Consider the following 41,243-nt stretch of genomic DNA (forward strand, 5'->3'; position numbering starts at 1 on the left):
GGTCTGCATCTCGGGCAGCATGGCCGTCGTCGCGCCGTCGCGGGCCAGCGCGGCGTAAAGCCGCTCTTGCGCCTTGTTGGCCACCCGCAGCGACGAGACCGGCCAGATCACCATGTCATAGCCCAGCTCCTGGAACTCCTCGGCGGTCAGGGCGGGGGTGCGGCCAAACTCGGTCATGTTGGCCAGCAGCTTCACGCCGGGCAGGCGGGCGCGGACCTCGCGGAACATCTCGACCGAGGTCAGCCGCCCGGCGGGCAGGTCGTGCAGGCCTTGCACCGCGTCGAGGAAGCGGTGCTGCTCGGCGGTGGCGATGATGCCGTCCGACAGGGTCAGGAACTTCTGGACATAGTTTTCCCGCACGAAGGGGCGGGTGCCGTCGGGATGGGCGTCGGCCAGCGCCAGTTCGTCCTCGATCACCCGGCCGTCCCTGAGCGTGACCGCGACGCGGCCGCCGAACGCCTTTTCGCGCGGGTCGCGGGCGTGATAGCGCCGCGTCCATTCCGGGTCTTCGACGGTGGTGATCTTGTGCCACAGCGCCACGGTTTCGGGCCGGTTCGCGCGCTCGGGGGCATAGGAGCGTTCGTGGTGCCAGCCGCCATCCTCCAGCGCCACGGCAAAGATATACATGATGGAATGGTCCAGCGTCTCGCGCGAGGCCTTGGGGTCCAGCTTCTGCGGGTCGTTGGCGCCGGTGCCGATGACATGATGCGTATGGTGGCTGGTGTGGATCACGATTCTGTCCACCCGGGACAGGTCGCCGATCCTCGGCCCCAGCCGGCGGGCGAGATCGATCAGCGCCGCCAGCCCAAGGATCAGCCGCGACAGGCCCGGGGACCGTCGCCGGACAGGGACTGTCGCGGAAACGGTCATTCCCGCGCGCCACCGGCCTCGATGCCCGAGGGGATGCGGATCCCGGCATGGATCTGGTGGGCATCGACGATGATGATGCGCCGGTCCCGCACCGCCGACATCCTACTGGTGACCGGGTCGGCCTTCAGATATCGGCTGACGCAGTCCAACGTCCTGACTCAGGATCCCGACCCGCCGGCCAGCAACCCCTGGGCGCAGGTGCAGACCGGCGAGGTGCAGGTCCGCGGCTTCGAACTGGAAGGCAAGGCCAATCTGGCGGCCGGGTTCGATCTGGTCGCCTCCTACGCCTGGCAGGATTCCGAGATCACCCGGACCAACACCGCCGCGCAGCTGGGCAACCAGCTCCAGCTCGCGCCCGAGCATCAGGCGACGCTCTGGGCCCATTACACCGTCCAGAGCGGCGCGCTGGAGGGCCTGGGCATAGGCGGCGGCTTGCGTCATGTCGGGCGCTGCTTCGGCGACCTGAACAACCAGATCGAGCTGCCCTCCTTTACCCTGGTCGATGTGGCGTTGAGCTATGATTTCGGCAAACAGGATCCGTTGCTTGCGGGGGTGATGCTTCGGCTGAGCGCCAGCAACCTGTTCGACAAGCGCCATGTCACCTCCTGCGCCTCGCTGACCTCGGCCAACTGCTATTACGGCGAAGGACGCTCGGTGATCGCCACGCTCGACTATCGGTGGTGATCCGGGGGCCGGCAATATGGTGAGAATAGTTAGCCCGAGGAATTGCGCAGAAGGCTTGCAACTGTTTTTTGAGCCGCTGGGCTTGGGTGTCATAGGAAGCAGTTTATGCTGCACGGAGAACGAGAGGGTCTCATGACCAAAGGGCGCCACCGAATTTTCAGAAATCCTTGCGCTCATTTCTAATAGCCGGGCTTCCCTTGGGTATCCTGTGCTTCCAGTAGATGAGGATGTAGCAATTGCTGCGGCTGCAATACCCAGCCGTACGGAAATATGCACGTAATGCCCTTGCGAGCCTTGCCCCCGTTTGCTGCCAGGCCGGTTTACAGAAACACGGATGAAACAATGCAATCCTCTTGCTCAGAGGAAAGCTGTTGTACCCGCCGTTCGCAACTAAATGCCGCCGAGGCTCTCACGCCGGGATGGACAGCCTTGCGCCCGATCGGTGCGTGATCCACGATCCAAGGAACAGGCGATTACCGTTGAGGTTGGCTTGCGTCTTGCGTCTAGTCCCAGCCATTCGGCTGGAACGTGGGATTTTCAAATCCGCCTTGATCAAAGTCAAGGCATTCGGCTGCCGGATATGCTAGCGGATCGGCAAAGGATGCTCCCATCCCTTCCGTCCCAGCGGATCGCTAGGTTTTCCCCAAATCTCTGAATGCACCCCGAGCGGGCAGAGAGGAACGCCATGTCGATCTCGCGATCTCCGGGCCCAATGACCCTTGGCCTCGTTCTTGTCCTGACCGGCCCAGTTCCGGCCTTTGCCCAGGACCAGCCGTTGGTGCTGGACACCATCACCCTGACCGCAACCGCACTGCCCACCGAATTGCTGAAAAGCCCAGCCTCGATCACCGTGATCGACCACGAGAAGATCACGGCCAGCACCCCGGTCTCGGTGGCCGGGCTACTGCGCGACGTGCCCGGCGTCCAGATCTCCGAAGAAGGGATCGAGCGCATCTCGATCCGCGGCGAAAGCTCGCGTCGGGTCGCTATCCTGATCGACGGGCAGAAGCTGACCGATCACACGAACTACGGCCAGCCGGTGCTGATCGACCCCACCTCGATCGATCGGATCGAGATCGTGCGCGGCTCGTCCTCGGTGGTCTCGGGCAGCCAGGCCATCGGCGGCGTGATCAATATCATCACCAAGCGCGGCGCCGCCAAGCCGCTGGAGGTGACGACCGGCGCGGGCTGGATCTCGGCCACCGAGGGCTATCGGGCCTCGGCCAGTGCGGCGGGCACGGTCGCGGCTGGCGCGGGTGAGCTGGACTACCGGCTAACTGTGGGCCGCATAGACCAAGGCGACCGCCGGACGCCCGAAGGCGTGCTGGAGCAGTCCGACACGCAAGACCGGACCATCTCGGCCCATGTCGGCTATCGTCTCGGCGACCATTACTTCGGACTGAAGGCGCTGAACCATGATCTGGCGGCAAATGTGCATACGGGCGATCCGCTATTCGCCATCGAACTTCCCAAACGCGACCTGCGAAAACTCGGCCTGTTCTACGAAGGCACGGATCTGGCTCCTTGGCTGACCCGGCTGACTTTCGATCTTTACGGACAGACGGTCGACCGCGTGTTCCGCAACGAGGTAACGCAGTTCCCTGGTCCCATGCGCCTGAACGTCCTGTCGGATTCCCGCGACGAGCAGCTGACCTGGGGGGCGAACCTGCGCGCCGAGATGCAGTTCTCGACCAACAGCCGCACCGTCGTCGGCATCGAATACGAAGACGACCGGCTGAAGGCCGACAAGGTGACGGTCACCACGGTCAGCGGGCCGATGCTGCCCTTTCCCAGCGTCACCACGCGACTACGCTATGACGATGCCGCCATCCGCACCGTCTCGGTCTTCGGCCAGCACGAGGTCGACCTATCCAGGGATATGACGCTGACCCTGGGCGGGCGCTGGTACGATGTGAAAGCGACCCATGATGTCTCGCGAGAGAATGGCACCGATCTGCCACGCAGTTCCAACGACGACAGCCTTGCGCTGTTCTCGGCCGGGCTGGTGTGGTCGCCGGACCACGGCTTCGCGCTACGCGCCAATGTCTCGCAGGGCTACATCCATCCCTCCCTGAGCCAGTTGTTCCTGTCCACGACTGCGGGCGGCGCAGGCACGCTGATCGGAAACCCCGACCTGAAGCCCGAGCGCGCCACGACCTACGAACTGGGAGCGCGCTATGACCGGAACGCGCTGCTACTGGATGCCACGCTGTTCTACAGCGACGCCACCGATTACATCGCTTCGGTGGTGATCGACCCGAGCGATCCGCGAAATCCGGTCAGCCAGTATCGCAACATCGACGCCGCACGAACCTGGGGGATCGAGTTGCATGCCGAGCGCCGCTTTGAGGCGGCCGGCCTGACGCCCTATATCACCGCCAGCGCGATGCAGCGCGAATTCACCTATGCCAACGGCTACCAGACCCGCGATAGCGGCACGCCGGCACTGGCCGGGCGCATGGGGCTGCGCAAGGACTGGTCCCTGGGCAAGGTCGCCGGGATCTTCGACCTGTTCCTGCGCGGTGAAAGCAGGGTCGAAATGCGCGCCGATACGGGCGAAGTGGTGGATGGTACCGGCGGATTCGCGACGCTGAACCTGCACACCTCGGCCGATCTTGCTGACGGCCTTGCGCTGACCGTCGAACTGAACAACCTCACCAACCGCTCGTATCGAGCCTATGGGCAGATGGAGGGCGCCGAGCGCTCGTTCAACCTGTTCCTGACCAGAACCTTCTAGGGGCAAGCCATGCTGGAAACCGCGCTGCTGATGCTGACGCTTACCGCCGACGGCGATCTGCGGGTCACGCTGTCGCCCGCTGCGGACGCGGCCGAATGCGAAATCGACCGCGAAACGGTGGTAGGCATCCTTACCGATGCCGGGCAGCCGCCACTGGTCGCGCTTTGCGGGCAGACGGCTCTGCGCCTGACACCTTTCGTCCACGGCGCTGGACCGGCCGAAGAAACCCACCGCTACCGGGTCGAACTGCCCTCGGCCGGCGGATACGCCATCACGCCCCTCGCCGAGGGAGAGGCTTGCACGACGAAGGAGCATGCGGAGCCGGCGATCTATTGCACGCGTTCGGCGCAGGCGGTCCTGCCGGATGGCTAGGCCCGCCCTCGTCGCGGCGCCGACGCATCGGCGCGAAAAGCCTCCAGCCGCGCCTGGAAGTGCTCCACCAACAGCGGAAAGAGCGACGCTTGAAGACCTCTTTGCTGCGGAAAGCCCGCAACCGCTGGCCGACGCCTTTCCCGGAAAGCGCGCCGTCCATCCCTTCATCGGCATGGATCCGGTGCCCGAAGGAACTGTTCCTAGACACTGGGACGAAATTTACAGGAGCCCGCGAAGGAACCGTGGCGTCGCCTATATTCATGTTCCCTTCTGCGAGAACCACTGCCTGTTTTGCGGCTTCTACCAGAACCCGTGGTCCGCAAGCGTAGGGCCGCCCTATGTGGATGCGGTGATCGCACAGCTCGAGTCCTTCGCACGAAGCCCAGCACATGACGGCCCGCCGCTGCAGGCGGTCTATCTCGGCGGCGGTACGCCGACGGCGCTTGCCTCGCCCGACCTTGCGCGACTTGTCATGGCCATTCGCCGCTGTCTGCCGCTGGTACCCGATTGCGAGATCACCCTGGAGGGCCGCGTCCAGTCCTTCGACTGCGACAAGGCACTTGCCGCCTTCGATGCCGGCGTCAACCGCATCTCTGTCGGAGTCCAGAGCTTTTCGGAACGCATTCGCCGCCCCCTGGGACGGCGCGCGGGGACCGCGGGCGTCATTTCCTTGCTCGAGAGCCTCGTCGGCCTGGATCGCGGGGCCGTCGTCGTCGACCTGATCTATGGTCTGCCGCAGCAGAGCCCCGAGGACGTGGCCGGGGATGTCCGGCTTTGCGCACAACTGGGGCTTGACGGCCTGGATCTCTACTCGCTGAGTCTGATTGCGGACACGCCCCTGCTGAGCGCGATCGAGAAGGGAAAGCTGCATCCGGCGGCCGGCTCCAGCCTGGGGACGTATTTCGCCGCCGGCGAGGAGGCAGCGATGGCCGAGGGCTGGTCCGCCATCTCGACCACCCACTGGCAGGGTAGCCTGCGCGAGCGCAACGTCTACAATCTCGCGGTCAAGACAGGGGCCGATTGCCTGCCCTTCGGCGCCGGGGCGGGAGGCTTTCTGGGTGGGTTCAACTATCGCATCACGGCAGACCTGCGCGATTTTGCCGCCCGTGCAGGATCCGGCACCTGCCTGACCGCGGCCATGATGCGCGCCACTCCCACCGCCCCGATCCACAATGCGCTGAAATCCGGTATGGAGCGGGGACGCCTCGACACAGTCGCCGTAGACGCCGCGCTGGCAAGGGTCTGCGGATCGGAAGCCGCCAGCTTCTCGACCCATGCCGCCCCCCTGCTGGCGCAATGGAGCCGCGCTGGTCTTCTGGAGCCCTACCATCGCTTCCACCGCCTGACCCGGGCCGGCCGTTTCTGGCAAGTAGCCATGACCGGGCGGCTCATCACCTGGCTGCGCCAGCATCCTGACCTTGGAGACCGACATGGCAGACCTGACAGTTGACCCCATTCGCGCCGCGTTGGCCGAAACGCCCCATGCTGCACTCGAGGATATCGCCCGCAAGGCTGCCACTACACCGTTGGCCGTTCTGGACGCCCTGCCCGAAGGCGAGGTTGTCTCTCTGCCGGGCACCACACTGCCCGAGGTGCTGAAGGATATAGCCCGCTGGGGTGAGATCACCCTGATCGTCCACACCCCGACTGTGATCCTGGAAGTAAAGGCCCCGCTCGGCCACAGTGAAATCGGCAATGGCATGCTTAACCTTCACGGAAAGCCGATCGGGGGACATATCAAATATGAAGCCTGCGCTCGTGTGGCTTTTGTACGTCGAAAGCTATTCGGCATCGAAACACGTTCAGTACAATTCTACGCCAAGGACGGCCTCTGTATGTTTAAGATCTATTTGGGTCGCGACGAGGGCCGACAATTGAAGGCAGAGCAGATCAGCGCCTTCGACGCGCTTGAAGCGCGCCTCATATCTGCTTGAACCCGTGACGGCGAAGACTCTCGTAAGTTTTGGGACCGTCACGCTTTAATCGGCTCGCCTGTCTGCGTGTCAACTCACTGACCAGAGTTCCGCGAGCTGATGTCAAGCGCAAGGAGAAGTCAAATGAAGAAGTATATAAATAATGGCCATTTGAGACCGCCCCGATTACACAGGCGAGTAATCCACCTCAAATCGCCTCAATTAAACGTATCCCCCGCAAAGCCCCACACTATTGTTTTGCGACGAATGCCCGTTATATAAACAACACTACACTCAAAAATCTGGGAAACAAAGCTTACACTAGAAGGGAAGTCAGTCTCGATAAAATTTGATCTTCAACAGCTCAATAATTGACCCAGCCCAATGCTGTCAGTATCTTAATATAAACATATCCAACGGCGGGCCGGCGGAGTTTTTAATTATGGCCAACCGATATGAAAAATGGACCGACGACCAGCGAAAAAATCGGATAATGGAATTGCGCCACCTCCGCTATGTCATCGCAGCGGTGGAGCATGGCAGCTTCAGCGCGGCGGCGGGTGAACTCGGCGTGCGGGAATCCGCGATCAGCCGGCGCATCCGCGATCTCGAGGACGAGACCGGCGCAGCGCTCTTCATCCGCCACAAGCGCGGTGTGACATTGACCGATGCAGGGAGGAGGTTCCTGACGCATGCCCGGCGGGCGCTCAACGAGGTCGACCTGGCCGTCAAGGATGTCGGCGCGGCCGGCCGGGTCGAGCATGGCGTATTGCGGATCGGCATCTTCGCCTCGCTGGCCTCGGGCTTCCTCGCCGATCTGCTGCGCCGCTACAACGACGATCATCCCGGTGTGCGATGCGTGATCGTGGAAGGCAACCCGAGCGATCACATCGCCGCCGTGCGCCAGCATTGCATGGACGTGGCCTTCCTGACCGGCACACCCGAAGCGGCGGAATGCGATGTCGAGGTCTTCTGGCAGGAGCGGGTGTTCGTGGCGCTTCCGAAGGACGACGATCTGACGGTCCGAAAGCGGATCGCCTGGTCCGAATTGCGTGACCGGCATTTCGTCGTCAGCGAGGCCGGTCCGGGACCGGAGATCCACGACTATCTGGTCCGGTATCTGTCGGAACTGGGTCATCACCCCAGTGTCGAGCGCTGCCCAGTCTCCCGTGACACGCTGATGCAACTGGTCGCCCTGGGCAACGGGTTGACGCTCACCAGCGAAGCGACAACCGGCGCGACTTTTCCCGGCGTCGTCTTCCGGCCGCTCGCAACGGAGCCCCTGCCCTTCTGCGCGGTCTGGTCGCCACGCAACGACAATCCGGCCCTGCGCCGCTTGCTCAGCCTGACGCGGACCCTGTCGGCGCAAGACAGCAAGGCACGATGAGTCAGTCACCAGGTCGACGTCCAGCACTGACGCCCCGTTTTGCCTTAGCGAACCCGCGATCCGAGGCCAGAAACCGCTCCAGCATCGGCACGAGCAGTTTCTGCGGCGGGACCGCGGCACGCGTTCCGCCCGAGCCTGTGCGGCCCAGCAACTCGCCGTAAAGCACCAGATCCCTGTGCAGGCTGGCGGGCAGTTCGACGGTCAGCTTCACGGGCGTATCATCCGCGATTGGTCCCAGCTTCAGCTTCGTCATGGTGTCATCCTCCCGCATTCTCGAACACCAAATCTCGCCCCACAAGAATCCTGACCGGGAAGCCCGGCCGGATGGTCAACGTCGGGGCGACCTGCAGCTGGCGCTGGACGATCTTCTGGCCGGTCTGATTGACGGTGTCCTGGGCGCCGTCGCGGATGGCGCGGATCAACCGGTCCTCCTCGTCGCCGGCGGCGAGTTCGGTGCCCACCGCCAGCAGGGTCGAGAGACCGGCGGCCTTCATCAACTCTCCCCAGTGATAATCGACCCCGTCCTCGAGTCCGGCGTAACCGGCGGCATCGGCGCCCGGCAGGCGCTCCAGCACCAGCGAGCGGCCGTCGGGAAAGATCAGCCGGTTCCAGACCAGCAGCACGCGGCGCTGGCCGAAACGGACGCCATCGTCGTATTCGCCGATGATGCGGGTGCCCTGCGGGATCAGCAGGAACGAGCCGGTCGGGCTGTCGTAGACGGGTTGGGTGACCTGGGCGATGATCTGGCCGGGCAGGTCGGAGCGGATGCCGGTGATCAGCGCCGCCGGGATCACCGAGCCGGCCTGCAGGACGTAGGGCGAGGCCGGGGCTTCGACGCGATCCGGGGCAACGGTGATGCGATCTGCGGCGCCGCCCAGGAACGCCGCATGCGGATCCTGCGTGGCTGCGGCGCCGGGCTGTCCCATGGTACCAAGCGCGCCTGGGGTCTGACCGGCTGGCCCTGCGCCCATGTCCGACCCGCCCGCAGGCCGTGGCCCACCCTGAAAGAACACGCCGCTGAGCCGTGCGGCCTCCTCCTCGGCCAGCCGTTGCTGCTCGGCCGCGTCCATGGCGGGTGCGGCCTCGAGCGGCGCGGAGATGTCCGCTGCAGGCACCGGCGCACCGCGGTTGCGGGCATCAAGGATCGGCTTGCCGAGATCGCCGGGCAGCGCCGGGCCGAGGGCGGGGCCGCTATAATCATGCGGCAGTTCCGCCAGCCCGTCGGCAGTGGCGCGGTTTTCGGTGGAGAACAGCTCCTCGCCGCCACGTTCCACATCTTTACTCTGCAGGGCGAAGATCAGCGCCGCACCGATGCCGAGCGCGGCAATGGCAGCCATCCCCGCCAGCACCTTGCGCGACAGCCGGGTGACGCGCGGCGGTTCGGCGCGCAGCCGCATCGGCGCGGCAGAGGTGTTCCTGTCGCTCATCAGGACGAGCCTTTCGTCGGTGCGCGGGTCGGTTGGGCGACCGCCCGTGTCTGTTCCATACGGATAATCCGCACCACCTGTTGGCGCTTGCCGGACCCGAGGCGCAGTTCGGCCACGCCGAAGAGCCGGTCCACGATCAGCACGTTGCCGTGGACGCGGCTGTTGACGATCTCGGGCGCACCGTCCGGGCCGATGACGAAGAGCGGCGGCATCTCGCCCTGCGCGATGCCGGGCGGAAAGACCACATGGACCCGGCGACCGTCGTCGAAGACCGAGACCGGCCGCCAGGGCGGGCTCGCGCCTTGGACCTGCAAGCCGTAGCGATGGTTGCGCGCCGATTTCCCAGGGATTACCGGTGCTGCAGGAGGCGCCTGTCGCTGCACCGCTGCCGAAGACGACGCGCTTTCCGGATAGTGCCAAGACACCGCCGGCATCCAGGTTTCTTCGTCGGCGCGCAGTTCCAGCATATAGCGGCGCCGGTCGGTGGCGATCACCAGATTGGTGCTGATCTCGGGCCGGGTCGGCTTGACCAGCACATGTACGCGGCGCGACGCGCCGCTGCCGCTCTCGGTCTCGCCGATGATCCAGCGGGCGGTGTCGCCGGCGGCGATGGGTCCGGTGCCGGTCAGGCGCTCGCCCGGCTCCAGCGCGATATCGGTGACCTGTCCGGGCGCGGCATAGACCTGATAGAGCGCGCCCTCAGACCAAGGATAAACCTGGATGGCATTATAGTAGCCCTCGCGGCGCGGCTCGACCCGCGCGGCGAGATTGGCGTTCGTCACCCGGCTTTCCGGGTTTTCCGCCGCGTTGCCGCCCTTTGCCGGGGTCCAGCCCGGCGGCACATGCAGCGGTTTCGGAGCTGGTTCTGCAACGGCGGCAGGAGGCGATGGCAGGGGCGGCACGGTGTCGTCATAGCTGAATTGAGGAGTCTTGCTGGTGGCGCAGCCCGCCAGCGCGGTGGCCGACAGCAGGACCACGGCCAGTACGGATCGGGGCAAGCTTCTCGCCCGGGCGCCGATCATTCCTTCGGTGAGAACAATTGTCATTAGCTCAACTCCCGCGACCATGAGATCGCATTGACATAGATGCCGAGCGGATTGGCGCGCAGGACCTCGGCGGTGCGGGGCGTCTGGATCACCACGGTCAGGATCGCGGTCCAGCGCTCGGTGGATGACAGCTGGCCGTTCTCATAGCGTTTCTCGGTCCAGGCGACCCGGAAGCTGTCGGGCGAGGCGCGGATGACCGAGGAGACCTCGACCGAGACCTGCCGCCCGCCCAGTTTCGAGAAGGGATCGTTACCGCGGGCATGGTCGTTCAGCGCCGCGGCGCCGCGATCGGTGGTCCAGTCATAGGCGCGGAGCCAGTTCTGCCGCAGGATCACCGGATCGGCAGGAATCGAACGGACCTGCTCGATGAAGCGGCCGAGATGCCAGGCGATCTGCGGATCGGTGGGGCGATAGTCGGCCGCGGCAGGCGCGACGGCCTGGGCCTGGCCGAGATCGTCGACCTGCACCACCCATGGCACGACGGTGCCGCGCGCCGATTGCCAGACCAGGACGCCGGCGAAACCGGCGGCGAGGATCAGGCAGGCGAAGGCCATCAGCCGCCAGTTCCGCGCCTGCACCCGGGCGGAGCCGATGCGCTCGTCCCAGACTTGCGCGGCCTTCTGGTAGGGCGTGACCGGTTCCGGCGTCTTGCCGTAATGCGTGGTCGGACGTCTGAACAGGTTCATGGCTTGTCGCTTTCGGAAAGGGAGACGGATGTCCCGGGACCATGGCTGTCGCCCGAGCGCACGGCATGGGCGGCAACGGTCGCGCCCCGGCCAAGGGACTGCCCGCGCATGCGCTGCGCCCAGGCGGGCGCATTGCCGCCGGCACTGGTGTTTGCGCCACCCGCATCAGCGGCGGGGCCACCGAGCGTGCCCTGCGTGGTCGATCCCCCGGTGCTGGTGAAACCGGCCTTCACGCCGGCTTCGCGCTTGGCCTTGAGACTGGCCGCCGCCCGACGCAGCGGGGTCATGGCAGCGATGCCCGCGCCCTTGCCGACGCCGGCGGCACCGGAGAGGGCGCCGTCGATCCCGGATTGTCCGGCCGAGTTCAGGGTATAGGCGGCGGAGGCGGCGCCCGCCGTGGCGGCCCCGCCGCGCGCGGTCGCGGCGATGCCCTTCGCGCCGAGCACCGTGGCGCCACCGGCGGCCATGGCCGCCCCGCCCACGGCCAGTCCTGTCCCCGCGACCGCCCCGGCGCCAAGCTGCGGACCGCCGGAGACCAGGCCGGTCGCGATGCCGGGGCCGAAGATGCCGAGGCCCAAGAGGGACAGCGCCGCCAGCACGATGGCCATGGCGTCGTCCACGGTCGGGGCGACGCCGCCGAAGCCGCTGGTGAACGCACCAAACAGCGTCGAGCCGATGCCGATGATCACCGCCAACACCAGAACCTTGATGCCCGACGAGACGACATTGCCCAGCACGCGCTCGGCCATGAAGGCGGTCTTGCCGAAGAGGCCGAAGGGGATCAGCACGAAGCCCGCCAGCGTGGTGAGCTTAAATTCGATCAGGGTGACGAAGAGCTGCACGGCGAGGATGAAGAAGGCGAGGATGACCAGCGCCCAGGCGAAGAACAGACAGAGGATCTGGAGGAGGTTCTCGAAGACCGCGACCCAGCCCATCAGGTCGGAGATCGATTCCAGCAGCGGCCGGCCGGCATCGAGCCCGGTCTGGGCGACGCGGCCGGGGCGCATGAGATCGCCGGCGGTGAAGCCGGTGCCGGAGGCCATCAGCCCGAGCCCGGCGAACGACTCAAAAACGATGCGGGCGAGGCTGTTCCAGTTGGTGATCAGCCAGGCGAAGACGCCGACGAAGATGGTCTTCTTGACCAGGCGCGCCAGAATGTCGTCCTCGGCGCCCCAGGCCCAGAACAGCGCGGCCAGGGTCACGTCGATGACGATCAGCGTGGTGGCGATGAAGGCGACCTCGCCGCCCAGCAGGCCGAAGCCGGAGTCGATATAGCTGGTGAAGACCGCCAGGAAATGGTCGATGACCCCAGACCCGCCCATGGATGATCACTCCGCTTCAGGGGAGACGGCAGGGCGGGATGGCTCGGGGCTGGGACTGCGCCCGAGGAAGCGATCGCGGGTTTCGGCCCAGATGTGTAGGCAGTCGGCATCGTCCGCCGCCGCTTCGCCCAACCGCTGGCAGCGGCGCTGGCCCTCGCGCAGCGGATCTTCCGGCTGCGACTGGCTCTGCTGCCCGGGAAGCGGCGGCAGATCGCCGGTCCGTTCCATCCGGATCAGGGTGACGGTCATGACGATCGCCAGGAACAGGATGGCAATGAGCCGGGCCATCGCCTTGCCTCCCATGATTGCGCCTCCTCGGGGCTTCAGTTGTTGAATATCCGGGCATTGCCGGGCTGGTAGCCGATGCCGGGCGTCAGGAAGCGTTCGCGCTGGATGCGGCCCTGTTCGGTGGCCGCCGCGCGCTCAGCCTCGGCGAGCGCCTCGGCGCGGCCGGTGGCGGCGAGGAGCGCGGTGAGATCGGAAAGCTGCTGCGATTGCAGGGCCAGCAGCTGGTTGCCGGCCTGGCTGGCCTGCAAGGCACCGGTGGCACCCTGGCTCTGTTCGACCAGCGTCGCCATCTCGGCCCGCTGCGCCTCGATGTTGTTGGTGACGCCGGCCTGGACGCGCATGGCGTCCTGCAACCCGCCCATGGTGTTGCTCCAGCGGGTCCGGGCATCGGCCAGGAGTTGTTGTTCGGACATCGAGAGATCGGGCGTGCCGTATTCCTGCTCGAACGCCTGGTCGACCTTTTGCACCTCGAAGGCGATGTTCTGGGCCTCGTCCAGCAGTTGCTGGGTGCGGGTGACATTTTGTTGCAGCTGCTGCAGCGAGCTATGCGGCAGGCTGGCGAGATCGCGGGCCTGGTTGATCAGCATCCGCGCCTCGTTCTGCAGCGAGGCGATCTGGTTGTTGATCTGCTCCAGCGTGCGCGCCGCGGTCAGCAGGTTCTCGGTATGGTTGGTCGGGTCGTAGACAATGCGACCGAAGCCGCCGAAGAAGGCTTGGGCTGGCGGAGTCAGGACCGGGGCCAGCGCCAGCGGTGCCGCCAGCGCAAGGACCAGTGCCGTGGTGCTGACGGAACGGGTGATCATGGATGGTCTGCGCGTCATGGCGCGGTCTCCTTATCTGTGCTTGTTTCTGGTCCTGCCTCTGCGAGGGTGGATGCTGCCTTGGCGTCGCCGGGCGCGACCGCGTCACCGGCAGGTCCTGTCTCCGCGTCGGTGAACCCGGCATCGTCCGGTCCCGCCCCGTGATCAGTGCGTGCCGTTTCTGAACTGATCGGTTCAGATACAGGCATGCCGGTGGCTTCCGGCGCCAGATTGGCGAGGTCCGGGATCAGCTCGGCCGCCCAGTCTACGCCGCGCGCCCGGAGCCAGGCGGAGAGGAAGCCGTCACGTCCATGTTCGGCGAGGACCTGACCGATCAGCGTTTGATCGGATTTGGCGGATGCGGCGCAGAGCGCGAGACCGACTTCGCTGAGGCCCAGCTCGAACAGCCGGTTGCCACGCCGGGACTGGCAATAATAATCCCGCTTGGGCGTCGCCCGCGCCAGGATCTCGATCTGGCGGTCGTTGAGGCCGAAGCGGCGATAGATCGCGGTGATCTGCGGCTCAACGGCACGCTCGTTGGGCAGCAGCAGCCGGGTCGGGCAGCTCTCGATGATCGCCGGGGCGATGGCGGAATTGTCGATATCCGACAGCGACTGCGTGGCGAAGACGACCGAGGCGTTCTTCTTCCTGAGCGTCTTCAGCCATTCGCGCAGCTGGCCGGAAAACCCCTCGTCGTCCAGCGCCAGCCAGCCCTCGTCGATGATCAGCAACGTGGGTCGCCCGTCCAGCCGGTCGCCGATGCGGTGAAAGAGATAGGACAGAACCGCCGGCGCGGCGCCGGTGCCGACCAGGCCCTCGATCTCGAAGGCCTGCACCGAGGCCGCGCCCAGATGCTCGCTCTCGGCGTCGAGCAGCCGGCCCCAAGGACCGCCGATGCAATAAGGGCGCAGCGCCTGCTTCAGATCGTTGGATTGCAGCAGCACCGCGAGGCCGGTGATGGTGCGTTCTCCGACCGGCGCCGAGGCCAGCGAGGTCAGCGCTGTCCAGAGATGCTCCTTCACCTCTGGGGTGATGGCGATGCCTTCGCGCATTAGGATGGCGGAAATCCAGTCCGCCGCCCATGCCCGTTCGGCCGCATCGTCGATGCGGGCCAGCGGCTGCAGGGCGACGGAATTCTCCGCATCCTCGGACAACCCGCCGCCGAGATCATGCCAGTCGCCGCCCATGGCCAGCGCCGCCGCCCGGATCGAGCCGCCGAAATCGAAGGCAAAGATCTGCGATCTTTCGTAGCGGCGGAACTGCAGCGCCATCAGCGCCAAGAGCACCGACTTGCCCGCCCCGGTCGGACCGACCACGAGGGTATGGCCGACATCGCCGACATGCAGCGAGAAGCGGAACGGCGTCGCGCCTTCGGTCTTTCCAAAGAGCAAAGGGGGTGCATCGAAATGCTCGTCCGACCCCTCGCCGGCCCAAACGGCGCTCAACGGCACCATATGGGCGAGATTCAAAGTGCTGATCGGCGGCTGGCGCACATTGGCATAGGCATGTCCCGGTAGCGAGCCGAGCCAGGCGTCCACCGAGTTCACAGTCTCGATCATCGCGGTGAAGTCGTGGCCCTGCACCAGTTTCTCGACCAGCCGCAGCTTCTCGTCGGCGATGCTGGCGTCCGCGTCCCAGACGGTGATCGTCGCGGTGACATAACCCATGCCGGCCACATCCGCGCCGAGTTCCTGCAAGGCCATGTCGGCGTCGGTGGCCTTGTTGGCGGCATCGGTATCGACCAGGGCCGCGGGCTCGCTGGTCATCACCTCCTTCAGGATCGCGGCGATGCTCTTGCGCTTGGCGAACCATTGCCGCCGGATCTTCGTCAGCAGTTTCGTCGCATCGGTCTTGTCGATAAGGATGGCGCGGGTCGACCAGCGGTACGGAAAGGCGATGCGGTTCAGCTCGTCGAGAATGCCGGGCGTCGTCGCGGTCGGAAAGCCGGTGATGGTCAGCACCCGCAGATGCTGCTCGCCGAGCCGCGGCTCCAGCCCGCCGGTCAGCGGCTGGTCGGCGAGCAGGGCGTCGAGATGCATCGGCACTTCCGGCACGCGCAGGCGCTGCCGGTTGGTGGAGATGGTGGAATGCAGATAGGTCAGCGTCTCTGGATCGTCGAGCCAGCGGCATTCCGGCATGAAGCCGTCGAGCAGCGCCAGCACCCGGTCGCTGCGGTCGATGAAACCGCGCAGCAGTTCCCAGGGATTCACCCCAGATGTCTCGCGGCCCTCGTAGAGCCAGCTTTCCGCGCGGGCCGCCTCTTCGGCCGGCGGCAGCCAGAGCAGGGTGAGAAAATAGTCCGAGACGAAATGGCTGCCTTCCTGCTCGAAATCGGCCTTGCGCTCGGCATCGACCAGCGCCGAGGCGGCATCGGGGAAGCGGCTGTCGGGATAGGTGGCGGCTTCGGACCGCTGCGCCTCGACGAAGATGGCCCAGCCCGAGCCGAGGCGGCGGAAGGCGTTGTTCAGCCGCCCCGCCACCGCGACCAGTTCGGCGGCCACGGCGGAATCCAGATCGGGGCCGCGGAATTTCGCCGTGCGCTGGAACGAACCGTCCTTGTTCAGCACCACGCCCGGCGCGACCAGCGCCGCCCAAGGCAGGAAGTCGGCGAGGCGGGAAGCGGTGCGGCGATACTCGGCGAGATTCATCATCGCATACCTCCGTCAGACCGAGAGATGGCCGGGGAGACGCAGGTGGCGGCGCCCAACCTCGACGAAGAGCGGGTCGCGCTTCGCCGCCCAGACGGCGGCGATGTGACCGACCGCCCAGATCAGGATGCCGGCCAGCCAGAGCTGGAGGCCGAGACCTACGGCGCCGGCCAGGGTGCCGTTCAGGATGGCGATGCTTCTCGGCGCGCCGCCGAGCAGGATCGGCTCGGTCAGGGCGCGATGCACCGGGACGGAAAAGCCCGGTACGTCGGAAAGCTGCTCGAAGCCCTGCGTCATCAGACCAAGGCCCCGCCGCCGAAGCTGAAGAAACTGAGGAAGAACGAACTGGCCGCGAAGGCGATGGAGATGCCGAAGACGATCTGGATCAGCCGGCGAAAGCCGCCGCCGGTATCGCCGAATGCCAGCGTCAGGCCGGTGACGATAATGATGATCACCGCCACGATCTTGGCCACCGGTCCCTCGACGGAATCGAGGATGGATTGCAGCGGCGCCTCCCAGGGCATCGAGGAACCGGCGGCATGGGCGGCGGGCGCCAATACAAGGCTGACATAGGCGAAGCTGGCGGATGCCGCGATACGGCGGGGAAGCTTCAATGCAGGTCGGATCATGGAGAATCTCCGATGTTTTGATGGGTGTCGGTCTCGGTGTCGGGAATCACGGGTGCGATGCGGTATTCGCCGTCCGGCCGAAGGCCCTCGACCCGGACCAGTTCGGTGAGACGGCGATTGCTGCCGCGTCCGGCCAGAACGGCGATCAGATCCACGGTCTCGGCGATCAGCGCCCGTGGCACGGTGACCACGGCCTCCTGGATCAGCTGTTCGAGGCGGCGCAGGGCTCCGATGCCCGATCCGGCATGGATGGTGCCGATCCCGCCGGGATGGCCGGTGCCCCAGGCCTTGAGCAGATCCAGCGCCTCGGCGCCGCGCACCTCGCCGATCGGGATGCGGTCGGGCCGCAATCGCAGCGATGAGCGGACCAGATCGGAAAGCGTCGCGACGCCGTCCTTTGTGCGCATCGCCACCAAATTCGGCGCGGCGCATTGCAGCTCGCGGGTATCCTCGATGATGACGACGCGGTCCAGCGTCTTCACCACCTCGGCCAGCAGCGCATTCGTCAGCGTGGTCTTGCCGGTGGAGGTGCCGCCGGCGACGAGGATATTGGCGCGGGTCACAACGCCAAGCCGCAGCGCCTCGGCCTGCATCCGGCTCATGATCCCGGCGGTGACATAGTCGTCGAGCGTGAACACGGCCACGGCGGGCTTGCGGATCGCGAAGGCCGGCGCGGCGACCACCGGCGGCAACAGGCCTTCGAAGCGTTCCCCTGTCTCGGGCAGTTCCGCCGAGACGCGTGGGGACCGGGCATGGACCTCGGCGCCGACATGATGCGCGACCAGTCGGATGATCCGCTCGCCGTCGGCAGGGGACAGCCGTTCGCCGGTGTCGTTCAGACCCTCGGAAAGCCGGTCGATCCAGAGCCGCCCGTCGGGGTTCAGCATCACCTCGACGATATCGGGATCCCGCAAGAGGGCGGAGATGGCAGGCCCGAGCGCGGTGCGGAGCATGCGGGCGCCGCGCTCCACACTTGCCTCGATGTGGTCCGAACCTGCCATCCCGTCCCCCGTTCCACCGGGGCGGCGAGAGGAAAGCCCCGGATGGGGTCGACTAAAAGAGCCTCAAAACGAGAGAGTGCAACAGCTATTCAGCTGCCGTCGTAGTCTGGCGTAGAAAGACAGGGAAACGGCGGTTTTGCCCTTTCGGGAAAACCAGCGCAGGTGGCGGCAGGCTGACGAATCAACTCCGGTATGATCAGCATCACCAGCCACTAACCTTGACATCATTTTTTCAGTGACGATATCAATGATGTCAGTTTCCGGGAGTCGCAATCGCCATGCCCGCCATCACCATCCGCAATCTGTCCGCCGAGACGCATCGGGCGCTGAAGATGCGCGCGGCGCAGCATGGGCGCAGTACCGAGGCCGAAGTGCGCGACATCCTCGAACAGGCAGCGCGACCGCAGAACCGCGTCCGGCTGGGGTCGCTGCTGGCCGAGATCGGCCGCGAAGCGCGGATGAGCAAGGAAGAGCACGCCCTGTTCGAGACTGCGATCCGGCGTGACCGGACCCCTGCCCGACCGATCGATTTCGACGAATGATCCTGCTCGACACGAATGTGGTCTCCGAACCGATGCGGGACGCGCCGGATGCCGGAGTCGTCCGCTGGATCGATGAGCAGGCGATCGAGACTCTGCACCTTTCGGCCATCACCGTGGCCGAGATCCGGTTCGGCATTGCTGTGCTTCCCGACGGCAAGCGCAAGGCCCGCCTGCATTCCCGTTTCGAGAAAGAGATCCTGCCGCTGTTCGAGGACCGCATCCTGCCCTTCGGTCTCGCAGCCTCGGAATGCTACGCAAGCCTGATGGCGCAGGCGCGCGGCAGGGGAACGATCATCGGCCAGGCGGACGGCTTCATCGCCGCAATCGCCGCCGCCGTCGAGTTGACCGTCGCGACGCGCGATACCGCGCCGTTCCTGGCTGCCGGCATCACCGTCATCAATCCATGGGAGGAGGCGAGATGAACCCGGAAGCCGTATCGGGCCGCCATTTTCGTCAAATGCCGAATATTTCCGTCAGTTTTCTGACCTAAGGAACTCCCGTGAGGGCCGCTGGGAAAAGCCTTTAGCGGTCGCACGAATGAGGGAAAAAGCGACCTTGCCGATACCTCGGATGAGCCGGCGAACCGGAACCCTGGAGTGCGAGGCGTGGGAGAGTGCTTGTGGCAGTAAGTTGTTACCCGTGGATTTGACCGTTGCTAGCCTCTCGGAGGTTAGGGGCCTGCGGAAGAAATCAAGGGTTGCGCTCCGGCTGGCGTACCATACGCTGTCCGACCACGTTCGTTTTCTCAAGGGGAGCAGATGCCGCGATACCCGCACTGGACCGAAGCTGAGTTTCCGGCTGCGAAGACCTTCTGGGCGTCGATCGCAAAGATCGACGAGAAGATGAGGGAGGATCCATATCGCTGGACCCTTTCGAAGGAGGCAAGGCTTGGTCAGTATGCGGACTTCAAACCGGGAAAGCTTTCCCATTGGAAAAACATCATCCGGACTAGCGGCCAGGTCACGCCGACGGAACTGAGTCTCAGGGGCGGGGACGATTTCGACGTCATGGACGGCCGGCATAGGATCTATGCCCTCCACGAGGAGGGGTTCACGGACGTGCTTATCCAGGTCCTCCCGATGGAGCCGGGCGATGAGGGGAAAATTGATAGGCTAGCGGAACGTCTCGCGCCTTAACCATCCCCAATGGCAATAATTCCCCGCAAAACAAAGGCCTGTGTTGGCGGGAAGCGGCGAGCCCGCCATGGTGGGTGTTCGAGATGAAACGACACGCTCCCGCTCTTGATGCAATGATCCTCGAATAAGAATCCTCGCCATTTAACGGTCCTGGCTACCGCCCCGCCGGAACAGAAAGTGTTGTCATACGGCCCCTTCGGCAGGGTCGAGTTTGGCCGGCTCATCCCCCGCCCCCGCGACATCCTCCGGTATCTCCTTGAGAAAGCTCTCGCCGGATTGCAGCCTGCGGCCGAGGGTCTCGACGAAGCCCTCGAAGCGTTCGCGGCCCTTGGCCTGGGCGGCGGCGTAGCCCTCGGCCGGGACCGGCGGCGTGACGGTCAGCCAGAAGCGGACGAAGAGCGCCAGGGTTTCGGCGCAGAGGCCGACATCGCGTTCGAGCCGCATGATCTGGCGCGACATGCGGTCGAGCCGGCGGGTAAAGGCCGCCTCGCGCCGGTCGGCATCGTCGGGCGAGAGAAAGGAAGCGACGGCGGCCTCGACGATGGCCGAGCGCGAGACCTTCCTGCTGTCGGCGAGATCCGAGATCTGCCGCAGCAGTGCGGGCGGGAAATAGACGTTCAGTCGTTGGCGCATGTTTTTTGACTCCTTACATGGGAATATCGTCGCCGGGATCCATCGAGGCCTGCCGGGCGACACCAGCCATCTTGCGGCGCAGCGCCTGGCGCTGGCGCGCGGCATCCGCCTGATCGTCACCGAGCAGCTGCCTGAACTCGTCCTCCGGCGACGGTTCCTTCCGTTCGTGGACGATCTCGACATGCTCGGGCAGTTCCGGCTCGCGGCGCAGGCCGGAATTGGCCTTGTCCTGGCGTTTTGCCTTGGACGTTTCACCGGCCCCTGCCCGATCCGCCGCCTGCTTCGGCGGCTTCAGCCCGGTCCAGTCGTCTGGTCGCGGTGATGGAGCAACCTCGCGCGGATCGGGCGGGGCCAGCATCCGCTCCCTGAAGCGCGGATCGGCATAGTAGCGCGCCTTCCGGGCCCGGATCGGCGGAGTGCCCGCGACCATGACGATCTCGTCCTCCGGCGGCAGCTGCATCACCTCGCCCGGTGTGAGCAGCGGCCGGGCGGTCTCGGAGCGCGAGACCATGATATGGCCGAGCCAGGGCGCGAGGCGATGGCCGGCATAGTTCTTCATCGCCTTCATCTCGGTGGCGGTGCCGAGCGCGTCCGAGACCCGCTTCGCGGTCCTCTCGTCGTTGGTGGCGAAGCTGACCCGGACATGGCAGTTGTCGAGGATCGCGTTGTTCGGGCCATAGGCCTTCTCGATCTGGTTCAGCGACTGCGCGATCAGGAAAGCCTTCAGCCCATAGCCGGCCATGAAGGCCAGGGCGGATTCGAAGAAGTCCAGCCGCCCCAGCGCCGGGAATTCGTCGAGCAGCATCAGCACCCGGTGCCCGCGGTCCTTCGCATGCAGATCCTCGGTCAGCCTGCGGCCGATCTGGTTCAGCACCAGCCGGATCAGCGGCTTGGTGCGCGAGATGTCGGAGGGCGGCACCACCAGATAGAGCGTCGAGGGCATCTCGCCCGCGATCAGATCGGCGATGCGCCAGTAACAATGCGATGTCACGGCCGCCACGACCGGGTCGCGATAAAGGCCGAGGAAGGACATCGCCGTGCTCAGCACGCCGGAGCGTTCGTTCTCGGATTTGTTCAGCAGTTCCCGTGCGGCGCTGGCGATGACCGGGTGCGGTCCGGCCTCGCCCAGATGCGGGGTCTTCATCATCGCCGCCAGGGTGGCCTCGATCGAGCGGCGCGGATCGGAGAGGAAGGCCGCGACGCGCGCAAGGGTCTTGTCCTCCTCGGCATAGAGCACATGCAGGATGACGCCGACCAGCAGCGCGTGGCTGGTCTTTTCCCAATGGTTGCGCTTTTCCAGCGAGCCCTCGGGATCGACCAGGATATCGGCGATGTTCTGGACGTCGCGCACCTCCCATTCGCCGCGGCGGACCTCCAGCAAGGGATTGTAGGCAGCCGAGGCCGCATTGGTAGGATCGAAGAGCAGCACCCGGCCATGCCTGGCCCTGAACCCGGCGGTCAGCTGCCAGTTCTCGCCCTTGATGTCATGGACGATGGCCGAGCCGGGCCAGGTCAGCAGCGTCGGCACCACCAGCCCGACGCCCTTGCCGGATCGGGTCGGCGCGAAGCAGAGCACATGCTCCGGCCCGTCATGGCGCAGGTAGCCCTGATCGTAGCGGCCCAGCACCACCCCATCGAGACCGAGCAGCTCTGCTCGTTCGATCTCGGCGCGGCCAGCCCAGCGCGCCGAGCCATAGGTGTCGACATCGGCAGCCTCGCGGGCCCGATAAACCGACATCAGGATGGCGATGCCGATGGCGAGGAACCCGCCCGAGGCGGCGATGATACCGCCCTCGACAAAAATGCGCGGGGCATAGGCGTCGTAGAAATACCACCACCAGAACAGGGCCGGCGGGTAATAGACCGGAATGCCCCAGACCTCGAACCAGGGCGGCCCGAGCTGGGGTTGGAAGCCGAGCCGCCAGGCCGTCCATTGCGTGCCGGACCAGACGAAGATCAGCACGATCAGGAAGACCACGCTGATCTGGCCCCAGAGGATCTTCGTGCCGAACATGGAAACACCTCCTTTCAACAAGGGTTCTTGCGTTACAGCCCGAGGTCGCGCCTGCACCCCAGCGACCAGTCGATGCCGTCGCCCGGTTTCGCCACGCCGGAGACATGCCGGCCGATCTGGCCTTCGAGGTCGCGCGACCAGGGCACCAGCTGGAAGCTCAGACCGTCGTCGATGACGGCGAAGCGGCCCGACGAGAGGGACAGCTGCCGGCCACAGGTGCCGGCGACATTGTCGCCAGCTCTGGCTTGCACATGCCGCAGCCCGGTTTTCCGGGCGAGCTCGGCACCGACCGCATCGAGTTCGCGGCGGCGCAGGGTGGCGAGCAGATGGCGCCGCACCAGGATGCGCCCACCCTCGCGCCGGGCGAGGCCTTCCCCGACCAGATGCTCGGCGCGGGCATCCATCGCCTCGCGCACCTCCTTGCCGAAACCGCCCATGGCCAGCGGCATCGGCCGGCGCTCGACCAGACGGTGATCGAGCCAGGTGGCGCCCGGCGCGGCGATCTGGCTTTGCAGATCCAGATCGGAACGATGGGCGAGCCACAGCGTCGGGTTCGGATCCTCCGGCCCGCCGAAGCGGCGCAACTCGACGATGCCGCCGAGCGGCGGGGCCTGGTCGAAGGCCTCGATCCCGCGCAGGCGGATATGATGGGCGCGGCCGTCGACACCGTCGACCACCGCATAGGCCTCGCCGGTCAACTCGTCATGCAGCCCGAGATCGACCAGCCTCCCGATGACGGGCGGGCCGTCCCGGCCGCTGTCGGTGACAAAATCGAGAACGCCCCGTTCCTCGCCCCGCCCGGCGAAGGCCCGATGCATCCGGCTGACGATGTCGCCACGCCGACCCAGGTCGCGCAGGGTGCGCTCCACCTCCAGCCCCAGCATCCATTCGCCGGGACCGGCCGATGTGGCGAGCCCCATCTTCTCCAGATGTTGCAGCCGCCCGATCATCAACCGCCGCGGTTCGGGACTGCGCCCGGTGGGTTCGCCCCGGATCGGGGCGTCGGGGCGCAGGTCGATGAATCCCATCTCGTCGGCCTGGCGCCGGATCGTGGCATCGAGCCGGGTCCAACGTTCCGCCGTCACCTCGCGTTCCAGGGCGAAGCGGATCTCGTGCTCCTGCCTGGGGCCGAGTTCGAGGGAGACCAGATCCTCGGCGCGGGAGCGCAAGCCGTAGCCGATATAGTCGCGCGAGATGACCAGATCCTTGCCGGTCTCGTCCGCGCCGCGGACCAGCAGATGCACATGCGGATTGTCGGTGTTCCAGTGATCGGCGGCGATCCAGTCCAGCTTCGTGCCGAGATCGGCCTGCATCTGTTTCACCAGATCGCGGGTGAAGGCGCGCAGATCGGTCATGTCGGACGCATCCTCGGGCGAGACAATGAAACGGAAATGATGCCGGTCGTCCTGGCAGCGTTCCGCGAAACCGGAATCGTCGGCATCGTCGGAGGTGGCATCGAACATCAGCCCGTCGCTGTCGTCGCGGCGGACGCCCTCGCGCTTGAGATAGGCGAGATGGGCCGTCATCGGGGCGGAGCGGAAGGATCGCCCCTTGTGCCGGACCACACGCGCCTTCACCACCACCCGGCGCTGCGGCGAGAACAGCCGCGAGCGGCCGAAGCTCGCCCGCCCGCGCCCGAAGGTCGAGTGGCCGGTGCGGACGGGTCGTCCCGAGGACGACGAGCCCCCGTCCGGTCCCGCCTTTCGGACCGGCCCCGCCTTCCGCGCCGCGCGCAACACCTGATTGACGAAGCTGCCGCTGCGCGGTGCCCGGGTCGAGCGCGGCCGGCCCGGACGGATGCGGAATTCGCGGTCGTCGCTGCTCATGACAGCCCTCCCTGCCCCGCGATCCGCGCAACAGTGCCAAAAACACCGTTGAAATCGCGTGAAAACCCCAAAAACGCGGCACCGCCGCCGTCCGACCGGCCTCGAAAAAGACCCGCCATGTCAATGGCGTAGGTCTTTGACGGGCCGGGGCTTTTACCTTGCCATAGCCCCAAGGGCGGCGTGGCCCCAAAGGCCGCGCCGCCCGTTCCTTCGCTGTTGTACGCTGCAGTGCGATTTCTGCGATTGGGGCTCATGACGGGCCTCCCGGGCGGGATCGCCCTCGGCGGGCGCTATCCGGTTGAGGAAAATCGGGCAGCGGATCGTCAGGCAGGGTGAATTTCCGCTGCCATGATTGCCACGCCGCGGTGACGGCGCCAGTGCCGGGAAACAGGTCGTCGAGCCTGTCCTCAGGCCGCGCGGCGACCATCTCGAAGCACCAATGACAGACGGCTTCCGGCTTGGCGCCGGTCAAACCGCGGCGCAGGGTGATGCTTTCCTGGATCCAGTCACGCAGCACCAGCCGCTTGCTGACCACGGGCTTGCGGGCGGGTTTGACGATCACCGGCTCCCAGGCCCAGGCGACCGGCACGTTGCGCTTGAAGGCGGCGAAACCCTTCACCCAGGCCATCCACCGGGCGCCCGCCGACTCGACCAGCGGTGCAAGAACGGCGAAGGAGTGCGGCGTCGCGGCGGCGTGCAGGATCCAGCCGTCGTAGTCCCGTTCCAGCCGTTCGATCAGCGCCGCGTGATCGACCTCGCCGGCGTAATCGGGACGGTCGCGGTAGAGATGCGCGCAGCCGATATAGGGCGGGTCGGCATAAGCGATCTTCATGGCTGCGGGCTCCTGACTGTGCAGGTGGCGTGATGTTTGGAATGTTTTTTCATTGCACGGATCCCGCATCGGAGCGGCGAACGAACAGCGCATCGGATTGCGGTGCGACGGCGTCTGAAGCGGTGTCGGACGGGCCAGCAGGCGGTTCCGGATCGGCAGCCAATGCACCATCGGACAGCACTGGTTCTGCAGCGGACCGGCGCACGAACAGACCGCCGGGCTGGGGTCGTTCCGCATCCGGGCCGTCGATCATGCTGCCGGCGAATAGCGGGGCCTCGTGCCAGTCGGTTGGCGGCGCGGCGGCGAAACCGGTGCCGGGCAGCGGGTCGCCGCCAAGCGGCGCCAGCATGGCGACATAGGCGCGGGTCTCGGCCGGTAAGGTCCGGTCCGAGACCAGATATTCGTCGTAGCGCCCCGGACCGGCATTGTAGGCCGCCAACATGGCGGCGACATTGCCGTAGCGGTCATGCATCTCGCGCAGATAGGCGGCGCCGGCGAGGATGTTGTCGCGGGGGTCGAACGGATCGCTGCCGAGAGCATGGCGGGCGCGCAGCGCCGCCCATGTCTCCGGCATGATTTGCATCAGGCCCATGGCGCCTTTCGACGAGACGGCCTGCGGATCGCCGCGGCTTTCGACATGGCGCACGGCGCGGATCCAGCCGGGCGGGATGCCGAAGCGCAGCGAGGCTTCCGCGACATGGGCCGCAAAGGGATCGCGGCTTTCCTGCACGACCGGCGGCGTGGTCTGCGCCAGCGGGCCGGCAGCCGGGACGGCGGCGAGGGTCAGGCCGGAAAGAAGAAGGACGGCGATGCGACGGGCGGCGCAAGCCCGCCCGCCGGCACGATGAGGAACCGAGAACGGCATGGCTCAATCCCGCTCGTCGCGTTTTCTCGGGCGCGACCAGTGCAGGCCCCAGTTCCGGCCCTGCTCGTCGGATTGGAACAGCCGGGCGCGGATCGGCTGTGCGAGGACTGGATCGTCGAGGGCCACCGAGATATAGGTCCCGGCCTTTTCGCCGCTATGGGTCCAGCCGGCGCCGATCTCCGGGCCGTCCTCGCCGTCGAGATGGATCCGGTAATCCGGCGCCTTCTCGACATCGGCATTGTGGGTCGGCACGAAGACCAGTGCGAGGTCGAGCGTGACGGTGCGGACGCGGCCCTCGTAGCCCGATTGCGTGCGGGTGAATTCTCCGATCTGTGGCATGTTATCTCTCCGTGGGTTGGTGGTTGCTGGTGGGATCAGGGGCCGTTTCGGCCCCAGTTGCTGGCCGGCGGAAGCGGCCGTCGCCCGCCGCATCGGTCCAGAGCGGGATCGCGCGGCCGATGACGGCCGCGGCTGGAAGCGATCCGAAGTAGCGGCCGTCGAGACTGTCGCGGACCCCCGGATTCAGCAGGAAGATCTCGTCGCCGCCAATCACCCGGCAGCCACGCCAAACCGGCAGATCGCGGCTTCGGCTGTCGCGGGCGAGCGCGGTGGCGGTCGCGACGCCGTCGACAGTGACAGCGCTGCCGACACGACAAACCTTCTGCCCCGGCAGCGCGGCGACGCGCTTCAGCAGCGGCACGCCGGGGCCGACATAGCCGCGCGCCGTGACGAACCGGGCCAGTGGCTCTGGCGGATCGACCGCGACCAAATCGCCGACGGACGGGTTACCGACGGGCCGCAGGACATAGAGCCCGAGCGGCACGCTGGCCGAGGCGTTCCAGATCAGCCGCGGCGCGATCTCGGTGACGGAAACAGCCCCGGTCACCAGCACGGCGAGTCCGGTTGCGGCAAGATAGGCGGCGCGTTTCCAACTGGTCATGATGCGCCCCCGTGATCCGCAGGATCATCGGTCGTTGCGCTGCCAGTAGCATCGCCGTCGGTCGCGGCATCCCCCGCTACTGTGCTCGTGGACGGGCTGTCGTTAGCGGGCATGTCGTACGGCGACGCGCCGCCGAGGACCGCGTTCAGCGCGGCTTCGGTGCGCAGAATGGCCCGACCGATGGCCTCGGGGATCTGCGGCACCACCGCATCGCCGAAGGCCTCGACGATCAGGCTGGCCGCAGACGTCCCGCGTCTACTGCCGAGCGCAATGCGCGTGCGAGCCATCCAGGCGGAAAGCCCTGCATCCAGCCGTAGGTGATGGGCAATGCCGCCGTTCCAGTCAGGCCATGGCTCCGCAAGATCGCCGCCAGCGCCCGTGCCCCGGCCCATTTGTCCGGCGCCCGGTCCGTCATCGCACCATCCATCGCTCTGGCCATCACCGCGTCCATCGTCGGCGATTTGCGGCGGTCGTAGGCCGGGCTCCAGCCGTCCATGCGGCGGTCCCGCTTCGTCGGGGTGGGCAGGATCTCGGGGGCATGCAGCATCCCCGCATGGCGGCTGTCGTGGCCCTGAAGCTGGCTCAGAACATCGCCCCGACCTCCCCGGTCCGCATCCGACTTCCTTGGCGTGGCGAAGATCATCCGCAGCGGATATGTCGATCCCGCGCCGCCGCCGGCCCCGTCCTTCATCCCGTCCGAAGCCATCGGCGTCGGCAGCGGACGGTTGCGGAACAGGTCGGAGAGACCCGAGTCCTTCATCGCCTTCCGCGCCCCCGATCCGCCTTCCATCCGCATGCCACCCTGCTGGAATTGCGACACGGGCGTGGGCAAGCTGTTCGGGATCGCAGCCGATGAGCCAGGACCGCTTGCGGACATGGTTGGCGCCGATATCCGCAGCACCCACCACGCATGGCCAGCAGGCGTAGCCGAGCGCTTCCAGCTCATCGAGCAGCCGGTCGGCGCCGCGAGTTCGGAGGTTAGCGCTGTTCTCAAAAGCGAACCAGCGAGGGCGGCACTCTCCGACCAGCCGCACGGCCTCGAGGTAGAGGCCCGAGCGTTCGCCCTCGATCCCCTTACCCTTCGTGTTGGCGCTGCTGATGTCCTGGCAGGGCGGCGATCCGACGATGATCTCGGGAAGGCAGCCGAGGTCGGAAACAAGTCGAGCTGCCGTGAGGTCGCGGACATCCGCGTAGAGTCTGACATGCGGGAAGTTCTCCGAATAGAGGATGCGCCGCCATTCGACGATCTCGCAGGCGGCAATGGTGACGAAGCCCGCCCGATGCAGGCCGAGCGACCAGCCGCCCGCGGCGCCGCTGAACAGGTCGAGTACGCGCAACGGCAGGGAAAGGTGGGTGCGACGGGCGCTCATACGCCCACCTTCCGGCGCTTCAGCCATGCGGCATGCTGGGCCCTGGTGTAGGTGCGGAACGGCTCTCCCGCCGCAATGCGGTTGTGGACATGCCGCCAGTGCTCGGGCGAGACGGTGCTGGGATCGATGCCCAGCGCCTCGACGGCATCCACCGCCTGCAGCACCCGCTCGACCTTCGGCCAGCCGCTGATCCGCAGCAGGATCTCGGCGCCCGGACGGACGCAGGGCAGCGTCTGGAACGGCTCGCGCGGCCCGACGGCCCGCAGGATGTCGAGACGCGAGACCACGGTGCCGTACTCGTTGCCCGCCCAGCGCACCAGCGCGAATATGCTGCCGGGCGCGAAGCCGAGGGTCCGGCGCTGGCTGTCGATCCGGTGTTCGGAGCTGGGTCGTCCGAAGCGCAGCCAGTGCTCGACCCGCTTCTCTTGCCAGATCAGGTCAACAAGGGTGAGGGTGGGGTTCTCTGCGGTCTCAAGGCCATTTTCACCGAATGGAACGATCCTGTCCGTCATGACGGCCACCGCGACATCCGATCGGCAGACAAGCGCATCGGGGCGGAGGATATCGTAGGTGCTCGCAGCGGATCGTGGTATCGTCGTGAAAAGCGGATGCATGCTCCTGGGCACGACGGCGGATGCGCGAGCGGGGTCATTCTCCGTCCCCTTCCGACCCGCGCCGGGTCCGAGAATGAGGGGCCGTATCGGCGCCCGAGCGGGGGTTATCCACCGCCCGGCGCGCCCCTACCATGTTAGAGTCTTTTAAGTTAGATAAGTTACGGGCCGGATTCCGTTCGTCGGACCAAAGGCTTGACTGCCCCTGGCACGCCCGAAGTCCCGATATCGGCACGCCTGAAGTCCCGATACCGCCCACAGTTTCGACGCCCGAAGTCCCGATACCGCTCACCGAGTTATCCACAGGCGACTGTGGATAACTCGCAGGAAGGATCCGCAGCATCTCGACGTGATCGACGCGCTCGATCCGCAGCCGGTATCCGGGCAGAGACTGGCGGGCAGCGATGCGGCGAATGTCGCAGGCAAAATCGGCGGGCTTGGCCAGACTGCCCGACTTCGCATGCAGATGCAGGATATCGAAGCACCAGCCCTGCGGCTGACGGCCGGCATGCTTGCGGGCCACGCGGTAGAGCCAGCGCTCGATGCCGCCCTTGAGCCGGAAATAGGCCGGGTCGATGGTCAGCACCAGCGAGCGGTCGAGCACGCCGCGATAGAACCACTCGGGCAGCACGAATTCCATGCCCTCGACCCGGCCCCCGGCTGTCGTCATCTCTTCCCACTCGCCGATCCAGGAGAATTGGTGTCGGCGCCAGTGCTCGCCATGCCGGATCGTGGTCCGGATCACCGTCGACTGCAGCCGCGCCAACGTGCCTTTCAGCAGGCGATAGTCGCGCGCGCCGGTCTGGCGGCCGATGGCGGTCAGGAGCTGGTAGGGGGTGAAACGCAGGAAGCGCGAGGTTTGCAGCCCGGCGTTCTCGGCATCGACGATCTGGCTGGCGGCCCAGATCAGCACGTCGGCATCCCAGATGGTCGCCATGCCGTGCTCGGGAAAGCCCTGGACATGGACCTGGACACCGCCGGATTCATAGTGAATGGGCGTCAGGCGCTTGGTCTTTGCGAGCGAGAAGAACGGACGTTCCATCAGATCGCGCTGATCGCGCGGGCGGACCTCGCCGCCCGTGCCCGTCACCACGAAGGGGCTGAGGCGGCGGCGCTCGCCGGAAAGACGGGTGCGGCGGGACGTTCTCATCGCTGCCCCCTCAGCGCCGGTAGCGGCCGGCATGGGCCGGCGGCGCCACGGCATGGCGCTTGGCGGGCAGCACCGTGCCGCGCGGATCGGAGGTCGAGGTGACGGCGCCGCGCTCGGCCCAGGCCTGCAGGTCGTCGACGGCATAGACCACGCGGCCGCCGAGCTTGTGGAAGACCGGGCCGGTGCCGAAGCTGCGGTGTTTTTCCAACGTCCGGCCGGAGAGGCCGAGGAAATACGCGGCTTCCGGTGTGCGCAGGAAGCGCGGCGGCAGGTCGGTAAGATCGGGCTTCATCGTCGGGCCTCCGTGCGGTTCGCGGGGCCGCTGGCGGGCAGCGGCGTATGGAGGACAGGGTGACGAAGAAGAAACGGCCGCAGGGAGTGCGAAGTTGGGGGTGACTAATTCTCACCCCCCTGGCTGACTCCCAGACCACGAAGCTTGACGTGATGCTATGTCATCCTTACTTGTATCCTTACCGACAGAAAGGACCGCTCCGATGCCGACGGCGACCATCACCTCGAAGGGCCAGATCACCATCCCGCAGAAGGTCCGCCTCGACATGGGCCTGACGCCCGGCGACCGGGTGGATTTCGTGCGCATGGACGACGGCCATTACGCGGTCGTGCCCGCCTCGCATTCGATCCGCGCGCTGAAGGGCATCGTGCCGCGGCCCGACAAGCCGGTGAGCCTCGAGGACATGCAGGCGGCGATCCTGGGCGAAGCGACCGGCGCATGATCGGCATCGATACCAATGTGCTGGTGCGCTATCTGGCGCAGGACGACGCCGCACAGGCGGCCATCGCCACGGAGATCGTCGAGGGCTTTACGCCGGAAGAGCCCGGCTTCGTTTCGCAGGTGGTGCTGGTGGAAACCGTCTGGGTGCTGACGCGTGCCTATCGGATGACGCGCGAGGCCATCGCCGATGCCGTGGAGGTGCTGCTGCGGTCGCGCGAGTTGATCGTGGAGCACACGGAGGCCGGTTATCTGGCGCTGGCCACCTATCGCGCCACCAAGGCGGATTTCGCGGATGCGCTGATCGCGCATGGCGGGCGGCTGGCGGGCTGCAGCGAAACCGTGACCTTCGACCGCGGCGCCGCCAGCCATGCCGGCATGCGGCTGTTCGAATCCTGACAGGCAGCGGCAAGCCCAGCCGCCCCAACGAGGAGGGCGTTGCCGCCGGAGGGTTCATTCAAGCCCGAACTGTTTCGGATTGATCGCGCAAAGGCGCCTGCGGAAGACGGCGGGACCGCGCGTCCTTCCGACGACGCAGGATTACCGAGGTTCCATGCGGGCGGTTCCAGACGTCCAGCGACATCACGGCGTGCGCGGGCAAGGCGGGGTCGATAGGCGCCCCCTACCCGCACGCTGGTGAACCAGCAGCGAGCCCAGCCCCGAGATCGCGATCAACACCAGCCCCGCCAGTGATACGAGATCGGGCCAATCGCCGAAGACGACGATCCCCAGTGCCGTGGCCGAAATCAACTGGCTGTAGACCAGGGGCGCGATCAGGCTGGCCTCGGCCTTCCTGCTGGCCGTGACCAGCAGGAAGTTGCCCAGGGCCGAGCCGACGGCGCTGACCAGAAGAAGCGCAAGCAGGAGCATGTCCGGCGCGGGAAAATCGGCTTGCAGGCCGAAGGGCGTCAAGACGACAGCGCCGATCAACAGTTGCGAGATCAGCAGGAAGCGCGGCCGGAATGTTCCCGCCAGGGTACGGGTCATGACCAGATAGGCGCCGTAGAACGTCCCCGCCGCCAGGGCGAAAGCCATGCCGACGGAACTGCCGAAACCCGGCTTGACGACAAGCATCACGCCGGCGAAGCCGATCGCCAGCAAGAGGCTTCTCTGCGTCGATGGCCGTTCACCCAGGAACAGGATCGCCAGGACATAGGACACGACCGGGCCGACGAAGAAGGCTCCGAAGACATTGGCGATCGGTTCCGTCTTCAGGGCCGTCAGGATGCAGCATATCCCGCAGACGATGAACCCCGCCCTCAGCAGGACGCGCCAGGTCAGCAAGGCCGGCAGTTCCTGCCGGGTCAATCCGCTGAAGGGCAGCAGCATCAGCGCGGCCAGCAAGAACCGCGACCATGCCACGATGAAAGGGTCCACGCCGCCGCTGGTCAGCAGCTTGCCCGCCGTATCCCCGATGACCACGCAGGTCACCGCGACGAAGACTGTCGCGATCAGTCGTAGCAAATCCGGCGTATTGGTCATGATCGTTCTCGGGAAGCGGAATTGAGGCGGGCATCTGGCCCGGGGCAGACCTTGCGACGTTGCGCGAAGGATTGGAAGGCCACCATCCCGACAGCCCCGGCAGCTACTTCCGCCGTCGCCGTCGCAGCAGGCGGCGATAACCGCCCGTGATCATGGCTCGGGCATCCCTGACGAAGCCCATGACCGCGTCACGCAGCGCGGACGTCTTCCAGGCCTCTGCGCTGACCCGGTCGGCACCGTAGATCGCGCCGGCAATCTCGCGATAGCTCGCCCCGCTCATGCGCCCGTCGATGGCCTGCAGCATATGACGTGCCCGTTGGCGCTGACGTTCGGTCAAGCGCCGGTCCGGCGGCACGCTCCGCCGCATGAGAAAGCAGAGGAGGCGCGTGGCGGCCTCGATCCGGTCGAGCCCATCGGCGTCGAGCGGAATGACGACGGCCAGCGGCGCATCCGCATCGACGCCCGCCAGCCGCAAGAGATGCAGGCTCCGGCCGCCGCCGATGTCGCAACGGAAATATGTGCCATCGGCTATCCTGACATCCTTCACCGCGAGAAGGTCGACCAGGTTGCCCTCAGCAGGCAGAACGGAGGGTAGCGCATCCAGCACCAGGCTGCCGGTCTCGCAGGACGGCAGCCAGTAGACCGGCGTATCCACGCAGGACAGTCCCGGCCGAACCGGGAAACGTAAGCCCCCAGCGATTCCGGAACCGAAGGATGCCCGGCGCATCCATTGCCTCTTGCCGCGCGACGGCGCGATAGTCCTGCTGATAGTCCTCGTTGCGCCGCAGCCATTCCCAGGCGAGATCGGGCGCTGCAACTTCGTCAACGAAATCGTAGCTCGGCGAGGATCGCCACTTCGACAGGTCGGGTTTCATATCCATACCCCAAGGTTGAAGCCAGTTCTCGCGCGTTCAGCCAAGGGTTGGAAGTTTTTGTCTGCGCTAATACCCCCTGCCGGGCAAGGAAGGGTGCGGCAGAGGCAAATCGGCGGATTTCTACTTGCGATCAGCGGCCGTCGCGCAACAGCAGCTTGTAGCCGTCTTTTTTCATCCAGCGCGCACGGGCGAGATGGCTGTCGTAGATCCTGCGCGCCCGTTCCGGCTCGCGCTCTGGATCGAGACCGAAGAGGATCTGGACGGCTTCGCGCCAGTCCGCTCCGTCGTCAGCGGAATCGTGCAGCCGCATATAGAGCTTCTGGTGCCGGCGGTCGTAATCGGTCAGTTCCGGGCCGGTCGGCACATCCTCCAGATAGTCTTTTTCCGTCACATCCCTCTCCCGTCCGGGCGGTGATCGCGATGTTTTCCCGCAGCAGCACTATTCCATGCCGGGCCACGTTCCACAACAAACCGTGTTCCACGCGACGGATCCTGCTCCGCATCGTTAATCAGGCACAGTCACCGGGCGCAACTCCGAATGCCTGCACATCGGAGCAAACACCTCGGCATCCGATTTGTAGAGAATACTCCGTGGTTGAATGCTCATCAAGTCACCGATCTGTTGGTGATGAAGATTCGGGAGATATTCGCGCACAATCTGCGGGCGGCGCGGCAAGCCAGAGGCTTGTCGCAGGAAGAGCTCGCGCATCGGGCGGATATCGATCGAACCTATATCAGCTCACTGGAGCGCCGCGTTTACGGCGCCAGCATCGATGTCGTGGATCGCCTGGCCTCGGTCCTGGAAATGGAAGCATCCGACCTGCTTAAGCGGCCTGCGGAAGGCAAACGGCTGCCATCTGCGGAGCCGCCAAAGCCAGACAAGTAGCCCGGAGCGACGCCGCTGCGTTTCCAGCGGGCACCTGCCTGCCGCACAAGCCGGACGCATGAGCCCGCAAGTCAATTTGCCTCGGCGGGATCTCTGGTCCCGGTGGAGGGTCAAGCGGGGCAAAACTCTCCGCTCGCGATCTGGATGGTCCAGCATTCGCCTTCATCGTCGGCCATCATCTGGATCTCGGTACGATCGGCGCTCAGGATCGCGTGCAACCCGCCTTTGGTGAAAATCTCCGGCTCGTCGGCCTCGGCGTCCCATCCGAGGCCCCATGCTTCCTGCACCGTTACCTTGCGGAATCGGCCCTCGGCAAAGGCGGTGGCGAGGGTCGCGGCATTGGCGAGGCGGCGGGCGGTCAGTTCGGCTGTGGTCATGTCCGTTTCTCCCGGTGGGGTGGTTTCCTGCTGCCGCAAGCCCCGCGACGGCGGGGCCAGATTGTCGGCGCCGGCGGCATCAGGCGCTTTCGATCTCGCTCGGGGTATCGAGGAGGAGGTCGGCGGCTTCGGTCATCGCCTGCAGGAGGATGATCTGGGCCAGTTCCTCGTCGGAGGTCTGCATCCATCCTCGGGTGATCCGCTCCAGTTCCTCGAGCCGGTGCGGGTCGCGGCGGATCAGGGCGTTGGCGGCTTCGGCCATCAGTTCGGTCACGGTGGTCGGGTGGTTCATGGTCGCTCTCCGATCTGTGCCCCGGTCCGATCCGGGCGCTTCTGCTGCCCCGACCCCTCGGGCGTTTCCGCCTGGGGCTGTGCGCTTCCGTCGGTGGGGTCAGATCAAGCCTGCCTTCTGAAGCCAGTTGGCGGTGTCAGGGGCGTCGGTTGCGCGGACAATGACCGTCAGGGTCATGCTGTCGCGGCTGGCGCGGGCCTTGACCCCGGTATCGGCGTCCATGCCCATCTCGATGTCCTCGAGATGGATGCGGCTCGCCAGGGGGTTGCCGGGGATGTTGATCTCGAATGTCGCGGTATGCATCGGGCTTGTCTCCGGTTTCCGGGACCGATCCATCCGGCCCCTTCCACCACCCCGGCCCCGCATTGCGGGGAGCATGGCACCGGTGGCTGGCGACCATGTTGGTGCCTTACGAATAGTCTAGCAAAAACAAGGCGCTAACGCAAGCCGATTGTGGCGTTTTCTCCATTATTTTCAGTCAGTTATCGGCATTTCAACTTTCTTCCGCAGCCGCCGAAACGCCCACGGGTGTCCACCCCGTTCGCCGGTGGACACCCGTTCCCTTCCGCTCCGAAGCTAAATACGCCCTTCGCGACCACGCGCCGACGATCACGCAAAGCTCATCGGTAGCGCTGTGGAGCAGCCTCGCTCCCCAGCCCCTTTTTGCCCAAGCCCCTGTTTCTTCTTCAGCGGAGAAGGATGGGGTCGGGGGAAGGCAGCAGGCTCCGCCGGAGGCTTCCCGGCCGGTCGATCCGGTCGGGAAGCCTTCTCTTGCCGGCGTGGCAAAGGCGCGATCCGCCGCAAACATGGAAAAACCCGGCGGCTGGAACCGCCGGGCTCTTGGGCCTCCCGTTCAGGAGGGAATGTCGTCTTCGTCGATGAACCGGCCTTCGTCCTCGTCGTCGGTCCCGGCCTGCGGCGCCCGGCTCAGGAAATCCACCGTCTCGGCGACGATCTCGCAGCCGTAGCGGTCGTTGCCGTCCGCATCCTGCCATTTCGTGTAGTGGATGCGGCCGCGCACCAGCACCTTCGTGCCGGATTCGCAATATTGCCGGATGGTCCGGCCCAGGCCGTTGAAGGCGACGATGCGGTGCCATTCCGCGTCCTCGACCCGATAGCCCTTCTCGTCGCGCACGACCCGGCCTTCCGAATAGCGCGGGCGCGAGGTGACCAGCTTGAAGCGGGTAACGTCGGTGCCGGTGCGGGTGGTGCGGGTCTCGGGGGCCTGGCGGATGGTGCCGGCGAGGATGACGATGTTCTGCATTGTAGGTCTCCGTTGCTTCACAGGAGGGACCATTCCCTCCGACGAGACCCGGCAAAGTCCGTCGGGAGGCACCTGCAACTGCCGCCCCCTTCGGGCGGCAGCTTGCCCGCAAGGCTTCGGAGTGGTGCGGGCAGCCGCGCCCTGCGCGGCAACACGGTCCGGAGCCTTGGGGGTTGCCGGTGAAAACCGCACGGAGTTAGGGGTTCGGACAGGCGGAGGGATTGGTGCGTCCGGGGGCATGACGGGGACATATCGCAGAACGGCGGCGTTCTCGCCGGTGCCGTCCTGTCGGCAAAGCCCCCGGAATCCGCACCTCCCGCGGCGGTGCCGCTTCGCTTCGGTTTGCTGGTCAGCCTCGCGCCCGCGCTATTCGGAAGGCCGGGTCGTTCGGGACGGGAAGGATCGGGCTGTCGGGTCGGGGGCGCGAGATGGCATGACTGCCACCTCATCGGTGCTGGGTTGGACCGTCCGGCGATACTGCGGGGCTGGCAGGAAGCGGGTCGCATCGCGGCGGGCATTCACGGCACGCAATGGCAGGATGCGGAGGGCAAGGATCGATATGGCAGCGGGGTCGGCGGCGATGCAGGATTTCCGCAGCCGGGTGTTGCCGGCCGAAAACAACGACGCGGGCCGGTTCATCAGCGATGACATTCCCCTTTGCGCTGGAGGTCGAGGGCTTGGTGGTGTCAACCGTCTGGTGTTTCCACGGGCGCAGCAGATCGCGGACGCAAGGCGGGACACCGGCACCGTTGACCGCCTGCGGCACCCGGCCTATCATTTGCTGGTCTGAAACAGGTTAGGCTCGGGAAGGTTGGCCCGGCCCCCGCGCCCTGCGGGTCCTTCCGTTGCTGGCGACGGCCCAAGACTATCAAGGCCCTGCGCGGTGCAGGCGCCGATAGAAAGGGCGTGACATGAAACCCAGGATTTCCGTTCTGACACTCGGCGTCGCCGATCTCGAACGATCGCTTTCCTTCTACCGCGACGGGCTTGGGCTGCCCACGAAAGGCATCGTCGGCCAGGAATTCGAGCATGGCGCGGTGGCGTTCTTCGATCTTTCCGGCGGGCTGAAACTTGCGCTCTGGGCACAGGCCGACATCTCCCACGATACCGGATTGCCGATGCGGCCGGTCAGTCCGACCGCCTTCACCATCGGCCACAATGTCATGCGGCGGGAAGAGGTCGATCAAATCATGGACGCTGCCGAACAGGCAGGGGCAGAGATCGTTAAACCTCCGCAGGACACGTTCTACGGCGGCTATGCCGGCTATTTCCGCGACCCCGACGGACATCTGTGGGAAATCGTCTGGAACCCGGACCTGCTTCCGACAGGCGATTGAGTAACCCCCGGAAGCCGCTGACCCCTCACTGGGGCCAGTGGCTCCCGGGACTCCTCGCAGCATCGCCTCTCCCCGCCCCCGGCGTGATCCGGCCGGGCTCCGATAGGGGTGGTCTCCGCCCGTCCGGATCACGCCGCGCCATTCGCGCCGTTCGCATCAGCCATTGGCGCGTCTGCCGATATCTTCGCCTTGTCTTGCGAGCCGGGCCATGCCCGGCGAGCGCGATTTTTTTGGGGGCGTGCGGCAGGGATCGGACGCGCGACGGCCGCCGATCCGATGGACCGGCGGCCGTGATGCTTTGGGCTAGTGTCGAATCCATGGCCGCAGCGGGCGCCAAGATTCACCCGTCCCTGCCGGGCGCCAGGTCAGACGGCGGCAGCGGAACGTGGCCCAGGCGTAAAGCAGCGGCTCCATGCCGTGCCACCAGTCGGCGGCGATGTCGCCGCAACGGCCTTCGAACAGCAGCTTGCCGCGCGCGGTATAAAGCCGGAACTCCACCGGCAGGGCATCGCCTTCTTCGGGTTTGCCGCGTGCGGGAACGCCGTCGGCATCCTCGCCCAGTCCGATGCAACCGCCGTGATGGTCCTTCGTCACAATCCAGCGCATATCAAAATCCTTTCCGTGAAGCTGTGGGGTGTGGCGCCCGCCCCGATGACGGGCACCTTGGGTCGCCAGCCTATGCCGCCGCCTTCCGGTCCCGCTCTTGCAAGGCCGCCATCCGCCGGTTGGTGGTTTGGTAATGCGCCACGTCCAGCTCGATCCCGATCCAGTCGCGGCCCAGCAGATGCGCCGCCGCCAGCGTGGAACCGCTGCCGCTGAACGGGTCCAGAACCAGATCGCCCGGCTGGGTGAACGCGCCGATCAGCTTGCGCAGCGCCGCCACCGGTTTTTGGGTCGGATGCAGCCTGTTGCCGGTATAGGGGAAGTCCAGCACATCGGGCACCGGATGGGCCGGCAGAACCGGATCGCCCTTCGCCAGCAGATAAGCCTGCTCGTGCTCGTAGCGCAGGAACCGCGCGGATGAAGCATAACGCTTGCGAAACACCAGATGCCCGACGATGCGGAAGCCCGCCGCCTTCCAGGCCTCGACAAACAAATCCACCTTGTTCCAGCCGTAGAAGCTGACGCAGAAACCGCCGTCCTTCAGGACCCGGTGCATCTGGGCGAAGGCCGGGCGCAGCCAGCGGGCGTTGTCGTCATTGGCGACGGTGCGGCCCTGCCGGTCGCGGAACCGGGTCACATAGGGCGGATCGGTCAGGATGAAATCCACCGTTCCGCTGTCAAAAGCCTGCATCGCCTCGATGCAATCGGCGTTGATGACGAGGTTACGGGGGGTGCTGGTCTTGCCGGTCATGTCTCTGTCCTTTCGGGTTGGGGCGGAGGGCCCTTGCCCTGATCCGCCGATGGGCCGCGCCTCGCCGGTCTGACTTCGGGAAACGCATGTTTCCCCGGAGGCAGAGCGGCGAGGGCGCAGCCCGACCCGCGGCCGCATGGCTGGCGGTCCTGGGTCGGGGCGCAGGGGGTGGGGCGGCCCGCAGCCGCAGGCGAGGACACGGCCCTGCGCCCCGACGACGCCCTCGGGCGGCGCCTGCCCTTTGACGGCCAGACAGGCGGATGCGTGGCGGACAAATCCTTGAGACAGGAAAGCCGTCGGGCCGGGGGTGAGCCGGGCAAGGCCCGGTCGAACCCCCTGCCCGGCTTCTGCGCAAACACGATCCGCGCCCGGCGCGCGGATCACATCGGATCAAAGTGACATAGCCGGTGTCGGCTGAACGGGGCTGCGAGGAGGCGCTGTCGTTCGACGCAGATCCGGTGAACGCTTCGTGGCCGTCGGTATCAGACCTGCGGCGCCAGTTCTCCGAAGCCGTTCAGGTTCATCAGCGCAGCAATGCCGGTGATCAGCCCGGCGGTGCCGCAGAGCAGTTTCAGCGCGATGGCGGATTCGATGGCATCGTGGGTGACACCATGCACGACGGCATAGCCGGCGATCATCGCCGGGATCACGAACACGGCCCGCGCCAGCAGGCAGAGAATCGGATTCCTCGCCTTGAACAGCACCGCGAGCACCAGCCCCACCGACAGCAACGCTACGGTGGCTGCGACCAAGGCCGAGAGCAGGAATCCGGCCTCCGTCGCATGAATGAGACGGAATGTCTCGACCGCGACCATCACCGGCAGTGCATAGATGGCCAGATACCAGGCGATGACGCAGGTGAGCGCGGTGAGCATGACGGCCAGCAGGATCAGCGTCATGGAAGCCTCCGGACCAAGGGGATCGGGAATCGTGCACGACAGGCGGCCAGAAGATAATGCGCTCGCGCCTGCGACCAGGGTTCACTACGCCGTTGCTGCGGATAGCAGCATTCCCAAGACCCTGCGACGGGTCAAGCCGACAGGCGGAAGGCTAAGGAGATGATGCGGATAGGCGCCCAAGACGGTCACCGATCAGCGACAAGCCGCCAACTCGCGTGCTTGTCGTGGAGGCTCGGACCCCTCACCCCCTCCGCAGGATCTTCTCCATCGGCTTTCCCTTGGCCAGTTCGTCGATCAGCTTGTCCAGATAGCGGATCTCCCGCATGAGCGGATCCTCGATCTCCTCGACCCGGACGCCGCAGACCACGCCCTTGATCAGGAAGCGCGCCGGGTTCATGTGCGGGGCCTCGGTGAAGAAACTCTCGAAATCCGTCCGGTCTTCCAGCCGGGCCGTCAGGTCCTCCGGACTGTAGCCGGTCAGCCAGAGGATGATCTCGTCGACCTCGGCCCCGGTCCGGCCCTTCTTCTCCGCCTTGCCCACGTAATGCGGATATACGCTGGCAAAGCTGGTGGTGAAGATCCTGTGCCTGGTCATGTTGCCTCCCAGGTTCTGGCGATGCGCATCATACCCTAACCGAACCGCCCCTGCGCGTCGGGCCATGTCCAAATGGTCTCGTCGGCGAGGATCGCATCCACGACCGCTTCCGCCCTCGACCGGGCGCTCTGCTTGTCGCCCATCGCCATATGCCGGATCTCGATCTCGACCAGAAACACGACGACCTCATCGGGGGACGTTCCCCGGCGCAGTTGCGAGGCCGCCGAGATCAGATAGCCGTCATATTCGTCCGCAAAGGACAGGTTGGCTTCGTCGTCCCATCTGCCCGGCCGGCCTTCCGGGTCCAGCAATCCGATGGGATCCCAGAGCGACCAGCCGATATCGCGCAGCTTCGACAACTTGATCCGGGGGTGCGGTGCGATCTCGGTCATGGGGGCGTCGTGGCAAGAGTCGGGCGGATGGTCAGCTTCGCGCAGGCCGGGGAAGGGTCGCAACGGGAGACGTTGCTAATCCTTCGGCGCCTTCGGCCTCGGCTGATGCAACCGCCGCCGCGCGTTCGCACGAAAGGCATTGCGCAGATCCTTGTTGATCAAGTCGAGATCGAACCATTCCGGATCGAAATGCCCGCCCGCCCATCGCAGCGTGGAGCGATGGTCATCGTGCGTCGGGTCGCGGATGATCCCGAGGAAATCCTCGTAGCCCCACGGCCCGCCGACGTCCTCGGGCGGCCTTGCCCGCGCGCCCTCCAGGCAGAGGGCATGACGTGGCGCCGGGTCGAGCGCCAGCCAATCCTCGATCCGGATCAGGTGCGCCCAACCGTCTCCGAAATCATAGGCATAGGGGCGCCTCGAAAAATTGCCCTGACCTTTCTGCCGGGATAGACATCGGAGGGCATGTGGCTGCTGGAGCGTGACAATGGCGCAGATGGGTTTCTTTGATCTTTCAGACCGCTACGCAAGCCTGGATGCCAAGCGGGACCCGCTGGTCGAGATCGATGCCATCGTGCCGTGGGAGGAGTTCAGGCCGACGCTTGAAGGTGTCTGGCGCAAGCCTGAGGCGGCGCGCAAATCGCGGGCTGGGCGCAAGCCGATGGACGCGGTGGTGATGTTCAAGACGCTGGTTCTGGGCGCCCTCTACAACCTGTCCGACGACCAGATCGAGTATCAGGTCCGCGACCGGCTGTCCTTCATGCGGTTCCTTGGTCTGGGACTGGAGGACCGCGTACCCGATGCCAAGACCGTCTGGCTCTATCGCGAGGGGCTGGCGCAGGCGGGCATGGTCGAGGCGCTGTTTCAGCAGTTCGACGGCTATCTGGCGCGGCAGGGCTACATCGCGCGGGGCGGCCAGATCCTGGATGCCTCCATCGTGCCGGTGCCGAAGAACCACAACACGCGGGATGAAAACCGAGCGATCAAGGCCGGCGAGGAGCCCGAGAGCTGGTCCGACAAGCCGGCCAAGCGAT

General features: G+C 66.0%; 52 protein-coding genes and 1 pseudogene. 15 read left to right on the forward strand and 38 right to left on the reverse strand.

Annotated features, from left to right (window positions below; translation table 11 throughout):
- Positions 1-870, reverse strand: a pseudogene (locus FE811_RS28280) (hypothetical protein); the annotation flags it as partial.
- Positions 871-978: 108 nt separating this feature from the next.
- Here FE811_RS28280 and FE811_RS13580 point away from each other — a divergent pair.
- From FE811_RS13580 to FE811_RS13605, 6 genes are all read left to right on the forward strand, one after another.
- Positions 979-1,554, forward strand: a complete 576-nt coding sequence (locus tag FE811_RS13580) for a TonB-dependent siderophore receptor (protein WP_175562373.1) — start codon at positions 979-981, stop codon at positions 1,552-1,554.
- A 712-nt stretch (positions 1,555-2,266) separates the two neighbouring features.
- Entirely contained in the window at positions 2,267-4,291 is a 2,025-nt protein-coding gene (locus FE811_RS13585; protein ID WP_072462924.1) for a TonB-dependent receptor, read from the forward strand.
- A gap of 9 nt (positions 4,292-4,300) precedes the next feature.
- Positions 4,301-4,663, forward strand: coding sequence for a hypothetical protein (locus FE811_RS13590; protein ID WP_072462925.1), 363 nt, complete (start codon positions 4,301-4,303; stop codon positions 4,661-4,663).
- Positions 4,656-6,113, forward strand: coding sequence for a heme anaerobic degradation radical SAM methyltransferase ChuW/HutW (gene hutW / locus FE811_RS13595; RefSeq protein ID WP_219848885.1), 1,458 nt, complete (start codon positions 4,656-4,658; stop codon positions 6,111-6,113). Before FE811_RS13590 ends, hutW begins: the two co-directional genes overlap by 8 nt.
- The gene (hutX, locus tag FE811_RS13600; RefSeq protein WP_072462926.1) at positions 6,094-6,597 is read left to right on the forward strand and encodes a heme utilization cystosolic carrier protein HutX; all 504 of its coding nucleotides are present in this window, start codon (positions 6,094-6,096) and stop codon (positions 6,595-6,597) included. The genes hutW and hutX overlap by 20 nt, the downstream gene beginning before the upstream one ends.
- A gap of 421 nt (positions 6,598-7,018) precedes the next feature.
- Positions 7,019-7,963, forward strand: a complete 945-nt coding sequence (locus FE811_RS13605; RefSeq protein WP_072462927.1) for a LysR family transcriptional regulator — start codon at positions 7,019-7,021, stop codon at positions 7,961-7,963.
- A gap of 1 nt (position 7,964) precedes the next feature.
- Here FE811_RS13605 and FE811_RS13610 read toward each other — a convergent pair whose 3' ends face one another.
- From FE811_RS13610 to trbB, 11 genes are read right to left on the reverse strand one after another with little or no spacing between them, the layout of a single operon-like run.
- A complete protein-coding gene (locus tag FE811_RS13610) occupies positions 7,965-8,216 on the reverse strand; it encodes a DUF2274 domain-containing protein (protein WP_072462955.1) in 252 nt (83 codons plus the stop codon).
- Positions 8,217-8,220: 4 nt separating this feature from the next.
- Positions 8,221-9,390, reverse strand: a complete 1,170-nt coding sequence (locus tag FE811_RS13615; protein ID WP_072462928.1) for a TrbI/VirB10 family protein — start codon at positions 9,388-9,390, stop codon at positions 8,221-8,223.
- Entirely contained in the window at positions 9,390-10,412 is a 1,023-nt protein-coding gene (trbG, locus tag FE811_RS13620) for a P-type conjugative transfer protein TrbG (protein WP_072462929.1), read from the reverse strand. Before trbG ends, FE811_RS13615 begins: the two co-directional genes overlap by 1 nt.
- 23 nt (positions 10,413-10,435) lie before the next feature.
- Positions 10,436-11,122, reverse strand: coding sequence for a conjugal transfer protein TrbF (gene trbF / locus FE811_RS13625; RefSeq protein ID WP_072462930.1), 687 nt, complete (start codon positions 11,120-11,122; stop codon positions 10,436-10,438).
- A complete protein-coding gene (gene trbL / locus FE811_RS13630) occupies positions 11,119-12,444 on the reverse strand; it encodes a P-type conjugative transfer protein TrbL (RefSeq protein WP_072462931.1) in 1,326 nt (441 codons plus the stop codon). The genes trbF and trbL overlap by 4 nt, the downstream gene beginning before the upstream one ends.
- Positions 12,445-12,450: 6 nt before the next feature.
- Positions 12,451-12,747 (reverse strand): putative entry exclusion protein TrbK-alt, encoded by a 297-nt coding sequence (gene trbK-alt, locus FE811_RS13635; protein ID WP_072462932.1) that lies wholly within the window; start codon positions 12,745-12,747, stop codon positions 12,451-12,453.
- Between the two features lie 20 nt (positions 12,748-12,767).
- Entirely contained in the window at positions 12,768-13,553 is a 786-nt protein-coding gene (gene trbJ, locus FE811_RS13640) for a P-type conjugative transfer protein TrbJ (protein WP_072462933.1), read from the reverse strand.
- Positions 13,550-16,183 (reverse strand): conjugal transfer protein TrbE, encoded by a 2,634-nt coding sequence (trbE, locus tag FE811_RS13645; RefSeq protein ID WP_072462934.1) that lies wholly within the window; start codon positions 16,181-16,183, stop codon positions 13,550-13,552. Before trbE ends, trbJ begins: the two co-directional genes overlap by 4 nt.
- A 12-nt stretch (positions 16,184-16,195) precedes the next feature.
- Entirely contained in the window at positions 16,196-16,477 is a 282-nt protein-coding gene (locus FE811_RS13650; protein WP_072462935.1) for a VirB3 family type IV secretion system protein, read from the reverse strand.
- Positions 16,477-16,809, reverse strand: coding sequence for a TrbC/VirB2 family protein (locus FE811_RS13655; protein ID WP_072462936.1), 333 nt, complete (start codon positions 16,807-16,809; stop codon positions 16,477-16,479). Before FE811_RS13655 ends, FE811_RS13650 begins: the two co-directional genes overlap by 1 nt.
- On the reverse strand, positions 16,806-17,810 hold the full coding sequence (gene trbB, locus FE811_RS13660; RefSeq protein WP_072462937.1) for a P-type conjugative transfer ATPase TrbB: 1,005 nt from the start codon (positions 17,808-17,810) through the stop codon (positions 16,806-16,808). Before trbB ends, FE811_RS13655 begins: the two co-directional genes overlap by 4 nt.
- A gap of 278 nt (positions 17,811-18,088) precedes the next feature.
- Between trbB and FE811_RS13665 the strand changes: the two genes are divergently transcribed.
- The 3 genes from FE811_RS13665 to FE811_RS13675 all read left to right on the forward strand — a co-directional run bounded on the left by FE811_RS13665 (position 18,089) and on the right by FE811_RS13675 (position 19,488).
- Entirely contained in the window at positions 18,089-18,352 is a 264-nt protein-coding gene (locus tag FE811_RS13665) for a plasmid stabilization protein (protein WP_072462938.1), read from the forward strand.
- Complete coding sequence (locus FE811_RS13670) at positions 18,349-18,774, forward strand: type II toxin-antitoxin system VapC family toxin (protein ID WP_072462939.1); 426 nt, start codon at positions 18,349-18,351, stop codon at positions 18,772-18,774. The genes FE811_RS13665 and FE811_RS13670 overlap by 4 nt, the downstream gene beginning before the upstream one ends.
- Positions 18,775-19,110: 336 nt before the next feature.
- On the forward strand, positions 19,111-19,488 hold the full coding sequence (locus FE811_RS13675; protein WP_072462940.1) for a hypothetical protein: 378 nt from the start codon (positions 19,111-19,113) through the stop codon (positions 19,486-19,488).
- Between the two features lie 183 nt (positions 19,489-19,671).
- Here the strand turns inward: FE811_RS13675 and FE811_RS13680 are convergent, their stop codons facing one another.
- The 12 genes from FE811_RS13680 to FE811_RS13735 form a co-directional block, all read right to left on the reverse strand.
- Positions 19,672-20,121: a CopG family transcriptional regulator gene (locus tag FE811_RS13680; RefSeq protein WP_017998408.1), complete on the reverse strand. Its 450-nt coding sequence runs from the start codon at positions 20,119-20,121 to the stop codon at positions 19,672-19,674.
- 13 nt (positions 20,122-20,134) lie between these two features.
- Positions 20,135-22,135: a conjugal transfer protein TraG gene (locus tag FE811_RS13685; protein ID WP_072462941.1), complete on the reverse strand. Its 2,001-nt coding sequence runs from the start codon at positions 22,133-22,135 to the stop codon at positions 20,135-20,137.
- A gap of 32 nt (positions 22,136-22,167) precedes the next feature.
- Entirely contained in the window at positions 22,168-23,961 is a 1,794-nt protein-coding gene (locus tag FE811_RS13690) for a DUF3363 domain-containing protein (protein WP_072462942.1), read from the reverse strand.
- Positions 23,958-24,215: a hypothetical protein gene (locus tag FE811_RS13695; RefSeq protein ID WP_139294029.1), complete on the reverse strand. Its 258-nt coding sequence runs from the start codon at positions 24,213-24,215 to the stop codon at positions 23,958-23,960. The genes FE811_RS13690 and FE811_RS13695 overlap by 4 nt, the downstream gene beginning before the upstream one ends.
- Complete coding sequence (locus FE811_RS13700; protein ID WP_255469735.1) at positions 24,212-24,886, reverse strand: hypothetical protein; 675 nt, start codon at positions 24,884-24,886, stop codon at positions 24,212-24,214. The genes FE811_RS13695 and FE811_RS13700 overlap by 4 nt, the downstream gene beginning before the upstream one ends.
- Positions 24,843-25,658: a lytic transglycosylase domain-containing protein gene (locus tag FE811_RS13705; RefSeq protein ID WP_072462944.1), complete on the reverse strand. Its 816-nt coding sequence runs from the start codon at positions 25,656-25,658 to the stop codon at positions 24,843-24,845. Before FE811_RS13705 ends, FE811_RS13700 begins: the two co-directional genes overlap by 44 nt.
- A gap of 3 nt (positions 25,659-25,661) precedes the next feature.
- Positions 25,662-25,997 (reverse strand): DUF736 domain-containing protein, encoded by a 336-nt coding sequence (locus tag FE811_RS13710; protein WP_072462945.1) that lies wholly within the window; start codon positions 25,995-25,997, stop codon positions 25,662-25,664.
- A 1-nt stretch (position 25,998) separates the two neighbouring features.
- Positions 25,999-26,598, reverse strand: coding sequence for a S26 family signal peptidase (locus FE811_RS13715; protein ID WP_072462946.1), 600 nt, complete (start codon positions 26,596-26,598; stop codon positions 25,999-26,001).
- The gene (locus tag FE811_RS13720; protein WP_072462947.1) at positions 26,595-27,968 is read right to left on the reverse strand and encodes a DNA cytosine methyltransferase; all 1,374 of its coding nucleotides are present in this window, start codon (positions 27,966-27,968) and stop codon (positions 26,595-26,597) included. The genes FE811_RS13715 and FE811_RS13720 overlap by 4 nt, the downstream gene beginning before the upstream one ends.
- Positions 27,965-28,480 (reverse strand): DUF2840 domain-containing protein, encoded by a 516-nt coding sequence (locus FE811_RS13725; RefSeq protein WP_017998417.1) that lies wholly within the window; start codon positions 28,478-28,480, stop codon positions 27,965-27,967. Before FE811_RS13725 ends, FE811_RS13720 begins: the two co-directional genes overlap by 4 nt.
- A 136-nt stretch (positions 28,481-28,616) precedes the next feature.
- Positions 28,617-29,729: a replication initiator protein A gene (locus tag FE811_RS13730; protein ID WP_036714532.1), complete on the reverse strand. Its 1,113-nt coding sequence runs from the start codon at positions 29,727-29,729 to the stop codon at positions 28,617-28,619.
- Between the two features lie 10 nt (positions 29,730-29,739).
- Positions 29,740-30,021: an AlpA family transcriptional regulator gene (locus tag FE811_RS13735; RefSeq protein ID WP_011749445.1), complete on the reverse strand. Its 282-nt coding sequence runs from the start codon at positions 30,019-30,021 to the stop codon at positions 29,740-29,742.
- 202 nt (positions 30,022-30,223) lie between these two features.
- On the opposite strand from FE811_RS13735, the gene FE811_RS13740 reads away from it, so the two are divergent.
- Together FE811_RS13740 and FE811_RS13745 are read left to right on the forward strand one after the other, a co-directional pair.
- On the forward strand, positions 30,224-30,463 hold the full coding sequence (locus FE811_RS13740) for an AbrB/MazE/SpoVT family DNA-binding domain-containing protein (protein ID WP_017998419.1): 240 nt from the start codon (positions 30,224-30,226) through the stop codon (positions 30,461-30,463).
- Complete coding sequence (locus FE811_RS13745; protein ID WP_072462948.1) at positions 30,460-30,858, forward strand: PIN domain-containing protein; 399 nt, start codon at positions 30,460-30,462, stop codon at positions 30,856-30,858. Before FE811_RS13740 ends, FE811_RS13745 begins: the two co-directional genes overlap by 4 nt.
- A 183-nt stretch (positions 30,859-31,041) precedes the next feature.
- On the opposite strand, the gene FE811_RS13750 is transcribed toward FE811_RS13745, so the two are convergent.
- The 4 genes from FE811_RS13750 to FE811_RS13765 form a co-directional block, all read right to left on the reverse strand.
- On the reverse strand, positions 31,042-31,941 hold the full coding sequence (locus FE811_RS13750) for a DMT family transporter (RefSeq protein ID WP_072462949.1): 900 nt from the start codon (positions 31,939-31,941) through the stop codon (positions 31,042-31,044).
- A 103-nt stretch (positions 31,942-32,044) separates the two neighbouring features.
- Positions 32,045-32,596: a DUF2285 domain-containing protein gene (locus tag FE811_RS13755; protein ID WP_244295257.1), complete on the reverse strand. Its 552-nt coding sequence runs from the start codon at positions 32,594-32,596 to the stop codon at positions 32,045-32,047.
- Complete coding sequence (locus tag FE811_RS27910) at positions 32,514-32,822, reverse strand: transcriptional regulator domain-containing protein (protein WP_333484224.1); 309 nt, start codon at positions 32,820-32,822, stop codon at positions 32,514-32,516. Before FE811_RS27910 ends, FE811_RS13755 begins: the two co-directional genes overlap by 83 nt.
- Before the next feature lie 124 nt (positions 32,823-32,946).
- Complete coding sequence (locus FE811_RS13765) at positions 32,947-33,126, reverse strand: DUF2285 domain-containing protein (protein ID WP_240540383.1); 180 nt, start codon at positions 33,124-33,126, stop codon at positions 32,947-32,949.
- Between the two features lie 318 nt (positions 33,127-33,444).
- On the opposite strand from FE811_RS13765, the gene FE811_RS13770 reads away from it, so the two are divergent.
- Positions 33,445-33,702 (forward strand): helix-turn-helix domain-containing protein, encoded by a 258-nt coding sequence (locus FE811_RS13770; protein ID WP_017998424.1) that lies wholly within the window; start codon positions 33,445-33,447, stop codon positions 33,700-33,702.
- 110 nt (positions 33,703-33,812) lie between these two features.
- On the opposite strand, the gene FE811_RS13775 is transcribed toward FE811_RS13770, so the two are convergent.
- From FE811_RS13775 to FE811_RS13790, 4 genes are all read right to left on the reverse strand, one after another.
- A complete protein-coding gene (locus tag FE811_RS13775) occupies positions 33,813-34,079 on the reverse strand; it encodes a hypothetical protein (RefSeq protein ID WP_028714421.1) in 267 nt (88 codons plus the stop codon).
- Between the two features lie 79 nt (positions 34,080-34,158).
- Positions 34,159-34,371, reverse strand: coding sequence for a hypothetical protein (locus tag FE811_RS13780; protein ID WP_017998426.1), 213 nt, complete (start codon positions 34,369-34,371; stop codon positions 34,159-34,161).
- 99 nt (positions 34,372-34,470) lie between these two features.
- Positions 34,471-34,674, reverse strand: coding sequence for a hypothetical protein (locus FE811_RS13785; protein WP_017998427.1), 204 nt, complete (start codon positions 34,672-34,674; stop codon positions 34,471-34,473).
- A gap of 550 nt (positions 34,675-35,224) precedes the next feature.
- A complete protein-coding gene (locus FE811_RS13790; RefSeq protein ID WP_017998428.1) occupies positions 35,225-35,635 on the reverse strand; it encodes a single-stranded DNA-binding protein in 411 nt (136 codons plus the stop codon).
- 559 nt (positions 35,636-36,194) lie between these two features.
- On the opposite strand from FE811_RS13790, the gene FE811_RS13795 reads away from it, so the two are divergent.
- Together FE811_RS13795 and FE811_RS13800 are read left to right on the forward strand one after the other, a co-directional pair.
- On the forward strand, positions 36,195-36,425 hold the full coding sequence (locus FE811_RS13795) for a hypothetical protein (RefSeq protein WP_139294030.1): 231 nt from the start codon (positions 36,195-36,197) through the stop codon (positions 36,423-36,425).
- 121 nt (positions 36,426-36,546) lie between these two features.
- Complete coding sequence (locus FE811_RS13800; protein ID WP_028714418.1) at positions 36,547-36,972, forward strand: VOC family protein; 426 nt, start codon at positions 36,547-36,549, stop codon at positions 36,970-36,972.
- A 303-nt stretch (positions 36,973-37,275) separates the two neighbouring features.
- Here the strand turns inward: FE811_RS13800 and FE811_RS13805 are convergent, their stop codons facing one another.
- The 6 genes from FE811_RS13805 to FE811_RS13830 form a co-directional block, all read right to left on the reverse strand.
- A complete protein-coding gene (locus FE811_RS13805; protein WP_028714417.1) occupies positions 37,276-37,578 on the reverse strand; it encodes a hypothetical protein in 303 nt (100 codons plus the stop codon).
- A 70-nt stretch (positions 37,579-37,648) separates the two neighbouring features.
- Positions 37,649-38,326 (reverse strand): DNA methyltransferase, encoded by a 678-nt coding sequence (locus FE811_RS13810; RefSeq protein WP_028714416.1) that lies wholly within the window; start codon positions 38,324-38,326, stop codon positions 37,649-37,651.
- A gap of 482 nt (positions 38,327-38,808) precedes the next feature.
- Entirely contained in the window at positions 38,809-39,225 is a 417-nt protein-coding gene (locus tag FE811_RS13815) for a hypothetical protein (protein ID WP_017998432.1), read from the reverse strand.
- Positions 39,226-39,466: 241 nt separating this feature from the next.
- The gene (locus FE811_RS13820; RefSeq protein WP_017998433.1) at positions 39,467-39,820 is read right to left on the reverse strand and encodes a DUF2200 domain-containing protein; all 354 of its coding nucleotides are present in this window, start codon (positions 39,818-39,820) and stop codon (positions 39,467-39,469) included.
- Between the two features lie 35 nt (positions 39,821-39,855).
- The gene (locus FE811_RS13825; protein ID WP_017998434.1) at positions 39,856-40,212 is read right to left on the reverse strand and encodes a hypothetical protein; all 357 of its coding nucleotides are present in this window, start codon (positions 40,210-40,212) and stop codon (positions 39,856-39,858) included.
- A 75-nt stretch (positions 40,213-40,287) separates the two neighbouring features.
- A complete protein-coding gene (locus FE811_RS13830) occupies positions 40,288-40,707 on the reverse strand; it encodes a plasmid pRiA4b ORF-3 family protein (protein ID WP_370362678.1) in 420 nt (139 codons plus the stop codon).
- Between FE811_RS13830 and FE811_RS13835 the strand changes: the two genes are divergently transcribed.
- The coding region (locus FE811_RS13835; RefSeq protein ID WP_140847927.1) for a transposase at positions 40,697-41,243 on the forward strand (547 nt) is incomplete at its 3' end. The genes FE811_RS13830 and FE811_RS13835 overlap by 11 nt on opposite strands.

The sequence above is a fragment of the Paracoccus sp. FO-3 genome (assembly GCF_006386455.1).
Taxonomy (GTDB): domain Bacteria; phylum Pseudomonadota; class Alphaproteobacteria; order Rhodobacterales; family Rhodobacteraceae; genus Paracoccus; species Paracoccus versutus.

Coding starts and splice junctions, on each gene's coding strand:
- FE811_RS13585 (WP_072462924.1), top strand. CDS start 2,267: ATGACCCTTGGCCTCGTTCTTGTCCTGACCGGCCCAGTTCCGGCCTTT.
- FE811_RS13590 (WP_072462925.1), top strand. CDS start 4,301: ATGCTGGAAACCGCGCTGCTGATGCTGACGCTTACCGCCGACGGCGAT.
- hutW (WP_219848885.1), top strand. CDS start 4,656: ATGGCTAGGCCCGCCCTCGTCGCGGCGCCGACGCATCGGCGCGAAAAG.
- hutX (WP_072462926.1), top strand. CDS start 6,094: ATGGCAGACCTGACAGTTGACCCCATTCGCGCCGCGTTGGCCGAAACG.
- FE811_RS13605 (WP_072462927.1), top strand. CDS start 7,019: ATGGCCAACCGATATGAAAAATGGACCGACGACCAGCGAAAAAATCGG.
- FE811_RS13610 (WP_072462955.1), bottom strand. CDS start 8,216: ATGACGAAGCTGAAGCTGGGACCAATCGCGGATGATACGCCCGTGAAG.
- FE811_RS13615 (WP_072462928.1), bottom strand. CDS start 9,390: ATGAGCGACAGGAACACCTCTGCCGCGCCGATGCGGCTGCGCGCCGAA.
- trbG (WP_072462929.1), bottom strand. CDS start 10,412: ATGATCGGCGCCCGGGCGAGAAGCTTGCCCCGATCCGTACTGGCCGTG.
- trbF (WP_072462930.1), bottom strand. CDS start 11,122: ATGAACCTGTTCAGACGTCCGACCACGCATTACGGCAAGACGCCGGAA.
- trbL (WP_072462931.1), bottom strand. CDS start 12,444: ATGGGCGGGTCTGGGGTCATCGACCATTTCCTGGCGGTCTTCACCAGC.
- trbK-alt (WP_072462932.1), bottom strand. CDS start 12,747: ATGGGAGGCAAGGCGATGGCCCGGCTCATTGCCATCCTGTTCCTGGCG.
- trbJ (WP_072462933.1), bottom strand. CDS start 13,553: ATGACGCGCAGACCATCCATGATCACCCGTTCCGTCAGCACCACGGCA.
- trbE (WP_072462934.1), bottom strand. CDS start 16,183: ATGATGAATCTCGCCGAGTATCGCCGCACCGCTTCCCGCCTCGCCGAC.
- FE811_RS13650 (WP_072462935.1), bottom strand. CDS start 16,477: ATGACGCAGGGCTTCGAGCAGCTTTCCGACGTACCGGGCTTTTCCGTC.
- FE811_RS13655 (WP_072462936.1), bottom strand. CDS start 16,809: ATGATCCGACCTGCATTGAAGCTTCCCCGCCGTATCGCGGCATCCGCC.
- trbB (WP_072462937.1), bottom strand. CDS start 17,810: ATGGCAGGTTCGGACCACATCGAGGCAAGTGTGGAGCGCGGCGCCCGC.
- FE811_RS13665 (WP_072462938.1), top strand. CDS start 18,089: ATGCCCGCCATCACCATCCGCAATCTGTCCGCCGAGACGCATCGGGCG.
- FE811_RS13670 (WP_072462939.1), top strand. CDS start 18,349: ATGATCCTGCTCGACACGAATGTGGTCTCCGAACCGATGCGGGACGCG.
- FE811_RS13675 (WP_072462940.1), top strand. CDS start 19,111: ATGCCGCGATACCCGCACTGGACCGAAGCTGAGTTTCCGGCTGCGAAG.
- FE811_RS13680 (WP_017998408.1), bottom strand. CDS start 20,121: ATGCGCCAACGACTGAACGTCTATTTCCCGCCCGCACTGCTGCGGCAG.
- FE811_RS13685 (WP_072462941.1), bottom strand. CDS start 22,135: ATGTTCGGCACGAAGATCCTCTGGGGCCAGATCAGCGTGGTCTTCCTG.
- FE811_RS13690 (WP_072462942.1), bottom strand. CDS start 23,961: ATGAGCAGCGACGACCGCGAATTCCGCATCCGTCCGGGCCGGCCGCGC.
- FE811_RS13695 (WP_139294029.1), bottom strand. CDS start 24,215: ATGAGCCCCAATCGCAGAAATCGCACTGCAGCGTACAACAGCGAAGGA.
- FE811_RS13700 (WP_255469735.1), bottom strand. CDS start 24,886: ATGCGCTGTTCGTTCGCCGCTCCGATGCGGGATCCGTGCAATGAAAAA.
- FE811_RS13705 (WP_072462944.1), bottom strand. CDS start 25,658: ATGCCGTTCTCGGTTCCTCATCGTGCCGGCGGGCGGGCTTGCGCCGCC.
- FE811_RS13710 (WP_072462945.1), bottom strand. CDS start 25,997: ATGCCACAGATCGGAGAATTCACCCGCACGCAATCGGGCTACGAGGGC.
- FE811_RS13715 (WP_072462946.1), bottom strand. CDS start 26,598: ATGACCAGTTGGAAACGCGCCGCCTATCTTGCCGCAACCGGACTCGCC.
- FE811_RS13720 (WP_072462947.1), bottom strand. CDS start 27,968: ATGAGCGCCCGTCGCACCCACCTTTCCCTGCCGTTGCGCGTACTCGAC.
- FE811_RS13725 (WP_017998417.1), bottom strand. CDS start 28,480: ATGACGGACAGGATCGTTCCATTCGGTGAAAATGGCCTTGAGACCGCA.
- FE811_RS13730 (WP_036714532.1), bottom strand. CDS start 29,729: ATGAGAACGTCCCGCCGCACCCGTCTTTCCGGCGAGCGCCGCCGCCTC.
- FE811_RS13735 (WP_011749445.1), bottom strand. CDS start 30,021: ATGAAGCCCGATCTTACCGACCTGCCGCCGCGCTTCCTGCGCACACCG.
- FE811_RS13740 (WP_017998419.1), top strand. CDS start 30,224: ATGCCGACGGCGACCATCACCTCGAAGGGCCAGATCACCATCCCGCAG.
- FE811_RS13745 (WP_072462948.1), top strand. CDS start 30,460: ATGATCGGCATCGATACCAATGTGCTGGTGCGCTATCTGGCGCAGGAC.
- FE811_RS13750 (WP_072462949.1), bottom strand. CDS start 31,941: ATGACCAATACGCCGGATTTGCTACGACTGATCGCGACAGTCTTCGTC.
- FE811_RS27910 (WP_333484224.1), bottom strand. CDS start 32,822: ATGGATATGAAACCCGACCTGTCGAAGTGGCGATCCTCGCCGAGCTAC.
- FE811_RS13765 (WP_240540383.1), bottom strand. CDS start 33,126: ATGCGGCTGCACGATTCCGCTGACGACGGAGCGGACTGGCGCGAAGCC.
- FE811_RS13770 (WP_017998424.1), top strand. CDS start 33,445: ATGAAGATTCGGGAGATATTCGCGCACAATCTGCGGGCGGCGCGGCAA.
- FE811_RS13775 (WP_028714421.1), bottom strand. CDS start 34,079: ATGACCACAGCCGAACTGACCGCCCGCCGCCTCGCCAATGCCGCGACC.
- FE811_RS13780 (WP_017998426.1), bottom strand. CDS start 34,371: ATGAACCACCCGACCACCGTGACCGAACTGATGGCCGAAGCCGCCAAC.
- FE811_RS13785 (WP_017998427.1), bottom strand. CDS start 34,674: ATGCATACCGCGACATTCGAGATCAACATCCCCGGCAACCCCCTGGCG.
- FE811_RS13790 (WP_017998428.1), bottom strand. CDS start 35,635: ATGCAGAACATCGTCATCCTCGCCGGCACCATCCGCCAGGCCCCCGAG.
- FE811_RS13795 (WP_139294030.1), top strand. CDS start 36,195: ATGGCAGCGGGGTCGGCGGCGATGCAGGATTTCCGCAGCCGGGTGTTG.
- FE811_RS13800 (WP_028714418.1), top strand. CDS start 36,547: ATGAAACCCAGGATTTCCGTTCTGACACTCGGCGTCGCCGATCTCGAA.
- FE811_RS13805 (WP_028714417.1), bottom strand. CDS start 37,578: ATGCGCTGGATTGTGACGAAGGACCATCACGGCGGTTGCATCGGACTG.
- FE811_RS13810 (WP_028714416.1), bottom strand. CDS start 38,326: ATGACCGGCAAGACCAGCACCCCCCGTAACCTCGTCATCAACGCCGAT.
- FE811_RS13815 (WP_017998432.1), bottom strand. CDS start 39,225: ATGACGCTGATCCTGCTGGCCGTCATGCTCACCGCGCTCACCTGCGTC.
- FE811_RS13820 (WP_017998433.1), bottom strand. CDS start 39,820: ATGACCAGGCACAGGATCTTCACCACCAGCTTTGCCAGCGTATATCCG.
- FE811_RS13825 (WP_017998434.1), bottom strand. CDS start 40,212: ATGACCGAGATCGCACCGCACCCCCGGATCAAGTTGTCGAAGCTGCGC.